The organism is Thalassovita mediterranea (assembly GCF_001458435.1).
In the GTDB taxonomy this organism is placed as follows: Bacteria; Pseudomonadota; Alphaproteobacteria; order Rhodobacterales; family Rhodobacteraceae; genus Thalassobius; species Thalassobius mediterraneus.
Window position 1 is genome coordinate 56,765 of the sequence record NZ_CYSF01000006.1, and the last position, 57,671, is coordinate 114,435.

Sequence of the window (57,671 nt, forward strand, 5' to 3'; positions counted from 1 at the left end):
GACCACTCCAGCGGGTGAGCCAGACCATGAAGATACCAAGCAGCACATAGACAGAGGCAAAGATCACCCCGAACACCGGTGCGCGCATGAAATCGTGCCAGCCGCGCCGCAGCGCTTCTGCCAGCACGCCAAGGGTCACCGCACCGAATTCCGGCACGCCGTGTTGCAGACCGCCAATGGTTCCATTTTCATGCGTGTTGTGCGCCTGATGCGCGGTTGCGTGCTGTTCTGCCGCCTCCGTCATGCAAATCCTCCCTCAACCTTGCGATACGCTTGGCCTCTCACTCCTCAAGGGTAGGTTAAGCAGATGTCGGCCTGTTGCCTACCCACTTTGTGAACAGGTGGGAAAGCTACGGGATTGAACGCGAGTCAATGCAAACGCAGGCTATGTGCCGGTCGCGGCGGGTGTTTGCCCGGCCAGTTCGTCGCCTCATGCCAGGCTTGCGCGATTTGTAAGACCCGCAGATCCCCGCGCGGTGGACCGATCAATTGCATTCCCATTGGCAGGCCATTGGGGCCAAATCCTGCAGGGATCGACATGCAGGGCAACCCTAGCAAACTGACAGGCACCACAATTTCCATCCAGCGGTGGTAGGTGTCCATCGTCCGCCCTGCAATCTCTTTTGGATAGCGGTCCCCAACCGCAAAGGGCCAGACCTGCGCCGAAGGCATCATCAGGATATCTACATCAGCAAACAGCTCCACCGCACGGCGGAACCAATCCGAACGCACCACAGATGCCCGATGCACTGCCATGGCGCTAAGCGCCTTGCCGCGCTCAATTTCCCAGATAGCTTCTTCCTTTAGCTGCCCCCGACTGGCGAGGTTGGCGTGCAACGGTGACAGTGTTCCCGCGATAGACCACGACCTCAAGGTACACCAAGCATTCCACAGTTTCGCCGCCTCAAAGGGTGCTGGCAGCTCCACCACCTCACAGCCCAGCTGCTCAAAGACACCCAGCGCACTTTCGCAGGTGTCCAGAACGCCCGCCTCCATCGGATAGGCACCACCCCAGTCAGACAACCAGCCAATGCGCAGCCCGTTCACATTGGTGCGGATGCGGTCCAGAAACATTTGTGGCAACAACCCATGCGGCTGGCGAATGTCCCAGCCGGTCATCACCTCCAACAGGGCGGCAATATCGGCGGGGGAACGCCCCATCGGGCCGTTTGTCGACATCTGCTGCAAAAATACCTCGCCCTCGGGGTCGGCGGGGACGCGGCCGAAACTGGGGCGGAAACCATAGACGTTATTCCACGCCGCCGGATTGCGCAGGCTGCCCATCATGTCGGACCCATCCGCGACACATACCATCCGCGTCGCCAACGCGGCCGCCGCACCACCTGATGAACCGCCAGCGGACCGTGTCATGTCATAAGGATTTTTGGTGGCACCGTAGACTTCGTTAAAGGTGTGGCTGCCCAAACCAAATTCCGGCGTATTCGTTTTACCGATAAATAGCGCACCAGCCCGCCGCATCCGTTCGACAAACACGCTATCCTGTGTGGCCACCTTGCGCGCCTGCAACGGCGACCCCATGGACGAAACGATGCCTTCGACATGGGCCAGATCCTTGACCGCGACAGGAATTCCGTGCAGCCAACCGCGCCTTTCGGTCTGGTCCATTGCGCGCGCTTCTTCCAACAGACGATCCCCGTCGCGCAGCGCCACGATAGCATTCACATCCCCATTGACCGCAGTGATCCGTTCCAGCGTCGCCCGCATCAGTTCTACTGCGCTCAACTCCCGTGCTTCGAGGAGCGTCGACAGGTCCAACGCATCACAATCCAGAATATCCATGATCCACTCCGATCTACACACACAGAGGATTGCCCAAACACCGGTAACAGACAATCCCATAAGGTAAACGACCAAGGCGCGAGAATGGTTTAGCTGTCACACCTCACCCAGTGGGACGACAACAAAAAGGCGCCCCATTTGGGACGCCCTTTTTTCGAAACCACTGCGGCAGATGCCGTGCCGTTTAATCTTCGGCCTGCGCATCTGCGCGGCTTTTGCCGGATACATCCATCGCCAGCGTCGCGGCCATGAACCCGTCCAGATCACCATCCAGCACACCTTTGGTGTCGCTGGTTTCATGGCTGGTACGCAGGTCTTTGACCATTTGGTAGGGTTGCAGAACGTAGGAGCGGATCTGGTTGCCCCAGCCCGCGTCACCCTTGTTTTCGTGCGCCTCGTTGATGGCGGCGTTGCGACGATCCAGTTCCTGTTGGTACAGGCGCGATTTCAGCGCTTTCATCGCGATGTCACGGTTCTGGTGCTGCGATTTTTCGGACGAGGTGACAACGATACCGGTCGGAATGTGGGTAATCCGTACCGCAGAGTCGGTGGTGTTCACGTGCTGACCACCAGCACCGGACGAGCGGTAGGTGTCGACGCGGATATCGGACGGGTTCACCTCAATCTCGATATTGTCGTCCACCACCGGATAGACCCAGACAGAGCTGAACGAGGTGTGACGCTTCGCAGCCGAGTCATAGGGCGAAATCCGCACCAGACGGTGCACGCCGGATTCCGATTTCAGCCAGCCATAGGCGTTGTGGCCGGTGATCTTGTAAGCGGCGGATTTAATGCCCGCCTCTTCGCCTGCGGTCATCGACTGCAGTTCGACCTTGTAGCCCTTCTTCTCGGCCCAGCGGACATACATACGCGCCAGCATCGACGCCCAGTCGCAGCTTTCCGTGCCGCCCGCGCCCGAGTTAATCTCGAGGAAGGTGTCGTTGCTGTCCGCCTCACCGTTCAGGAGTGCTTCCAGCTCTTTCTCAGCGGCCTTTGCCACCAAAGCCTTCAGCGCCGCTTCGGCGTCTGCGATGACCTCGTCATCTTCTTCCATCTCACCCAGTTCGATCAGCTCGATGTTGTCAGCAACTTCTTGCTTCATATCGTCATGGGTTTTGATCGCATCCAAGAGCGTCTGACGCTCGCGCATCAGCTTCTGGGCGTTTTCAGGATCATCCCACAGGGTCGGATCTTCGACGCGGGCGTTGAACTCTTCCATGCGGTATTGCGCGGTTTCATAGTCCATCCGCTGCCGCAGCAACGCCAGGGATTTCTCAATCTCGGAAACAGTGTTCTGAATTTCGGCGCGCATGGGGCAATCCTGCTTATCTCTTTACAGTGCTGCGTGATACCAAGGCCGCGCCTGTGATACAAGCGCCCAGACCACCGCAACGATCACAGCCCCCTGCCCGCGTGAATTGTTTCGCTAGCCCCCCGTGCTAAACGTCAAAACGCCCCACGCAATCAGCGCAGGGCGTTTCAAATGCCAAAGCTAATACCAACCTGAGTTAATATAGCCCGCCAGAAGACACCGCGCCAAAGCTGGCCTTGGGTCCCACAACCGTGGTGCGCCCGGTGGAGGTGGTGACCTCCTGCCCTTGCTCTTCGATTTCGTTAAAGAGCGGCAGGTTCGATCCCATGGCAAAACCACCGTCAAAGGTCAGACCAAACAGCGGCTCCTCACCATCGCGGAAGAACTCAGCAACCACATGTTCACCGCTGGCATCATCGGCCAGACGTTCACCGGTGAAACGGTCAATCTTAATGAAACGCCCATCTTCAGGCACCTTGAAGGCACCGCCGCCGTATTTCTTGACCGCTTCTTTCATGAACTCGTTGAACACCGGACCACACATGGTGCCGCCATAGGCCCCACGGCCCAGCGGGCGTGGGTTGTCGTGCCCCATGTAGCAGCCCGCCACGATGTTCGACGAAAAGCCTACGAACCACACATCGCGGGAATCGTTGGTGGTCCCGGTCTTGCCCGCGATCGGAACCCCAACGCGGATGTTGGTGGCAGTGCCGCGATCCACAACGCCCTTCATCATCGACGTCAGCTGATAGGCGGTGGTCTGATCCATCACCCGTTCGCGGTTGCTGAAAATGCGCGGCGCCTGACCTGCAGGCAGGTTCGCATCCGCACAGTTCACACAGTCACGTTGATCGTGGCGATAGATCGTGCGACCGTAGCGGTCCTGAATACGGTCCACCAGCGTCGGCTCTACCCGTTCACCGCCATTTGCAAACATCGCGTAGGCCGCCACGATCTTGAACAGCGTGGTTTCATCCGCGCCAAGCGAGTTCGCCAAAAACTGCCCCATGTTGTCATAGACACCAAAACGTTCGGCATAATCCGCGACCACATCCATGCCCACCTCTTGCGCCAGACGGATGGTCATCAGGTTCCGCGACTGTTCGATGCCGGTGCGCAGAGGCGTAGGGCCATAGAATTTGTTGGACGAGTTTTTGGGCCGCCACAGGCCTTGGGGCGTGTTCACCTCGATCGGGGCGTCAATCACGATGGTCGCAGGCGAATAGCCGCTATCCAGCGCAGCCGCATAAACAAACGGTTTGAAGCTGGATCCCGGCTGACGACGCGCCTGTGTTGCGCGGTTGAACACCGAATGCTGGTAGCTGAAACCGCCCTGCATCGCGATCACACGGCCCGTGTTCACATCCATCGCCATGAAACCGCCCTGAATTTCCGGCACTTGGCGCAGGGTCCAGCGTACGAAACTGCCGTCCGCATCCTTGGTCATGGCGCGCACCAGAACCACATCGCCAACGCTCAGCAGATCACCGGCTTTCTTAGCCTTGCGCCCAACCTTACCGTTTTCCAGCAGTGGGCCAGCCCAAGTCACGTCCTTGGCCACGATCCAGTGACCATCAGCATCCTCATCCACACCTTCGATACCGATACGCATGTCGTTTTTACCTGCGGCCAGAACCACCGCAGGGTGCCATTTGCCGTTCAGGGTGATGTCACGGGGCACCGCCGCCTTGGCCAATGCCGCGCGCCAGCTGTCCTCATCCGCCAACTGATCTTCGGGGATAGTCACACCCGTGCCACGCCAGACACCGCGACCACGGTCATAATCCTCCAGCCCACGGCGCAGCGCCTCGGCGGCAATCACCTGCATTTCAGGTTCCACCGTCGCACGCACGGTCATCCCACCGGAGAAGAACTGCTCTTCGCCAAAATCGCTGCTCAACTGGCGACGGATTTCATCGGTAAAGTAATCACGCGGCGGCAAGGCGGATTTGAAGCTGTCAAAATCTCCGTTCTGAACCGAACGCAGCGGCAGCTCGCGCTCTGCCTCATAGGCCGCTTGGGTGATATAGCCGTTTTCGGCCATTTCCTTCAGCACGAAGTTGCGGCGCGCCAGCACCCGGTCCTTGTTGCGTACAGGGTGAAATTTGCCCGGCGCCTTCGGCATTGAGGCAAGGGTTGCCGCCTCATGCGGGGCCAACTCACCCAGCGTCTTGTTGAAATAAGTCTGCGCCGCCGCCGTTACACCGTAGGAGTTCTGACCAAGGAAAATTTCGTTCAGATACAGCTCAAGGATCTTATCCTTGTCCAGCGTATCCTCCACCCGCGTGGCAAGGATGATCTCTTTGATCTTACGCTCAATTTTGCGTTCGCCGCCAAGTAGGAAGTTCTTCATCACCTGCTGGGTGATCGTCGACGCCCCACGCACGGATTGCCCACGCGAACGCGCCGCCTCTACCATCGCAGCGACGATACCACGGGCGTCATACCCTTGGTGCGTGTAGAAATTCTTATCCTCGGCCGAGATGAAGGCGTATTTCACCAGATCAGGGATTTCTTCGGCGGGGGTGAACAGACGACGTTCTTTGGCAAACTCGTCAATCAGCCGCCCCTCGCCGGAATAGATCCGGCTGATGGTGGGGGGCGTGTATTGCGCCAGTGCCTCATGGCTGGGCAGGTCGCGACCGTAGATATAGAAAATCGACCCGATGCTCAACGCCGCTACGGCGATGCCCAGCGTGATCAGGGAAAAAATACCCCCGAAAAAGGAAAAGATGAACCTCAGCACTGGTGGCGTCCTTATCTTGGGATCGGTCTTGGTCTACGCGTGTTAAGCGCACTCTATAATCGTCCCCGCAAAGGGCGTCAAAACAAGAAGGCGTAATGCCCCCACCTCAGCCAGCTTTTGCCCACTGACGTTGGGGCGCGTGCCGCAGTGCGGTTGCCAAAATTACTGCCGCACCATTTGCGCCCGCGCCGCGTCATCACGCGCCCAGGCCTGCAGCGCATCACGAATGCCCGCAGCTGCGTTAATCCGCCACTGTTTGTTGGTGATGTTTTTCAGGTCCCGTTCGCTAGACATAAACCCGATTTCCAACAAGACCGATGGGATATCAGCGGCCTTCAACACCGAAAACCCAGCGCGTCGCAGCGGCCGCCGGTTCAGGGGCGCACCAACATCGCCCAGACCGCTGATCATTGCTGCTGCCAGCCGGTCTGCACGCGGTGCGGTTTCTTGACGGGCAAGATCCATCAACACATCTGCGACCACGTCATCCTGCCCCGTCAAATCGACACCCGACAGAATATCGGAACGGTTGTGGCGTTCGGCCAGTTTGGCAGATGCGGCATCCGACGCCTCTCCGGAAAGTAGATACAGCGTTGCCCCCAACGCCTGTCCTTCGGCCAAGGCATCTGCGTGCAGCGACAAAAAAACATGAGCGCCAACGGCATGCGCCATCGCGACGCGCCGTTCCAGACTGACAAAACGGTCCTCTTCCCGCGTAAGGAACACCTCAAAACCGCCTGATCGCAAAAGGGTTTCCTTAAGTTCCAGCGCGAATGCCAGCATCAGATCCTTTTCTGCATACCCCTGCCGTTCGGCACCGGGATCAATACCGCCATGGCCAGGGTCCAGCATCACCCGCAACGGGCCGTCGCCGGGCAGACCTGTGACCTTGGCCTGCCCTGTCACCGGCGGCAGGTCCCAGCGAGGATCATAGGGCGCCCCCGATTTTGCGACAAAATCCCCCGCCTCAACTGACGCCAAGGTGACGACCAAATTGGCCCGCGCAGTCTCTGCCTCTGTCACCATCTCCACCGTCTCAACGGCCAAAGGGGTGGCCAGATCAACCACCATCCGCGACCAGCCGGGCCGCACGCCGCCAAAGCGCAGGGCCGATACGCCATCCGCATTCAGCAACGCGGTTTCCGTGACACCACGCCAATCGACCTCGCGAAAATCCAAAACCAACCGAGCAGGCTCAGCCAAGGTATAGACCCGAAACGGCACGCCCTGTGTCAGGCCAAGGCGTAGTTCAACGCCGCCACCCCAAGTGTCGCGCACATGGGACGCACCCACCTCAACCCGTGCCAGCCCGCTCAGATCCTGCGCCGCTGCAGGCGTCAGCGCCGCCAGCATGGTCCAAACCATCACACCCCAAATCTTGATCAGCCTGCGCACCGGATTCGCCCCCGTTTGTTTGTTCCGCAAATCCTAATGCAGCCACCACAAAAAGCGAAGGGCCAGCGCGCGCCCGCACCAGCCCTTTCGATGATCCTCAAATACTCAAATCCGACAGGACCCTCAGGCGCCGCGCTGCGCCATGAAGCGTTGCAGGCGCGCCAGCCCTTCCTCAATCTGAGCGGTTTCGCGCGCATAGGAAAACCGCAGCGTACCGCCCCCGCGCACCGGATCGAAATCCAGTCCCGGCGTCACCGCAACGCCTGCCTTCTCCAAAATCTCGGCAGCGAAGGCGCGGCTGTCGTCGGTCAGGTCGCTGACGTCTGCATAGATAAAGAACGCCCCGTCCGGCGGTGCGATTTTGGTGAAACCAGCCTTGGGCAGACCGTCCAGCATCAACTGACGATTGCGGCGGTAGACGGCCATGTTTGCCTCCAGCTCGTCCTCGCAATCCATCGCGTGCAGGGCCACAATCTGACTGGCATGCGGCGAACAGATGAACATGTTCTGCGCCAAACGTTCGACAATGCGCACCTGATCTTCGGGCACCACCATCCAGCCGCAGCGCCAGCCGGTCATCGAAAAATACTTGGAAAATGAGTTGATGACATAACACTCATCACTCACCTGAAGGGCGGTCACAGCCTTCGCCTCATATTCAATGCCATGATAGATCTCATCCGAGATAAACGAGGCGCCATGTGCATATGCCCCCTGCATCAAAGCCTCCATCGCGTCGTAATCCAGCATCGTCCCCGTGGGATTGGCGGGCGAGGCGACCAGCAGACCGTTCAGATCCATATCCGCGAAATCCGCTGGAACCGGTTGCAGCCGGTTTTCCGGCGCACTGGGCAGATCTACGGGCGTCATCCCCAGCGCCTTCAGGATTTGACGATAAGACGGATAGCCCGGCGCGCCGATGCCGACGCGGTCGCCACTGTCAAACAGCGCCGAAAAGGCAAGGATGAACGCCCCAGACGATCCCGGCGTGATCACCACGCGGTTCCAATCCAGATCGACGTTGTACCAGTCGCCATACATCTGAGCGATGCGTTTGCGTAGCGCTGGCAGGCCCAGACCGCCAGTGTAACCCAGACTGTCCGTTTCCATCGCACGAGCAAGGGCGGCACGCGCTGCGGCGGGGGCGGCGGTGCCGGGTTGGCCCACTTCCATATGCACAATATCGCGGCCCGCGGCCTCTGCAGCATGGGCGGCTTCCATCACATCCATCACAATGAAGGGATCAACCTCAGATCGACTTGAGTTCCACATTACTATCTCCCATTCTGCAGCCAACTGCGCCCTCTTTGAGCGCGAAACAGGTGGGGCGTCAATGACACGTTGGATTCATATCGTCGCAATGGTGGCCGTATTGGCCTTGCAACCCATTGCAGCCCGCGCAGTCACTTTGCTGCGCGACCCAGACATCGAACACGCACTTGGAATTCTAGCGCGTCCGGTACTGGACGCAGCCGGATTGCCATCTGGATCGGTTAAGGTTCTGATAGTCAAAGATTCCTCTTTGAATGCCTTTGTGGTTGATGATCGACACATCTTTTTGCATTCGGGACTGATCCTGAAACTGAAATCGGCAGCTGCCGTGCAGGCCGTCATCGCTCATGAGGCGGCGCATATTGCAAATGGCCACCTATCGCGGCGGCCGCAAAACGCACGTGCGTCTCGGTCAGTAGCTGCGCTGGGGTTGGCATTGGCGGTTGCAGCGACGGCGGCAGGGGCGGATCCCTCGGCGGCTGGCGGCATCGCGATCGGCACGACCAGTTCGGCAGATCGAGTCTTCAAAGGGCACACGCGCTCCGAAGAAAGTTCCGCTGACGCCAGCGCAATCCGCTATCTGGCCACAGCGCGAATTGATCCTCATGCGTTCGCCGAGGTACTGGAGTTGTTCCGCGGTCAGGAATTGCTGAGCGAACACCGCCAAGACCCTTATGCGCGCACCCACCCCCTAAGCCGTGACCGACTGCGCGCAGTCAAAGCGCTGGCAGCTTCGGTGCAGGGCAAACCCGCTGATAGCGCGACTGCCGACTACTGGTTTGCACGTGCGCAAGGTAAACTGTCCGCTTTCCTGCGTGCGCCGAATTGGACGCTGCGCCGCGCCAAGGACAGCCCAACAGCCGATATCCGCCTTATGCGCCAGGCCGTGGCCTATCACCGCAACTCGCAAACCCAAAAGGCGATCAGCCACATCGACAAGGCGATCGCTGCGCGCCCCAAGGACCCATTTCTGTACGAATTGAAGGGGCAGATCCTTCTGGAAAGCCGTAAGGTCAAATCCGCTGTCGCGGCCTATAATCGCGCAGCCCAGTTAGCGCCGCGCGACGCGCTGATCCTTGGCGGGCAAGGACGCGCACTCTTGGTTAGCAACCAACCCAAAAGCGCACTCAGAGTTCTGGAAAAAGCGCGCCAGCGCGACTACCGCAACAGCGCCGTGCTTCGGGATATGGGAACCGCCTATGCGCAGATCGGGCGCAATGGCATGGCATCCCTGGCGACCGCTGAACGCTACGCCCTGCGCGGCGATTTCAAAAACGCACTCATTCATTCGAAGCGGGCCAGCGGCCTTCTGCCGCGCGGTTCCGCCCCTTGGCAGCGGGCACAGGATGTGCTCTCTCAGGCCGAAATACAGGCTAAGAAATCAAAAAGGAAATGACCATGAAGAAACTCCTTGCTGGCGCGGCGACGCTGGCCACCCTCGCCCTGCCTGCAATGACCGGTCCCGCACAGGCGTTGGATCTTTCGACCATGAACGCCGCCGAAAAAGAGGCCTTTGGCGCTGCCGTGCGCAGCTACCTGCTGGAAAATCCGCAGGTGATTGTCGAAGCCTACGAGATCTATCAGGAACGCGAAGCTGAATTCGAAGCGGCACGCGACCAGAACACCATCAAACAGTTGGCCCCTGCCCTGTTCAACGATGACCGCGCTTGGGAAGCTGGAAATCCCGAAGGCGACATCGTAATGGTCGAATTTCTGGATTATCGCTGTGGCTATTGCAAAAAAGCGCACGACGAGGTCAAACAGCTGATTTCTGGCGACAAGAACATCCGTTTCATCGTCAAGGAATTCCCCATTCTGGGCGAAGAATCCGTGCTGGCCTCGCGCTTTGCCATCGCAAGCCGGTTGGTTGCTGGCGATGACGCCTATGGTCGCGTCAACGATGCGCTCATGGGCTACCGTGGCCGTATCACCGAAGGGTCGCTGGTTAAGCTGGCAAACAAACTGGATCTGGATGGCGACGCGATCTACGCCAAAATCGAAGACCCTGAAGTCAGCCAGTTGATCGCAGACAACCACCAACTGGCGCGTGCGTTGTCCATTTCGGGCACGCCGACTTTTGTGGTGCAGGACCAACTGCTGCGCGGCTATGTGCCGCTGAACGGTATGCAGGACATGATCGCGGCAATGCGCGCCGAGATGTAAACATATTCTCCGCAGACAATAGAAAAGGCAGCACCGAGAGATCGGTGCTGCCTTTTGTTTTCCAGAGCCTTAGCGCTTACTCAGCCGCGCTTTGGGCTGTTTCTTCGCCATTCTCAGCTGCGGCCGCATCCTCAATCGCTGCGGCGCGTTTTTCGACCTCTTCGACGATGTGATCAACCATCTGGTCATTGCTCATCTTGTGGCTGGCCTTGCCCGCCAGATAGACCATGCCGCTACCTGCCCCGCCACCGGTGAAGCCCACGTCGGTCATCAGCGCCTCACCGGGGCCGTTGACCACACAGCCAATGATGCTGAGGCTCATCGGGGTTTTCACATGTTCCAGACGTTTTTCCAGCGTCTCAACCGTTTTGATCACGTCAAAGCCCTGACGCGCGCAGCTGGGGCAGGAAATGATGTTCACGCCACGATGGCGCAGGCCAAGGGATTTGAGGATCTCAAACCCCATTTTCACCTCTTCGACCGGATCGGCCGACAGGCTGACGCGCATGGTGTCGCCAATGCCCATCCACAACAGCTGCCCCAGACCAATCGCGGATTTTACCGTGCCGGACATCAGACCGCCCGCTTCCGTAATCCCTAGGTGGATCGGTGCATCGGTGGCGTCCGCCAGTTGCTGATAGGCGGCTGCAGACATGAACACATCCGACGCTTTGACCGAGATCTTGAATTCGTGGAAATCGTTGTCCTGCAGGATCTTGATGTGATCCAGACCACTTTCCACCATCGCATCGGGGCACGGTTCACCGTATTTTTCCAGCAGGTGCTTTTCCAGCGACCCGGCGTTTACGCCAATCCGCATAGAACAGTTGTTGTCGCGGGCGGCCTGAATGACCTCGCGCACTTTTGCTTCCGACCCGATGTTGCCGGGGTTGATGCGCAGACAGGCTGCGCCCGCCTCTGCCGCCTCAATACCGCGTTTGTAGTGGAAATGGATATCGGCGACGATGGGAACCGGGCTTTCCTTGACGATCTCTTTCAGGGCTTTGGAACTGTCCACATCCGGCACGGACACCCGCACGATATCAGCGCCTGCATCTGCGGCCCGCAGCACCTGTTCAATGGTCGCCTTAGCATCCGATGTGACGGTGTTGGTCATGGTTTGCACCGAAATCGGTGCACCGCCGCCCACTGGCACCGATCCCACGTGGATCTGACGGCTTTCGCGGCGGTAGATATTGCGCCAAGGGCGGACGTGGTTCAGCGACATGGATCACCTAAAGATTTGGCTGCTGGATTAGCTGCGGGCTGTTTGCCCCATACATAGTGCGACGGGCGCGGTGCTGCAATTGCATCCGCGCCCGAAAAGCATAGCGTTACCGCATGAAGGGCTTATTGCAGGGCTGCCACCGCGCGGGCCAGATCCTGATGCGCATCCAGATCCGCAACATTGTAGCTGGCAGTCAGATTGTCCACCGACAGCGCAAGATTGGAGGTCACGGTGCCACGTTCACCTGCGGGACCGTAGTGCTGGCCGTTCACTGTGAAATAGATCGCACCGCTTTCGCCGACGCGCAGCGATGGCGCTTCTTCGGTCTGGGGCACGGGCCAGCTTTGGCCGGGTTCCATGATACCCTCAAAGATCACGCTGCCGTCTGCAGCACGAACGCGGACCCATGCGGGGCGCACGGCGACCATTTGCACGCCTGGTGCCGCGTCTTCGACAACCTGCGGCACGCTCGGTATTGCGGGTTCGGGATCCGCTGTGAACGATGCAAAATCGATGGCCGGTTCCTGCGGGATGAAGCTGCCGATGGCTGAGGGGTCCAGCGTCGAAATCGGTGCATCGCGGGCGGCCAGTACGGGCACATCCAGCGCCTGCGGACGATAGAGACGGTCCAGAGTTTCAGCCGACGGAGAAAAATTGCCAACGCCAGCGACATTGCTTTCTTTGGCAGCCAGCGTAACCGGCGCAGTGCCAGCGTCGGACCCGGCGGCATCAAGATCTGCCAAGACGTCGGGGCTATGTTCAACGGGCGCAAACTGCACACGCTGAATTTCGTTCAGAACTGACCAGCCGCCATAGCCCAAGCCACACACCAGCCCAAGCAAAACCATCGCGGAGCCGATAGCACCCGGTTCGATATTAGCGAAAAGACCCTGACGGGACGCATTGAAAGGGCTGTTCGGTGCTGCGAAGGGATCGGCAACGGCAGAGGCCGCGACAATCGGCGCCTCTTTGCGGCGCAGACCAGAGGCCGCTTCGGACATGCCATGGGCCGTGCTGAAACCGCTTTCCGCACAGAAGGCGGCGAACGCCTCTTCGGGATCCAGCCCGAGATAACGTGCATAAGAGCGCACATACCCTGCGATGAACCCCGGCGTATCAAACGCAGAGGGATCACAGTTTTCGATGGCAGAAATGTAGCACGCTTTGATGCGCAACTCTCGTTGCACATCGAGCAGCGATTTACCCAAGGTCGCGCGCTCACCACGCATCATATCCCCGAGCTTATGCTCAAAGTCGTCGAAACCTTTCGGTTTCGCGACATCCTGTTCCGATGTTTTCGGTGCCTTACGCCTGATCATCCCCACTGCCCTATCAGCGATTCGCCCTATGAACCGTCACGATTCGACCGCGATCTTTTGTTTCCCCCAGCCTAGCATAAGGCAACCGTGAAAACACCAGATATGGGATTAAGCGCTCAAATCGGCACGATTCAGCGCACAGTGCGACCAAAGTTCGTCCATCGCACGCACCAGTTTGTCCATTTCCTTGGGCCCGTGTACCGGCGACGGGGTGAACCGCAGACGTTCGGTGCCACGCGGCACGGTGGGGAAGTTGATGGGCTGAACATAGATGCCGAACTCTTCCAGCAGCATATCGCTCATCTTCTTGGTATGCACAGGATTGCCAACAATCACCGGAACGATATGGCTGCCATGATCGATGATCGGCAGGCCCATGCCCTTCAGGCGCAGCTTCAGGATTTTGGCCTGTGTCTGGTGCTGTTCACGCAGCGCCTGATCTTCCTTGAGGAAGGCAACAGACGCAGCGGCACCGGCAGCCACCGCAGGCGGCAGCGAAGTGGTGAAGATAAAGCCGGGCGCGTAGGACCGGATCGCATCACACATTTTTTCCGAAGCAGCAATATAGCCGCCCATGACGCCATAGGCCTTGGCCAGCGTGCCGTTGATGATGTCGATGCGGTGGGCCAGATTATCACGTTCGGTCACGCCACCACCGCGGGGACCGTACATGCCGACAGCGTGGACCTCATCGATATAGGTCAGGGCGCCAAATTCATCAGCCAGATCGCAGATCTCTTCGATGGGGCCAAAATCGCCGTCCATCGAATAAACCGATTCAAAGGCGATCAGCTTCGGCGCGGCAGGATCGTCGGCAGCCAGCAGTTCACGCAGGTGGGCCACGTCGTTGTGACGGAAAATCCGTTTGGCCCCACCATTGCGGCGCACACCTTCGATCATCGAAGCATGGTTCAGCGCGTCAGAGTAGATGATCAGGCCAGGGAACAGTTTCGGCAGCGTCGACAGGGTGGCATCGTTGGCGATGTAGGCCGAGGTGAACAGCAAAGCCGCCTCTTTGCCGTGCAGATCCGCCAGCTCAGCTTCCAGCCGTTTGTGATAAACGGTGGTGCCGGAAATGTTGCGGGTGCCGCCAGAACCAGCACCGGTCGCCTCAAGAGCCTCCTGCATCGCCTTCAGCACAACAGGGTGTTGCCCCATCCCCAGATAATCGTTGCCACACCAAACGGTGACGGGCTGCTTTTCGCCATCAGGACGGTTCCAGACTGCGTGCGGGAAGTTGCCCTTTTCGCGTTCAATATCAATGAACGTCCGATAACGACCTTCTTCGTGCAGCTTGTTCAGCGCGTCATCGAGTTTCGCAGTATAGTCCACTTGGCTCGTCCTTATTCTGGCTCGGCGGTTCAGGGATAGGCCCAGGTTTTCATCACCAACGACCAGTTTCTGAACATATTTATAAAGTGCAGTAGCACATACTGCGACGGTGATCTTTATAAAAGGTTACAAATTGACGCTCCTTTTAACTTTGATTTGCATCAACCATCTAGGTGGACAAGCCCAAATGCGCTGTTACCTTGCCCGTAAACGAACTGAGCGGTGAAGTTACCGCAAAATAACAAGAAAAGGAGATGCTGGAATGGCCCTCAATCCCGTTCTGGATAAGATCGACGCAGAGATCACAACTGCGACAGACCGCCTGATGGAGCTGCTGCGAATCCCCTCCATCTCTACCGATCCAGCCTACAAGGCGGATTGCGACAGCGCCGCCGACTGGCTGGTGAATGATCTGAAATCGTTGGGCGTCGATGCTGAAAAACGCGCCACGCCTGGCCATCCGATGGTGGTCGGCCACATTAACGACGCCCCCGAAGGCGCGCCGCACGTGCTGTTTTATGGCCACTATGACGTGCAACCCGTTGATCCGCTGGACCTTTGGGACAACCCACCTTTTGAACCACGTCTGGAAGAAACCGCAAACGGCACGGTAATCCGTGGCCGTGGATCGTCCGACGACAAAGGCCAGCTGATGACCTTTGTCGAAGCGTGCCGCGCATGGAAATCGGTGCATGGAAGCCTGCCCTGCCGCATCACCTTCTTCTTTGAGGGCGAAGAAGAGAGCGGTTCGCCGTCGCTGATCCCCTTCCTCGAAGCCAACAAAGAAGAGCTGCAGGCCGATATTGCGCTGGTCTGTGACACCTCGATGGTGTCGCGTGGTGTGCCGTCCATCGCGTCGCAACTGCGTGGCATGCTGAAGGATGAGTTCACCCTGACCGGCCCGCGCATCGACCTTCATTCCGGCCACTACGGTGGCCCCGGCCTGAACCCGCTGCGGGAAATGTCGCGGATCGTCGCCAGTTTCTATAACGAAGAAACCGGCGCCGTCGCGGTCGAAGGTTTCTATGAAGGTGTGCATGAGGTTCCCGCCGAGCAACTGCGCCAGTGGGAAAACTGCGGTTTTGACGAAGAGGACTACCTTGGATCCGTCGGCTACACCAAAGCGCACGGCGAAAAAGCCTATTCAACGCTGGAACAGCAATGGTCGCGTCCGACCCTAGAAGTGAACGGTCTATGGGGTGGCTACAACGGTATCGGCTCCAAAACCGTACTGCCATCGAAAGCGCACTGCAAAATCACCTGCCGCTTGGTCGGCGACATGGATCCTGACGCGTTGCGCGACAAGATCCGCAAGCACGTCGAAGACCGCCTGTCGACCGACATCAGCGTGGAATGGGACAATGATCTGGAAGGTTCACCCGCATCAGTGATGAACCTTGATCGCCCCGAATTTGAAGCCGCACGCGGCGCGTTGTCGGACGAATGGAACCGCGAAGCTGTGTTTACCGGCATGGGTGGCTCGATCCCAGTTGTCGGTTATTTCGACAGCATTCTTGGATTGGATTCGATGCTTGTTGGCTATGCCAATGACGACGACGCCATCCACTCTCCGAACGAAAAGTACGATCTGGAGAGCTTCCACAAGGGCATCCGCAGCTGGGCCCGCATTATGGATGCACTGGCAAAGTGATCCCTAAAACAATGGAAGGGGGCATCGCCCCCTTCTGACCCGCCAGCAATTTGGTGGTATTAGAAAATGCCCGAAAACCGTTCTGGCAATTTGAACTGCAATTTATAGTCCGGACGGGCAAAGTTGTAGAAACCTGTATCGCCACGCGGCCCGAACGAACGCTGCATCTTGCGTCGGTACAGCCGCATATCGAATCCCTCGACCATTTCCAGATCGGCAAAGGCCTCAAATGTCGCGCGGTCCTCGCCACGGGCTTCTGCGAACCAGTGGCGGCCAATAGAGATTTCCTTCACATCGTCTCCAATTTCATCGGTGACGGCGTTACGACGGTCCATTGCCGCCGTGTATTCCGGAAAATCGCAGAATTTTAGATGCATCAGGTACAGGCAATCCGGCGTGAACAGCTTGCCATATTGCGTGTAATGCCCGCCGCGGGCGATCTTGGTTCCGGCCGAAATCACACATGGTTTGGAATAATGCGGTGCCAAACGTACGTGGCGGCGCGGCCCCAGAATTTTGTCGGTGATCGCCTCTGGCTCTTCGTCAATGCGGTGGATCACCTCTAGGCCCAGCGGCGTCAGAACGCGGCGGATCGGCTGTTCCTCCAGATATTCCAGCAGGGTCTTACCCTCTTCGGGATCAATGACCACCAACTCATCCACATCGCCAACAATCACATGATTATAATAGCTGCGAAGCCCCATCACGAGGTTGTTGAGCAAGCGCCACCGCTTCATATCGAAGTTTTTGTGCGGATCACCGGGGATGCCGATGATGTTGCAGCCTTCTGCCAGTTCCTCGACCCCGCGACCGCGACCGTGGTTTACAATGTAAAGGTTTTCGCGCCCAAAAATTGGCCCGTAGTGACGCAGCCAAGCCTTCAGAAAAAAATGATCATCACGCACCATTGTGACGATTGCGGCGGTCGATTGCATACTCTCTACCCAATAAATTCGCCGCTCTGGCGCGGCTGTTGTTTCCTTAGACCTAACCCGTTTGATGCAATTTGAGAAATAAAATATGGTCACCGCAGCAGAGCGGGTCATGGCTCTGATTTGATTGAGGAGTTCGAGGTTATGATCCCAGACAGTTTTCGGGACACAGGTTTATATTTCCAACGCACCCATGATGTCCCGCTGACCCATTTTCAGGTCTTTGGCGAACGCGGATCTGCCACAAATCTGGTACGCAAACTGATTGATAAAAACCTCAATATCGTGCGGACGGAATCACTGGGCTGGAAACACGCCGCTCCGCATATGGTGGCGATCCCGCGCGATTTTCTGATGATCGGCGTGGTGCGCAACGCGGAATCCTGGGCGCTGTCGATGCACAAGCGCCCTTGGCATCTGGATCCGTCCTGTCAGGCACACGATTTCGCGACCCTGCTGCGTTCGCCTTGGCGCGGAATAGTTGATCGCGAGGCCGATTTTGAGGAGGTGGTCGGGGAAATGACCGGCCAAACCGAAGGTCTGGAATTGCAGTTCGACCGCCACCCGATCACGGGTCGCCCGTTTGAGAACCTGTTTGACCTGCGCAATGTGAAAATGGCCACCCTACTGGGAATGCTGAACCGCGATTGCAAAATGCTGCTGATCCGGGCCGAAACGGTGCAGACCGACCCCGAAGGGTTTATTGATTGGGTAAAGACCAACCTGGACCTCACCATGCGCCCACCACGGTTCAAGCCAGTGAAACGCCGGCTGGGCAACAGGTTCAACCTGTCCGCCCCTGTCGAGGTGCGTGGCGAAACCCCCAAGGCACTCTCCGATGAGGACCGCAAGTACATGCTGTCGAAACTAGATTTGGCGCAAGAAGCAAGCCTTGGATACCACTACGAAAATTCATAGTGCAGCGGGCGTGGCGACGCGCCCTTGCTATGTCGGCACTATAAAGTACATGATCCAGAAACCACAAAAGCACCCCGAAGGGTGCTTTGTTTCTCCCGAAGAAGAAGTGGCGCGGTTGACGGGGCTCGAACCCGCGACCCCCGGCGTGACAGGCCGGTACTCTAACCAACTGAGCTACAACCGCGCAATCTGGCACTCTGACGAATTGGAACAGTGGTGGCGCGGTTGACGGGACTCGAACCCGCGACCCCCGGCGTGACAGGCCGGTACTCTAACCAACTGAGCTACAACCGCTCACTGTTCGCTCATCGTCTTGAGCGTGAGGGGTGTTTATGCTGAGCCACGGGGGAGGTCAAGCGGATCATGACACAAAAAACACAAAAGTTTTGCGCGCCTCTGACAGGGCCTTTTTTCATTGGGAAATGGGACGAAAAAAACTTTCGCCCCATCAGTTATTTACCAGTCAGCGACAGCGGTTAGCCAGCAGGCAACGGGATAAATTCACTATCATCCCCCGCAGGCAACTGGAATCGCCCATGCGCCCAATCCCCTGCCCGCCAGGCTTCCTTCGCGGCCTCGATCCGTTCCTTGCTGGAGGCGACGAAATTCCACCAGATATGACGCGGACCAGACAGGGTTTCCCCACCCAGAATCAGGATCCGCGCACCTGTATCGCCCGCCTGCACCGAAATCGCATCACCGGGGCGGAAGATCAGCATTTGACCCGCCGCGTAGCTTTGCCCGCCTTGCGAGATTGTGCCGTCGATAACGTAGACCGCGCGGTCCTCATGATCATCGGGCAGTGGCAGTTGCGCACCCGCCTCCAGCTTGACGTCGCCATAAAACACCTCAAACGGCATGGGTACCGGCGCCTCAACGCCATAGGCGCTGCCCAGAATCAGGCGCATCTGTTTCCCCTCACCCTCCAGCACGGGCAGCTCGGCCTTGGGGCTGTGATGAAACAGCGGCGCGTCGTCTTCATGCCCCTCTGGCAGGGCCAGCCACGTCTGGATGCCAAACATGCTGAAGGGCACATCGCGCATTCCTTCATCTGTGCGCTCAGAATGGGTGATGCCATAGCCCGCCTTCATCCAGTTGACCGCGCCCGGTTCGATCCACTGATCGGTGCCTAGCGAATCCCGATGGTGCAACCGCCCCTGATACAGGTAGGTTACCGTGCCGAGCCCGATATGCGGGTGCGGGCGCACATCAATGCCCTGCCCTGTCAGAAACTCTGCCGGGCCCATCTGATCAAAGAAGATAAATGGCCCGACCATTTGTCTGCGCGCATGCGGCAAGGCACGCCGCACCTCAAACCCGCCAAGATCGCGGGCGCGCGGTACAATCAGCGTTTCCAACTGATCGACCTGATCGCCGATGGGAACGGTTGTATCGAATAAGGGATTCCAGCTCATCGTTAGCACCTCCTGATGAGGGGAAGATAAGCGATCCCCGCTGTTCATAAATGCCGCGCAGATGACAGGACCTGTGCAAACATGCAGAGATCAACAGAAACAAAAAAACGCCCCAGACCAGCGTCGATCTGAGGCGTTAAAACAGCGATAGCTTGAAGGCATCGGCAACGACACCCGATCATCGCACCACAAGATGATACATCAGCCCTGCGGTATGCCCTGCTCATTCACGAACAACATCTTTTGGGTATTCTCCTTACGCTTCCCTGCAAGCGCCTTGAGAGTGATGTGATCGTCACCGGTGGAAATCACCTGAAAACACTCCCCCTGATCGCCATTGGCCAGACAAATCTGGCTACCCTCAACACGCCAGGACAACTCTCTCACATCCCCGCCGGGTGTGCGCTGTTTGAAAACGCCACCTTCGTAAAAGGACGCCACCTGCCCTTTGGAACCGTTTTCAGGCCTGACGTGCTTCCCTAGTACCAGCTCAACAAGAGCATCGCCCGACGGAACTGCGGCAGCACTTGTATCTGCCTGAACGGGGTGAGCAACAGTGGCAAACGCGGCAAGGGCGGCAAAGAGTATACGCATAGTATCTTTCATCATCATCAAGGATAGAATTGAGGCAGCGCAATTCGCCGCCCTAGGACGATCTGCAACTAACACGCACATGCCCTGAAAACAAAGCGCCCCAAGTCACATATGCCAGTGTTATCAGCGAGATAACGCCGAAATAGCAAACACAGTCACAAAACGGAACTGCGCAAACGCTTCAACAATGTAGGGAAGAAAATGGTGGGTGATGAGAGACTCGAACTCCCGACATCTTCGGTGTAAACGAAGCGCTCTACCAACTGAGCTAATCACCCGTGAGGCGGGGTTTATCTAATGGGTCAGACAGGCGCAAGAGGTGTTTTTCATTTTCATGACAAAAAATTCACGCCGCTGATTTTTCCTCAACTCGACGAAACCAAACCGCAAAAAGAAAAAGGCGCTCAACCTCTCGGGAGCGCCTTTTGGATAAGGATTATAAAACCTTACGCAATAATGGTGGGTGATGAGAGACTCGAACTCCCGACATCTTCGGTGTAAACGAAGCGCTCTACCAACTGAGCTAATCACCCGGTAGCGCGGCTTTTAGACTCACTCTGCAGCTTCTGCAAGGGGGTCTTTTGCATCTTCTTCATTCTTTATTTTCTGCCGCACTTTTGCATTCACCACGCGGGCGCCGGACAGCTCTTTCATGCGGTTCACCCGCACCTTGCCGAAGGGCTGCAGGTTCAGCTCACGCCCTTCTGCCAATGCTTCACCAAGAATTTGCAGTGCCGCTTCGATTGCTGGTTTGGCGTCGCGCTTTTTGACGCCGGTTTTTTCAACAACCATTTCGATCAGCTCTGGCTTTTTCAATTCCTGCTGCGTCGAAACCGGCTTGGAAGCCGTTACAACTACCGCTTCCGGTGCATCCGCTACGGCTGTCGCGGCAACCGCTTTCTTGCGGGTGCGCGGCAACGGTGCCTTGCCTGCAGCTTTGGTCGCGGCCGGCTTCGTTGCGGATTTCGCCCGTGTCGTGGTTGTTTTTCTAGCTGTGGTTTTGGTGGTCGTGCTACGTGCCATCAGTTTCTGCGCCCCAAGTATTATCTGTTATTGTTTCTATACTAGCCACAATTACGCACAAAAATCCAGTGCGTCACACTGGAGCGGCGCGCAAACACCGGAAAAATCACAAAATTGTCGCACCTGCACAAACAAACACCCCCAGCAAGGCCGGGGGTGTCTGTTTCGTTTCGTGGCGGCATAGCACCGTATCAGTGGGCGGTCGCCCCTGCCCCACCGGATGCTTTCAGCGCAGCTGCGGCAGCAGCCTCTTCTGCGGCTTCGTCCCATTCGATGGCCTCGGGCACATCGGTCAGTGCCAGCTTCAGCACCTCGGTCACGTGGGTGACAGGAATGATTTCCAGCCCCGCTTTCACGTTGTCGGGAATATCTGCCAAATCTTTTTCGTTCTCTTCAGGGATGAGAACGGTTTTGATCCCGCCGCGCAGGGCAGCCAGCAGCTTTTCCTTCAACCCACCAATCGGCATAGCGTTACCGCGAAGGCTGACCTCACCGGTCATCGCAATGTCCTTGCGTACCGGAATGCCGGTCAGCACGGACACGATAGAGGTCACCATGGCCAGACCAGCCGACGGCCCGTCCTTGGGCGTCGCGCCATCGGGAACGTGGACGTGAATGTCCCACTTTTCAAACTGCGGCGGTTTCACCCCGATCTGGGGCGCGACAGACCGCACGTAGGACGACGCCGCATCGATGGATTCCTTCATCACATCGCCCAGCTTACCGGTGGTCTTCATCCGACCCTTGCCCGGCAATTTCAGCGCCTCGATGTGAAGCAAGTCACCACCAACCGAGGTATAGGCCAGACCGGTCACAACACCGACCTGATCCTCTTTCTCGGCCAGACCGTAACGGAATTTCTTCACGCCAAGGAAATCGTCGATGTTGTCGGCGTTGACCTTGATGGTCTCTGCCTCGCCCTTCACGATCTTGGTGATCGCTTTACGGGCGATCTTGCCCACCTCACGCTCCATGTTCCGCACGCCCGCTTCGCGGGTGTAGTGGCGGACCACTTCGGTCAGGGCGCTATCCTCAACCTCGAACTCGCCCTTTTTCAGGCCGTGGTTCTTGATCTGCTTGGGCACGAGGTGCTGCTTGGCGATTTCCAGCTTTTCGTCTTCGGTGTAGCCGGCCAGCGGGATGATTTCCATCCGGTCCAGAAGCGGACCCGGCATGTTGTAGCTGTTCGATGTGGTCAGGAACATGACGTTCGACAGGTCGTATTCCACCTCAAGGTAGTGGTCCACGAAGGTGCCGTTCTGTTCAGGGTCCAGTACCTCCAGCATCGCCGATGCAGGATCACCGCGGAAATCCTGCCCCATCTTGTCGATCTCATCCAACAAGATAAGCGGGTTGGTGGTTTTCGCCTTTTTCAGCGCCTGAATGATCTTACCCGGCATCGAGCCGATGTAAGTGCGGCGGTGACCACGGATTTCGGATTCGTCACGTACACCCCCAAGGGAGATGCGGATAAATTCACGGCCCGTCGCCTTGGCCACAGATTTCCCAAGCGAGGTTTTACCAACACCCGGCGGGCCAACAAGGCACAGGATCGGGCCTTTCAGCTTCTGGCTGCGCTGCTGCACCGCCAGATATTCAACGATCCGTTCTTTGACCTTCTCAAGGCCATAGTGATCCTTGTCCAGAATGTCCTGCGCGCGGCCCAGATCCTTTTTGACGCGCGACTTCACACCCCACGGGATCGACAGGATCCAGTCGAGGTAGTTACGCACAACGGTTGCCTCGGCGCTCATCGGGGACATGGATTTCAGCTTCTTCAGCTCGCCATCGACCTTTTCCTTGGCCTCTTTGGACAGCTTCAGCTTGGAGATTTTCTCTTCCAGCTCGCTGATTTCGTTGGACCCGTCTTCGCCGTCGCCCAGCTCCTTCTGAATGGCCTTCATCTGCTCATTCAGGTAGTATTCACGCTGGGTACGCTCCATCTGGGATTTCACGCGGGTTTTGATCTTCTTCTCGACCTGCAGCACGGACATTTCGCCCTGCATCAGGCCATAGACCTTTTCCAGACGTTCGCTGACAGACAGGGTTTCCAAGAGTTCCTGTTTCTGCGCCACCTCGATGCCCAGATGACCGGCAACCAAATCGGCCAGTTTCGCAGGATCCGAGGTTTCGGACACTGTGACCAGCGCCTCTTCGGGAATGTTTTTCTTAACCTTGGCGTAACGCTCGAACTCCGCGCCGACGGTGCGCAACAGCGCTTCGATCGTGGCTTCGTCGCCTGCAACCTCTTCGAGGTATTCAGCGCGCGCCTCGAAGAAGTCTTCGTTTTCAAGGTATTCGGTGATTTTCACACGCGCCTGCCCTTCGACCAGCACCTTCACGGTGCCGTCGGGCAGTTTCAGCAGCTGCAGCACATTGGCCAGCACGCCGTTTTCGTAAATGCCGTCCGTTTGGGGATCGTCCTCTGCGGGATCAACCTGACTGGACAGCAGAATCTGCTTGTCGTCCTGCATCACCTCTTCCAGTGCGCGGACCGATTTTTCACGGCCAACAAACAGCGGCACGATCATGTGGGGAAATACCACAATGTCGCGCAGCGGCAGGACTGGATAGGATGCGTTGAGTGGCTCTTGCATAGGGTTTCCTTGTTCTTAGCAAGAAGGCGCTGGCCCCATCTGTGGCAGCCTCGGCCTTCTCCGTTTCCTGCGATTCAATGTGGGGGCCAAAGCCCCGATTTCAACCGCATGGTCACTTCCCGAATTCAATGTGCCGTGAGCGGCAGGGATGAGCAAGGCGCGAAATCGCCTGTGCCCCGATTTGTTCGAAACACAGGCGCAATTTTTAGGCCAAACGACCGCTGGGTGGTAAAAAACGGCACAGTCTTCACCGTTTTTGCCCACTGGAACTTGTGCCGTTGGTTCAGTCTTTTTCCCGTTCGCCCAAGATAGAACGATCTACGCCTTTTAGGATGGCGTTGACGGCGGTCTGGATCTTTTCCAGCTGCGCTTCGACATCATCGTGGAAATCATCCAGCCGCGCCACAATGTTGTCCAATCCCTTGGCCGTATCGCGCAGCGTACCTGCCTCTACGCGGCACGCGATGCGAATGGTGGATAGTCCCAGGATCATCCGGCGCAGGAAATCAACACGACGCTGGATTACCATTGCCGACTGAATGCCATGCACAACCGCAGCAATCGACTTGGTATTGTAAGTATTGCGCAGCTTGTTGAGGATATGGGTTTCATCCTCTTTGCTGGTTTTCCCGCCCAAACATCCTTCCTTAGAGAAGTTATCGCACATCTCTTCCAACAGGTGCGACGTGCACAGCATAAAGAACGAGTTCTGGTCGCGCGACGCCTCCCACAGACCGTTGAAGTCTTCTTGGATATCCAGTGTTTTCAGGTGGTTGCGAATATCACGCAGCATCAGATCGTAGTTTTTCGCGATCTCGTTGATGGTGGAACGACCTTCGGGCAGCTTGGCGGCAAAGATCTTCATGTTCGCGATCAGCAGAGCCGCATTGTCAAACTGTTCGGACAGCTCAGTGATTTCGTGACGCAGCTTTGTTGCGTTGTCAGAAATCGTATGAATATTCGACAGATCGGAAAACTGCTTGGCGCCAATCGTTTTGCGGCGGCTCTCGAACTCTTCAAAAAGCGCGTGCGCTTGGAACATCGCGTAGGTCTGGAACCCCAGATCCTGAATGCGGCCCATCATGCGCTTGGCGCTGTCTTCGGGGCTTAGGCCTTCGGTTTGTTCGGCATGTAGAATTTCACCGTATAGATCAGAGACCACCCCCAACAACGGGCTGGTGGGCTTGAGGCGCACGGATAGGAAATCACCATTGCCCAGTGGCGACGCGATGGCAAACACCCAGTAGTATTTCCCCTCTTTCGTCTTGTTCTTCACATAGGCGCCAACCGGCGAGCCATTTTTCAGCCCGTTCCAAAGAACCCAAAACACTGCTTTGGGCATATCAGAGTGGCGAATGATGTTGTGCGGTGCGCCCTGCAGTTCGCTACCGGCAAAACCGGCGATGCGTACGAACACTTCGTTGTAGGCCTCAATCACCCCGCGTTTGTCGGTGCGCGAAAAGAACAGCTCTTCAACCCCAAAGGGCTCTTCGACGTTCACCTCGGGCACCGAACGCGCGCCGGCTGCTGGGTGAATAGCATCATGATCCAGAGTAAAGGGGTCGGTAGGGATCCGGTTCATCGTTTTATCCGTTCTTTGGGCCGCAGTGTGGGGTCTATTTTGCACCCTGCGGGGTGACGTGTTCATGCGTCGGCGGATCGGCAAACCTGCCTGACGCACAACAGTTAATCTCAGTCACGAAAACGGCTGCGCGGGGACGTCTTTTAGGCGAAAAAATACCGCGAGAGGTGAAAAAATTCATTTCCATCAGAGGGATGGCAAACAGCCAAAACAGAAAACCGATGCTTTTCAGCAGGTTGGAAAATACATAAAAAATGCACCTTATCTCAACTGCGACAAATTGTAATTGATACGCCTGATACGAAAACAGCCGCCTGCACAGGCAGACGGCTGTTCTTGTATCAAGTCAGAGAAACGCAGTTACAGGCGTTCGATATCGCCGTTTGCGCGTGTCTCATGGAACGTCTTCTGGAACGCTTCAAATGTACCCGCTGCAATCGCGTCACGCATGCCCTGCATCAGCTCTTGGAAATAATGCAGGTTGTGCCACGTCAGCAGCATGCCGGAAATCATCTCTTGGCTACGGTAAACGTGATGCAGGTAGGCGCGGGAATAGTTGCTGCAGGCTGGACAGGTGCAGTTTTCATCCAAGGGACGCGGGTCATCCTTGTGGCGGACGTTCTTGATGTTGACCACGCCGTGGCGGGTAAACGCCTGCCCTGTGCGGCCAGAACGTGACGGCAGCACACAGTCCATCATATCAATGCCACGCGCCACGGCGCCAACGATGTCATCGGGCTTGCCCACGCCCATCAGGTAGCGCGGCTTGTCTTCGGGCAGCATGTCGGGCGCGAAATCAAGGCATTTAAACATCGCCTCCTGCCCCTCGCCGACGGCCAGACCGCCAACAGCATAGCCATCGAAACCGATGTTGCGCAGCGCCTCAGCGCTTTCCTGACGGAAATCTTGCTCCAGACCACCCTGCTGAATGCCAAACAGCGCATGCCCCGGACGATCGCCAAACGCCTCACGCGAACGGTCCGCCCAACGCATCGACAACCGCATGGATTTGGCAATCGCATCACGATCCGCAGGTAGCGCAGGGCATTCATCAAAACACATGACGATATCGGATCCCAGCAAACGCTGGATTTCCATCGACCGTTCCGGCGTCAGCTCATGACGCGATCCGTCGATGTGGGATTTGAACGTCACACCCTTTTCCGTCAGCTTGCGCAGATCGGCCAGCGACATCACCTGAAACCCGCCCGAGTCCGTCAGGATCGGCTTGTCCCAGTTCATGAACTTGTGCAGCCCCCCCAGACGATCAATGCGTTCCGCAGTCGGACGCAGCATCAGGTGGTAGGTGTTGCCCAACAGAATGTCCGCGCCCGTGGCTGCGACGCTTTCAGGCATCATCGCCTTTACCGTGGCGGCGGTGCCCACCGGCATGAAGGCGGGCGTGCGAATATCGCCGCGCGTGGTATGAATGACCCCGGTACGGGCCTTGCCATCCTGACCCAGCTTTTCAAAAGAGAACGTCTTTTCCATACCACATCTCATCTATTGCGCATCCTGCCGATACCGGCGCATCCGGCGTTGCTTACCCCTTTGCCACTGGAAGGCAAAGGGTGAAATGCTTATCTAAAGGGCACAAAAACCCTGATAATCATAGTTTGGGACAGTAAATATGGACATTTTCTTTGATATTCTGGCCAGCAATCCGATGACCATCATCTGGCTGTTGATCGCTGGTTTCATTATCTCGATCATTTTCAAAGGGGTACGCATTGTACCTCAATCGGAAAAATTCGTCGTCGAACGATTTGGCCGCCTGCACGCGGTGCTTGGGCCCGGCATCAACCTGATCGTGCCGTTTCTGGATAAGGTGGCGCACCAGATCTCGATCCTGGAACGTCAGCTGCCGAACGCCTCTCAGGATGCGATCACCAAGGACAACGTGCTGGTGCAAATCGACACCTCGGTGTTTTACCGCATTCTGGAACCGGAAAAGACCGTTTATCGCATCCGCGATGTAGACGGCGCCATTTCCACCACCGTAGCCGGTATCGTGCGGGCCGAAATCGGTAAAATGGATCTGGATGAAGTGCAATCAAACCGCGCCCAGTTGATCAGCCAGATCCAGACGCTGGTAGAGGATGCGGTGGATGACTGGGGCATTGAGGTGACGCGCGCCGAAATTCTCGACGTTAACCTTGATCAGGCGACCCGCGATGCGATGCTGCAACAGTTGAACGCCGAACGCGCCCGCCGTGCCCAAGTGACCGAGGCAGAGGGCGAAAAACGCGCCGTAGAACTGGCCGCAGATGCCGAGCTGTACGCCGCAGAGCAAAACGCCAAGGCCCGCCGCATTCAGGCCGATGCCGAGGCCTATGCAACCGGCGTGGTCGCCAAGGCGATTGCCGAAAACGGGCTGGAGGCCGCGCAGTATCAGGTCGCCCTGAAACAGGTTGAGGCGCTGAACGCCCTTGGCGCTGGTGAGGGCAAACAAACCATTGTCCTGCCCGCCCATGCGGTTGAGGCGTTTGGCGATGCCTTCAAACTGCTGAAAGGGGGTAAGTGATGGACGCATTCAACATCTGGTGGGTGTGGCTGGTTCTGGGACTGGCACTGGCCACGGCAGAGATTTTCCTGCCCGGTTCAATCTTTGTCGGCTTTGCCGCAGGCGCTGCGCTGACCGCGCCCTTGGCAGCATGGACCAGCCTTAGCGTGCCGCAACTGGCAGTCGCCTTTGCCGTACTGTCGCTGATCAGCTGGTTCGTCATGCGCCGCATCTTCGGCTTTCGCGGTGCGAAGGCCAAGGTCTTTGATCACGACATCAACGACTGACCACGCGTCGCATTTGGCATCACGTTTGTGTTCAAGTGATGCCAAATGCCCAGCAGCACTGGACCTTGGGTGCGGCAAACCTTATATCTTCGCTCAGGTTAAAATGGACGAACGCCATGAACGATAATGCTGAACCGCTAGAAGGCACCCCGCTGATCGCGCCTTCCAGCGTCTCTCACCCGATGTATGACAAGGTCGTCGAGGCCTGCCGCACCGTGTATGACCCCGAAATTCCGGTAAACATCTATGATCTGGGCCTGATCTACACGATCCAGATTACCGATGATAACCGCGTGTCGGTGATCATGACGCTGACCGCGCCGGGCTGTCCGGTAGCAGGCGACATGCCGGGTTGGATTGTGGACGCAATCGAACCGCTTGATGGCATCCAGCATGTCGAGGTGGACCTGACCTGGGAACCGCCGTGGGGCATGGAAATGATGAGCGACGAAGCCCGCCTTGAGCTGGGCTTTATGTAAGCTGCATCCACTTGAACGTATGAGAAGGCAGGCCACAGCGCCTGCCTTTTTGTTGCGCGTCCGTTTTGCTGCGCGTCATTGTGACTTGAGATCACCCGATAGCGCCCCTAAATTACAGGGTAAGCGCGAACCACCCCCGAAGGACCACACCCATGTTTTCGATCCCCGGCAAACAGGCTGTCACCCTGACCCCGAAAGCGGCGGCACAGATCGCCAAACTGATGGAAAAAGACGGCCATCAGGGGCTGCGCATTGGCGTCAAGAAGGGCGGCTGTGCGGGCATGGAATACACCATGGATTATGCCGAAACCATCGACCCCAACGATGAGGTGGTGGAACAGGACGGCGCCCGCGTGATGATCGCACCAATGGCGCAGATGTTCCTGTTTGGCACCCAGATCGATTATGAGGTGTCGCTGTTGGAAGCCGGGTTCAAATTCAACAACCCCAACGTGACAGAGGCCTGCGGCTGCGGCGAATCCATCAAATTCGCCGGAATGTAACGCACCCCCTGCGCAATTCCCCACATGTTAGCGCCCTTGGCTCTTGCCTTGGACCTGCCAGTTGGTGCAACTGACAGCATTGTTCACGTGCCTGTGAAAACCGGGCAGCGAACCACAAGAAACTGTTGTTGAGGGGAATACGATGCGTCGCAAACTGGCTGCTGGGAACTGGAAAATGAACGGGCTTGCTGCCCAGATCGAAGTATTGAACGATCTGACCAGCCGCCACCCTACCCCAGCTGTTGATGTGATGATCTGCCCCCCCGCCACACTGGTTGGCGCAGCCGCTGCCGCCACAGCTGGCAAACCGCTGATGATCGGCGGCCAGGACTGCCACACCGCCGGCTCTGGCGCGCATACTGGCGACATCTCTGCCGCCATGCTGGCGGATGCGGGCGCAGGTGCGGTAATCCTTGGCCATTCCGAACGGCGCGAAGATCACGGCGAAGACGACGCGCTGGTTGCCGCCAAAACCACCACCGTGCAGGGCGCAGGCCTGATTGCTGTGGTCTGTGTGGGCGAAACTCTGGCACAGCGTGAGGGTGGTGAAACGCTGGATGTGATCAAGGCGCAGCTCACCGGATCCATCCCCGCGGACGCGGCAGCTGACACGCTGGTCGTGGCCTATGAACCCGTCTGGGCCATCGGCACCGGCAAGATCCCAACGCTGACAGAAATCGCCGAAGTGCATGATTTCATCCGCGCCGAGCTGACCGGCCGTTTCGGCGCAGACTTCGCCGATAAAATCCGCCTGCTCTACGGCGGCTCGGTCAAGCCGACAAATGCCGAAGAGATCTTTGCCGTTTCCAACGTCGACGGCGCATTGGTCGGCGGCGCCAGCCTGAAGGCCGAGGATTTCAGCGGCATCATCACCGCACTTGAGGCCAGCTAAACGGCCCTGGGAAGAGGCATCCATCCTCTTTCAATGATCCCAAAATACTCAAATAAAAACGGCGCCACACTGGGCGCCGTTTTCGTTTTTCAGATCTCTACCAAGATCACTTGGTTATAATCTCTGGCCCCATGAAGTAGTTGGGCAAGAAGGTCGAGATCGCCGGGATATAGGTCACCATGATCAGGAAGACGAAGAGCACAGCCAGGAACGGCAGCGCGGCCTTCACCACCCGCATCATCGGCATGCCTGCAACGCCGGAAGTGACGAAGAGGTTCAGACCAACCGGCGGGGTGATCATGCCGATTTCCATGTTCACCACCATGATGATGCCCAGATGGATCGGGTCGATACCCAGTTCAATCGCGATCGGGAACACCAGCGGTGCCACGATGACCAACAGGCCCGACGGCTCCATGAACTGACCGCCGATCAGCAGGATCACGTTCACAATGATCAGGAACATCACCGGACCCAGACCGGCATCCAGCATGGCGGTCGCCAGCTGCTGCGGGATCTGTTCGTCAGTCAGAACGTGCTTCAGGATCAGCGCGTTGGCGATGATGAACATCAGGGTGACAGTCAGCTTGCCCGCTTCAAACAGGGTGTGTTTGGTGTCGCGATGGAAAAACGCGGTGATCAGTGCGACCGGTTTTTGCAGCAGGGTCAGGTTCGCCTCGCCCTCAGGACGGCTGAGCGGCCCCATGTCGCGATAGACAAAGCTAGAGATCAGGAAGGCATAGACCGCGGCCACCGCTGCAGCTTCGGTCGGGGTAAAGATACCACCGTAGATACCGCCCAGAATGATTACGATCAGGAACAGACCCCAGATCGCATCCATGCCGGATGCAAAGACCTCACCCCAGCCCTGCCAGTCACCTTTGGGCAGGTTACGGATGCGGGCGATCACATAGATGGTGATCATCAGCATCGAACCCGCCATCAGGCCGGGAATAACACCTGCAAGGAACATCCGGCCAACGGACACTTCTACAGCCGAGGCGTAAACAACCATCACGATGGACGGCGGGATCAGGATGCCCAGCGTACCCGCGTTGGCGATCACACCTGCGGCGAAGTCTTTGGAATAGCCAACCTGACGCATACCTGCGATCACGATGGAACCAATGGCAACAACGGTTGCGGGAGACGAGCCCGACAGGGCCGCAAACAGCATACAGGCAAACACACCCGCGATGGCCAGACCACCGGGGAAGTGGCCAACAATGGCGATCGAAAAACGAATGATCCGTTTCGCTACCCCACCCGTCGACATGAAGCTAGAGGCAAGGATAAAGAACGGGATCGCCAGCAGCGTGTAGTGCCCGGCCATCGCCTGAAACATGGTCTGCGCGATTGACGCCAGCGAGGTGTCGGACAGAACCAGCAAGAAGATGATAGACGAAAAGCCCAGCGAGATCGCGATCGGCACACCGATCAGCAGCAGGCCAACGATCATGGAAAAGAGAACAAGAACTTCCATCTGACTTAGTCCTCAGCGTTGTGGTGGCGGACTTCTTCGACCGCGTCTTCGGCTTCGTGGCTGACGATCAGGCTTTCCTGTTGGCCGCTGATCAGGCGCCATGAGGCCTGAAGAACACGGAACAACAACAGTGCAGCGCCAATGGGCAGCATCACATAGGGGATGAAACGGGGCAGCTTTTCGTAAGTCTCACCCTGATTGAACACGGGCTCGATCCAGCGCAGCCACTCTACCATGTAGATATCGCCAACCTCGTACCAAGCCTGATCACGGCTATTGGCAAACCCGGTGGGGAACCAACGGCCGGTTGTGGCGTCAAAGCCTGCAAACGGCGCCCAGTAGTCCCATGCGCCCTTGAACAGCAAAAATGCGTAGGCGACGCAAATGGCAGCAGCCACCAGTCCCATCAGGCGGCGGACGCCTTTAGGAACGGCGTTCAGCACCGCGTCCACACCAAGGTGTGCGGTTACCTTCACCGCGTAGCTCATGCCAAAAAGAACCAGCCAAGCAAACAGGAACGCTGTTGCCTCCAGCCCCCAGATCAGGCCTGTGTTGAACCCATAGCGCAGGATCACGTTGATGAAGGTGATGATGGTCATCAGCCCCAAAATGATCGCGATAAAGGTTTCTTCAAACTCATGCACAAACCGCGAAAATGCGGTTTTGGGTGTGTAATGTCCCGACATGTCCCGCCCCTTCCTTCGGAATTTCGGATATTTGGATATAAAAAACCCGGCCCGATACCGCGGACCGGGTTTTCAGATTGTCGCTAAAGCTTAGTGTTTGGCGTTGATCGCTTGGGCAGCTGCGATGTTGTCTTCACCAACGTCGCCTTTGAACTGCTCCCAAACCGGCTTCATCGCTTCGACCCATGCGGTGCGCTGTGCATCGTCCAGTGCGCGCACGGTGCCGCCTGCTTCGATCACCGACTGTTTCGCCGCTGCGTTCACTGCGGTGGATTCGGCGTTACGTACTGCGGTCACTTCAGCAATGATGGTGCCCAGTTGGTCACGTACATCGTCAGGCAGCGAGTCCCAGAAATCGGTCGAGGTCACAACCAGGTAGTCGATGATGCCGTGGTTGGTTTCGGTCACACCGTCCTGAACTTCGAAGAACTTCTTGCCGTAGATGTTGGACCAGGTGTTTTCCTGACCGTCTACAACGCCGGTTTGCAGCGCGCCGTACACTTCGGAGAAGGCCATCGGCTGCGGGGAGCCGCCCAGCGCGGCCATCTGTGCTTTCAGCACTTCAGAGTTCTGTACGCGGAATTTCAGGCCGGCGGCATCGGTCGGCAGTTCCAGCGGCTTGTTCGCCGACATCTGCTTCATGCCGTTGTGCCAGAAGGCCAGACCCAGCAGACCGCGACGGGTCATCGATTCTTTCATCGCCTGACCGGTTTCCGAGTTCTGGAATTCGTCTACAGCGTCGATGTTCTTGAACATGAACGGCAGGTCGAAGATGCGGAACTTTTTGGTGAACTGCTCAAACTTCGACAGCGACGGGGCGGCCAGCTGAACGTCGCCCTGCAACATCGCTTCCAGAACCTGGTTATCGTTGTAGAGAGTCGAGTTCGGGAACACCTCAAGGCAAACTTTGCCGTTCATTTCCTCGTTCACGCGCTTTTCCAGCAGCGAGGCAGCGATGCCTTTGGGGTGTTTGTCGCTGTTGGTCACGTGGCTGAACTTGATGACGATTTCGCCATCGTCACAGGCGCCTGCAGCAAAAACAGCCGAAGCAGAAACAGACAGGGCCAGCGCGGCCGCAGCGGTGGTGAAGTATTTCATAGTATCTCCTCCCGAGAGATCATCTGAAGTCGTGAGCACCCCCTCCGGGTGCAACGGGGTCAGATTTTCCAATAGCGGACATCGTCTCAAGGAAAAGTGAGGCACAAGCGTCATTTTTACGACAAGTCACTGTGGGAGAATGTATTTTTTCCGCCTCCAACACCTGCAAAATGGGGTGGTCAGAGCAATGTGTGCGACTTTCCGCACAGGCCGGTGAGGCTATTGTGCGGATTTCCGCACAGTTTGACCAACTCAAGGCACCACACCCCAATGGCGCCTCGACCTTGGTCGACTAGGCGAACGGCCTGCTGGGGCAACACTCGCTCATCCTTCTTCGCGGTAGTGTTCGGGTTTTACGCCATAGCGTGCAAGCTTGTCGTAAAAGGTCTTGCGCGGCAATTTAAGCGCCTTGGCCGCAGCACTGGCGCGCCCCTCTGCCCGACGCAGCGCGGCAATCAACAAAGACCGTTCCACTCGCGCCATTTGTTCGGCCAGCCCCAGATCGGCGCTATCGTCTGCCTCCTCCCCTTCCTCGCCCAGAACGAACCGCATGGCTGCGCTCATCAGTGCGCGCGCGTTGCCGGGCCAGTCCCGCGCCATCAGATCCGCCAACAAATCCGAGGTGATTTCAGGCGACTGAAGCCCCGACTGTTCGGCGGCTTGGGCAACGTATTGACGAAACAGGACAGGGATATCATCCGGGCGCTCTTTCAGTGACGGCACGCGCACTTTCATCACCTCGATCCGGTAATACAGCTCTGCCAGCAGATCACCGCTTGCGACGGCAGCACTCAGGTCCTGAATGGTACCGCCAATCAGGCGCAGACCGCCTTCTTCCAGTGCTTCGATAAGGGCGCTTTGCACGTCCAACGCCAAGCCCCCCAGATCATCTAGAAACAGCGTCCCCCCCTGAGCCGCAGCCACAGCATCCGCCAACCCCGCGCGATCCAGCGTCGGCGCTGCGCGTTTGACAAACGGTCCCTTCGCCTGAGCGGAGGTAAGATGAATAACCTCAGCAACCTTATAGATACCGGACCCCGGCGCACCGGTGACCAGCACATCCGTCCCTGCCCGCGCCGCCAAACGGGCACGGTTGCGCAGCGCTTCGGCCAAATCGGATTGTCCATAAAGCATCCTTGCCGCTGCATCGCCAGTTTCAAGCTGCGCTTTCATCCGGCGGTTATCCAGCACCATTTGACGGGTTTTCAGCGCCCGTTCCAGCGCCGCCAGCAGATCGGTGGTGGCGCAGGGTTTTTCCAGAAAACCAAACGCCCCCTGCCGCATGGCCTGCACCGCCATTGGAATATCGCCTTCGCCGGTCAAAAGGATCACCGGCAGTTCCGCATCGGTTGCCTGCGTATGCTGCAACAAATGGAACCCATCCCGCCCCGGCATACGGATATCCGACAGAACGACCCCCGCGAAATCAGCACCGATATGATCCTTCGCCTCGATGAACGAGCTAACAGGAAACGGATCCAAATCGGCCAGTTCCAAGGTCTGCGCCAGCGCATCACGCACCGCCGCATCATCATCCACAACCAGAACCCTGCGAATATCAGCGGCGTTCGTCATCCTGCGTTCCCTTCTGTCCAGCGTTCCAACTCAACGGTGAACATTGCGCCTGTCGCGGCGTTGCTGCCGCGAATTCTGCCGCCAAAACTCTGGACCAAGCCGTAAGAAATCGACAGGCCCAGCCCCATCCCTTCGGAGGTGCCGACGGTTTTGGTGGAATAGAACGGTTCGAACACCTTGTCAGGCTCTTTGATCCCCGGACCGATATCGCGCACGGTAACCGACAAACGCTGGCCTGAATTAATCACGATGCGCACCTGCCTGTCCTCTTGGTCCAACATTGCATCGGCGGCGTTATTGATCAGGTTCACCAACACCTGCGTCAGACGAACATCGCCTGCCCGCACCCAAAGGGGACTGTCGGTCGCCCCTGCATCCCAATCGAGTGTCACTGCATCAGCGCGCAGACGTGCCTCTGTCAGCTCCACTGCGGTATTTACCACATGCACCAGGTCCACCTGCCCTACTGGTTCGCTTTCATTGCGGGCAAAGGCGCGCAGATTTTTGATGATCCGCGCCATGCGGGCGGCCATATCAGCGATACGAGACAGGTTTTCATTGGCGCGCTCTGGTCGGCCGCGCTCCATAAAGGCACTGCCATTTTCGGCGTACTGCCGGATCGCCATCAGCGGCTGGTTCAATTCGTGACTGATCCCTGCCGACATCTGCCCCAACGCCGACAGTTTACCAGCCTGCACCAGATCGTCCTGCGCCTTTTTCAGCGCTTGCTCTGCCGCGATCCTCTCAGCGACCTCGCTACGCAAACTATCGTTGGCCTGAGACAACTCGGCGGTGCGGGCGGCAACGCGGCTTTCCAAAACGGCATTAACCTGTGCCAATGCATCACGGCGCGTGGTGGCAATCAGCGACAGTGCCCCAAAGGCCAGAAAGACCGCCGCCACAACCGCTGCCTGCAATCCTGCCAAACGACGGGCAGGATCCACATCAATCAAGGCTTCGGCCCGCATGCCAATCGCGGGCAGATCCTGTTCCAGATGCAGGCCACGGGCCGGCACATAGGCAGACCAGTCTGTAAGCCACAGCTCATAGCCCCCGACATTGCGCACCCCAAAGGACGTACTCGCGCCGGTGTTGGGGATCAGACGCCCATCTGCTTGCCGCCGCCAATGAAGGAGTTCCGAGCGATTGGTGATAAAGACCTCTCCGCCCAAATCTGCATTCGTATCAGTGAAAAAGATCGACGGACGTGCGCCGCGCCACTCTTCCTCGATGCGGTCGATGTTGGCGACCACAATCAGCGCGCCCTGTACCTTCCCCTTGTCCGCACCTTCGGTGCCAAAAACCGGCGCCGCAAACGAATAGCTACGCTGACCGGTGGCACGAATGATCCCGTGTTCTTCGCCCATCGCACCCTGGCGGGCGCGGCGCCAATGGCTGCGATCTGACAAATCGCGTGCAGTCAGCCCATTGGCCGACACGATCACCAAACCGTTCTGATCCACCAACACCAGATCCAATGCGGCGGTTTTGTCAGCGGCCTTCAACAGATGTTTTTCCGCCCGTTCCAAGCCCGATCCCGCCAACACATCACGCACCACCGGATGATCCGCGGTCAGTACTGCCAACTGTTGATATTGCTGCAACTGCCCCGTCAGCCGGTCGGTCGCCAACGCCAAATCGACGCGCCCACGTTGTGCCAATTGGCCCAGCGCCTGCACGTAACCATAGCGCCAGACGCCACCTGAAATGGCCAGAACCGCCAGCAAAAAAAGGACGATCATCAACCAACGTCGTAGGGCAAAAGATGGGGCAATAGAATTCATGCGGCGAACTTAGCCTGCACAGGCTTGCAAAGGCCAGAGGGCTTGGACTAGCAACACCGCATGAAACACCTCAGCCAATCGCCGACCGATCCCGACTTTGTGCAAAATCCTTACCCGTTCTATGACCGCGCCCGCGCTGCTGGGCCGCTGGTCTTCTGGAAGGAGTATGACCTGATCTGCGCCACCTCTTATGCGGTGGTGATGATGCTGTTCAAGGATCGCCGGTTCGGCCGCGAATGCCCGCCGGAATTTGCACCAGAGATCCCCGATCGCCTGCGTCCCTTCTATGATATTGAAGCGCATTCGATGCTGGAACTGGATGGACCGCGCCACAAACGCCTGCGCTCGCTGGTGCTGCGTGCCTTTACCTCGCGCCGGATTGCGGCGATGGGACCAGAGATTGAGGCGCTGTGCCATCAGTTGATAGACGACCTGCCTGCGGGTGGGTGTGATCTACTGGAAGCGTACTGCACCCGCGTTCCCGTGGTGGTGATCTGCCGCCTTCTGGGCGTGCCAGAGGCGATGGCGGATGATCTGTTGCGCTGGTCCAATGCAATGGTGTCGATGTATCAGGCCCGTCGCACGCGCGAGATTGAGGATGCGGCGATGCAGGCCGCCACCGATTTCCGCAATTTCATGATCAGCTACATCGACCAACGCCGCAATGAGCCGGGGGATGATCTGATCACCAGCCTGATCGAGGCCGAAGAAGGCGGCGAGAAGCTGAGCACAGATGAGTTGATCACCACCTGTATCCTGCTGCTCAACGCAGGACATGAGGCAACAGTGCATTCGCTGGGCATCGCGGTGAAGACGCTGCTGGAACAAAACACCCCGCGCGAGGCGCTATCGGACGAGGGGATAGACGGCACCATCGAGGAATCGCTTCGCTTTGACCCGCCGCTGCATATGTTCACCCGCTACGCCTACGAAGAGGTGGAGGTCGCCGGTCACACGTTTAAGCGCGGCGATCAGGTGGCGCTGCTACTGGGCGCGGCGAACCGTGATCCGGACAAGTGGGATGATCCAGAGGTGTTTAACCCTGCCCGTCCAGTCACCACCAATGTGGCCTTCGGCAGTGGGGTGCATTTCTGCGTCGGCGCGCCGCTGGCACGGCTGGAGATGAAGATCGCGCTGCCGATCCTGTTTGAACGGTTGCCGAATTTGCGGCTGGATGGCGCGCCGCAATATGGGGATGTCTACCATTTCCACGGGCTGAGCGGGCTGCGGGTGAGGTATTGATTTCGCACTAATGGCCCGGCACCGCCGGGCTGCGCCCGACCCTCCCCACGGGAGGGCGCATTTGCGCTGTCTTATCAAACCTCAATGCTCTGGCTGTTTTCGAAGGCAACGGGCAATTCACCGTCACGAAGCGCCCACCCAGGGTCGGGCGCAGCCCTCTGCACTTAGCCTCTCACCGATCCAAATGCCCCATATCCCGTTCTGGGTCGATCTGATCGCGCAGGCGTTTCTTCAGCTCTTTCGCCTCTGGAAACCCACCATCGCGTTTGCGTTCCCACAGCAGCTGACCGTCTACCCGCACCTCATAGGTGCCGCCATATCCGGGAACCAAGGTCACGCCGCCCAGATCCTCACCAAAGCTTTGCAACAACTCCTGCGCCATCCATCCCGCGCGCAACAGCCAATTGCAGCCAGTGCAATATTCAATCGTCACGACCGGCTTCGCCCCACTCACAGCGGCAGCTCCGTTGTGGATTTGATCTCTTCCATCGACAACAGGGCGGTGACGTTATGCACTTTTACCTCGGAAATCAGCGCCTGATAAAATTCATCATAGGCCCGCGCGTTCTGCACCCGCACCTTGAGTATATAGTCGATATCGCCAGCCAGACGGTGCGCTTCCTGCACCTCGGGGCGGTTGTGCAACGCGGTCAGGAATTTCTGCTGCCATTCCGCCTCATGCTCTGACGTGCGGATCAGCACAAAGAAACAGGCGTCAAAGCCCAGCTTCTCGGCATCCAGAACGACGGTCTGCTGGCCCAGCACACCTGCCTCGCGCATTTTGCGGATACGATTCCACACCGGCGTCTTGGAGGAGCCGACTTTGCGGGCAATTTCATCCAGCGATTGGCCTGCGTCGCTCTGCAACTCTGCCAGAATTTTGCGATCGGTCTGATCCAAGCGAACTGTCATTTCGGTCCCACCTGCTTTTTTAGAACAGCGTATTCGTATTTTACCAACACCACTGGATGAAGTCCTTATTTGTTCCAGCCAATGGCGCAATGGGGGGAATATTTTCTATATAGCAGGTCAAGTCAACCTAAGGAGAAGGCAGATGCCCCGTCCCTTCACACCCAAAGTCATCACCGCGAACGCCCTTCTGGAAGGCGACGTCGTGTATTTCACCGCCCAAGACACCTGGTCGCGCGAAATGTGTGAGGCCGAGGTCATGGAAGACGAGGCCCATGCCGATGCTCGCCTGATCGAAGCGTCGCGTCAGCAGAACGTGATCGTCGGCGCCTATCTGGCTGACGTAAAGCCGGGCGAACAAGGCCCCGAACCCACCCACTTCCGTGAGGACTTCCGCCGCACTGGCCCTTCCAACTATTTCCACGGCAAACAGGCAGAGGTGCTCTGATGTATCGCTATAACGACTTTGACGACGCCTTTCTGGCACAACGCAACGCCCAATTCCGCGCACAGGTGGAACGCCGCATTTCTGGCGCCCTGACCGAAGATGAGTTTAAACCGCTGCGCCTGATGAACGGCCTGTATCTGCAGCTGCACGCCTATATGCTGCGTGTGGCAATACCCTATGGCACCCTGTCCAGTGATCAAATGCGCCAGTTGGCGCTGGTTGCAGACAAGTGGGATAAGGGCTACGGTCACTTCACCACCCGTCAGAACATCCAGTACAACTGGCCGAAGCTGCCGGATGTGCCGGATATCCTCGACAGTCTGGCAGAGGTGAACCTGCACGCGATCCAGACCTCGGGCAACACCATCCGTAACGTGACCGCCGACCACTTCGCCGGTGCCGCGGCGGATGAGATTGCCGATCCGCGCCCGGTAGCCGAATTGATCCGCCAGTGGTCCACCGACCATCCGGAATTCCAGTTCCTGCCGCGTAAATTCAAAATCGCCATCACCGGTTCGCCCAACGACCGCGCCGTGACCCGTGCCCATGACATCGGCCTGCGCATGGTCGAACGTGACGGCAAAGCGGGCTATGAGGTCATCGTTGGTGGTGGTCTGGGCCGGACACCGGTTGTTGGCAAAGTCATCAAAGACTTCCTGCCGCAAGCGGACCTGTTGCCCTACCTTGAGGCGATTGTGTCGGTCTACAACACCCTGGGTCGCCGCGATAACAAGTATAAGGCCCGCATCAAAATCACCGTAAACGAAAACGGTCTGGATGAAGTACGCGCCCGTGTTGACGAACGCTTTGCCGCGATCCGTCCGCTGTTTGCTGGCGTTGATCAGGAAATGCTAAAAGCGATCGAGGCGCATTTTGCCGCGCCGGAGTTTGTCAGCAAGGACGTCGCACCATATGACGTAGCCTACGCTAACGATCCGGTGTTCCGCGCCTGGGCGGATACCAACCTGTCGGCGCACAAGGCGGATGGCTATGCCATTGCCTCGATCTCGATCAAGGCACATGGTCAGACGCCGGGTGACGCAACCAGCGATCAGATGCGCGTAATGGCCGATCTGGCCGAAAAATACGGCCATGGTGAACTGCGCATCAGCCACGAACAGAACGTGATCCTGCCGCATGTCCACAAGGCAGACCTGCCCGCAATTCACGCCGCGTTGAAAGAGGCCGGTCTGGCCACTGCCAACATCGGCCTGATCAGCGACATCATCGCCTGCCCCGGCATGGACTACTGCGCGCTGGCAACCGCCCGTTCGATCCCCGTTGCGCAAGAGATTGCAGAACGCTTCGAAGAGCTGAAGCTGGAGCATGAGATTGGCCCGATGAAGATCAAAATCTCGGGCTGCATCAACGCCTGTGGTCACCACCACGTGGGTCACATCGGTATCCTTGGCCTCGACCGTGCGGGCGTCGAAAACTACCAGATCACTCTGGGTGGTGACGGCACCGAAGATGCGGTGATCGGTCAGCGTGTCGGCCCCGGCTTTGCCTATGATCAGGTGGTGGCGGCGATTGAAACCATCATCACCACCTACCTCGCGCAGCGCGAAGATGAGAACGAAACCTTCCTTGACGCCTACCGTCGTCTGGGTCCGGATCCGTTCAAAGCCGCGCTCTACCCGGAGGCAGCGAAGAAAAATGCCGCTTGAGGCCCCCCTTGGCAGCGTGACGGAACGGGTCGACCACCTGAACCAGCGCTATCAGCACCATGCGGCCAGCGCGGTGTTGAAACGGGCGATGACCGACCCGCAGGTGGGTCGCATCGCGATGGTGTCCTCTTTTGGCGCGGAGAGCGTCGTGTTGCTGCACATGGTGGCAGTGGTTGACCCCACCACGCCGGTGCTGTTCATCGACACTCAGATGCTGTTCCCTGAAACGCTGGAATATCAGCGCGACGTGGCGCAGAAGCTGGGCCTGACTGATGTGCGCGTGATCCATGCTGATGCTGACGAAGTGGCAGAACAGGATCCGTTTGGCGCCCTGCATTTGCGCGACACCGATGCGTGCTGTGATCTGCGCAAAACCCGGCCTTTGGAAAAGGCGCTTAGCGGGTTTGACGCTTGGATTACCGGACGTAAACGGTTTCAGGCAGGCAGCCGCGCTGCGCTTGAGTTCTTTGAGAACGAAGAAGATAAGCGCATCAAGGTGAACCCGCTGGCGCATTGGGAAAAGCAGGACGTTCAGGACTACCTGATCAACAACCGCCTGCCCAAACACCCGCTGATCGCCCAAGGGTATCCGTCAATCGGCTGCCGCCCCTGCACATCCAAGGTGAAGCCGGGCGAAGACGAACGTGCAGGCCGCTGGCGCGGCAGCAACAAAGAAGAATGCGGTATCCACATGGTGGATGGCAAAATGGTAAGAATTGGAGCGCAACAATGAGCGTGATCGTAAGCGACAAGGGCTTTGCCAGCGATGACTGGGTTGGGCCGATTGCAGACCTTGAAGACTCGGAAAACGCTGTGGCGGTGGATCTGGCATCCCATGATGACCCCACCGCACTGCAGGAACGGCTGAACTCGATCCAGCTGATCCGCGTGGATTTTCCCAGCTTTGCCGATGGCCGCGGTTTCACCATTGCGCGTCATCTGCGTCTGCTGGGCTACACCGGTCGTCTGCGCGCCAAAGGCCATGTGATTTCCGACCAATACGCCATGGCCCGCCGCAGCGGCTTTGACGAGGTGGAAATCAGCGACGAACTGGCCGCGCGCCAGCCCGAAGGCGAATGGAACTTCCGCGCTGACTGGCAGGCAAACGACTACCAGAATCGCCTGCGTACCGGCTAAGGATCAGGCAACCCGCCAGCTGCACTTGCGCGACGCCGCCAAGCCCTGCCCGCGACGGTTGCCTGACACCATCTGATCCAGCCTTTCATCTGACATGGATCAAAGATAGATAGAGGATGCCGGTTTAAATATCGGCTAAACCGCATATGACAGAGACATCAACCGTGACCGACGCTGCTGTAGTAAAAGCGCCCAAGGCGCCCGCCCTCCCCGATGCCCAGACCGTGACCGAGGTCAAGCATTGGACTGACCGCCTGTTCTCCTTCCGCTGCACGCGCCCAGCGTCGCTGCGTTTCCGTTCGGGTGAGTTTGTGATGATCGGCCTGATGGGCGATCCCGATCCCAAAACCGGCAAGCAAAAGCCGCTGCTGCGCGCCTATTCCATCGCCTCGCCCTCTTGGGACGAAGAGATGGAGTTCTACTCGATCAAGGTGCAGGACGGTCCGCTGACATCCAAGCTGCAGCATATCAAGGTGGGCGATGAAATCATCCTGCGCCCGAAACCCGTCGGCACGCTGGTGCATGACGCGCTGATCCCCGGCAAACGCATCTGGTTCTTTGCCACCGGCACCGGCTTTGCACCTTTCGCCTCACTGCTGCGCGAACCGCAGACTTACGAAGACTATGATGAGGTGATCATCACCCACACCTGTCGCGAAGCGGGTGAGCTGACCTATGGCCGTGAGTTGATCGAAAGCCTGAAGGACGATGAGCTGCTGAACGAGGTGATTGGTGAGGGCTTCTGGAAGAAGATCAAATACTACCCCACCACCACCCGCGAAGAGAGCGCCAAGATGGGCCGGATCACCGACCTTATGCGCTCGGGCGAAGCGTTTGCCGATCTGGGCGTGCCGCCGCTCAACCCCGAAAGCGACCGCGCGATGATCTGCGGCAACCTGGCGTTTAACCTGGAACTGAAAGACCTGTTTGAAAACACCTACGGTCTGGAAGAAGGCGCCAACTCCAAGCCCGCGCATTACGTGGTTGAAAAGGCGTTCCTCGACTAATCGATAGTCGGGACCGCTGAACCATTAAAACCGCATCCTTTCGGGTGCGGTTTTTCTTTGTCATCGGCGAATTGATCCAATTTGCAGATTTATTTGCCCCAAAACACCGCGCCCCAGATGGGACGCGGCAACCCCTTTTACCAAACCAAACTTTGGTTAGGATCACAGCCCCAGCTGCATACGTGCCTTTTCCAGCGCAACGGACAGCAATTCCGGATTATCGCGGGCAGTTTCCAACCCTTTGGTCAACGCCACCTGCGCCAGCGCGTTCAATTCCGACTCAGCGATAAAGGCGGAAGCTTTGTCAAAATCAAACCCCTCAACCGTGAACCATTCAGCTGCGCCCTTGGCAGCATCAATGGTTTTGTCGGCCATCGCGGATCCAGTCTCAGTCGCAGTTTCTACAAATGTGTTTTCGGTCACGGCCTCAGTCACGGCTTCGCCCATGTCGGGGGCACTATCAACGGCACCTTCCACCGCTTCTGCCACATCCGATGCAACCTCTTGCACAGCATCTGATGCCGCCTCGACCGTTTCCTGCGCAGCCTCTGTGGCAATGTCCGCAGCTGCCTCTACCGCCTCTTGGGCTTGCTCCACGGCGTTTTGTGTTGCCTCAACCGCTTGTTCAGTAACGCTGGCTGCAGCCTCTTCTTCAGCATTTGTTTCCAGCTGTTCCTCGACTGTCGGCGTTGCAACAGTAGTTTCTTCGACCTGTGCTGGCTGCGCTGAGGTCGCGACCTCGGTGTGATCTTCGTTCACGCGGGTCATCGCCAAATACCCCGCAACAACCGCCACTGCAGCCACAACAATTCCCAAACCAAATTTCATAACGATGTTCCCTTCCTCGTCGCAGCACAACGCCGCGTGTCATCTGCGCCGACAAAAGCCCCGTCACACGGCAACATTCTAGGGGGAAAAGCCGCAGATTTGCCCCCTAGCAGGTCTTTTGCCGCTTGAAGGTAGGCGGCGACAGCGATAAGTTTGGTGCGCAAATTTGCCAACGATTGAAGGATTGAACCCATAGCCCGCAGACCTCATAACGCGCCCCCGACACGCGACACCGGCCCCCGCACCAACGAGCGCATCCGCGCCACCGAAGTGCGCCTGATTGGAGCAGAAGGTGAAAATGTCGGCGTTGTCTCGCCCGCCAAAGCCATGGCAATGGCCGAAGAGGCTGGCCTTGACCTGGTGGAAATCTCGCCGAACGCGAAGCCCCCCGTCTGCAAGATCATGGACTATGGTAAGTTCAAGTACGAACAGCAGAAACGGGAATCCGAGGCGCGCAAAAAGCAGAAGATCATCGAGGTGAAGGAGGTGAAGTTCCGCCCCAACACCGATACGCACGACTATGAGGTCAAGATGCGTAACGTGATCAAGTTCCTGGAAAAAGGCGACAAGGTGAAGGTCACCCTGCGCTTCCGTGGCCGCGAAATGGCGCACCAGAACCTGGGCCGTGAGCTGCTGCTGCGTGTTGCCGAGGACATCAAAGAACTGGGCAAAGTTGAAAACATGCCCAAGATGGAAGGCCGCCAGATGATCATGATGATCGGCCCGCTGAACAAGTAAGCCAGATCCAGATCTGATGTTTTTCGAAACGCCCCTGCCATAGACGCGGGGGCGTTTTTTATTGCGCCCTCTTGATTGCACAGATGCGGCACCATTTATCTGTAAAAGCTAGACGAAAGGACCGGACGATGTGGGAAGAACGCTATGCAGGATCACGTGATTATGTATTTGGCACCGCCCCCGCGCAATTTTTGCGTGACCATCTGGATCGCCTGATCCCAGGGCAGACCGCATTGGCCGTCGCGGATGGCGAAGGGCGCAACTCCGTTTTCATGGCAGAACGCGGGATGGAGGTCACAGCCTTAGAGTTCGCCCCAACAGCTATTTCCCGGGCCAAGGACTTGGCCGCAGAACGCTCAGTTACAGTTGATTTTCGTCAGTGCGATATTCTGCGTGACCCGTGGCCTGACGCACATTTTGACGTCGTCGCGGGTATCTTCATCCAGTTTGTCGGACCAGATGAGCGCGCGCTGCAGTTCGAACGAATGCAGGCAGCAACCAAGCCCGGTGGAATTGTCATGCTGCATGGTTATACGCCCAAACAGCTGGAACACGGCACAGGTGGCCCGCCGTTTGTCGAAAACCTTTACACTCCCGAAATGCTACGCTCCGCCTTTTCTGGCTGGGAGATTGAAACGCTCGACGCTTATGAACGCGAGGTCCAAGAAGGGCGCGGTCATTCAGGCATGTCAGCACTGATAGATTTGATTGCGCGCAAACCCATCGAATAGGCGCTGCGGGTAATGCCCTCAGGCAATCCCGCGATCCCCACGCAACCAACGCAAACTGTCGGGGATATCAAACGCCAGAGAAATCAGGTCAATCACCAGCAACACCGCCAAAAATGCAGCGTAGCCCGCAGCCAATTCCACTGTGGCCAACTGATGGACCAAAACCACGACCAACGGAATCCAAAGGAACAGATGCGGGATCGACATCGCCCGCGACACTCCGCGATCTAGGGCCATAATTACCAAATTGGGCAACATGCCCCCAATAGACAAAACAGTGATCAGCGCAGCCCCGGGATGACCCAGAAAGGCAATCGGTAGGATATTTGCCGGGATGAGGATCGCGACCACCCAAATCTGCACCCAAAGCGGTGTGCGGCGAAAGCTCTGCCAAATTTCAACAACCATATCCGCGTCCCTTGTTTGCTACGCCTGTTAACTAGAAACAGAGAAAGCCCCGACCGCAAGGCCGGGGCAGACACGACAGCGTGATCCTGCCCCCACGTTATTTTACAAGGGCAGGATCAATGCAGCTTAGGGCTATCGCACCTTCAAGATCAATCAGCTGGCAGCGTCAACCGCGCGCTTGGTCAGCACCTTGATCAGGTTGGCGCGATATTCGGGCGTGCCGTGCAGATCTCCGATCAGCCCATCCGCACTGACCGATAGTCCGTCAATCGCCGCAGCAGAGAAATCAGCCGACAGCGCTGCCTCCGCCTCGGCCCAGCGCATGACGCCATCCTCGGACGCACCAGTGACCGCGACGCGCACACCGTCGGCATATTTGGCGACGAAAACCCCAGTCAGCGCAAAGCGTGAGGCGGGCTGTTCGAACTTCTGATAGCTGGCCTTTTCAGGGATGGGGAAGCGGACATCGGTGATGATCTCCCCCTCCTCCAGCGCGGTGGTGAACATGCCGTCGAAATAGTCATCCGCAGCGATTTCACGCGTGTTGGTCACGACGGTCGCGCCTGAGGCCAGCACAGCCGCCGGATAACAGGCCGCAGGGTCGTTGTTGGCCAGCGATCCCCCGATGGTGCCGCGATTGCGCACCGCCGGATCGCCAATGCCCCCAGCCAATGCAGCCAGCGCCGGATACCCCGTTGCCTCGGCCGCGACTGTCGCGTGGGTCGTGGCGGCGCCGATGGCAATTTGACCGCTATCAGGGCAGACACCTTTCAGCGCCTCAATTGCGGTGAGGCTCACCAGTTTTGACGGCGCATTCAGGCGCTGTTTCATCGACGGGATCAGCGTCTGCCCGCCGGACAGTGCCAGCGCATCCTCACCCTGCAACGCCGCGACGGCTTCATCGACGCTGCCGGGCTGTTCAAAGTCAAAGTTATACATTCTGACTGTCCTTTCTTATTTGACCGACTGCATCGCGTTCCACACACGCGATGGCGACAGCGGCATGTCGATATGTTCCACAGGGTAGCCACCGCGATGCAGGGCATCAATCACCGCGTTGACCAGTGCAGGCGGCGAACCGATCGCCCCTGCCTCGCCACAGCCCTTCACGCCCAGTGGGTTGTGCGTACAGGGGGTCTGGCAGGAATGGTCCACCTCAAACATGGGCAGATCACTGGCGCGTGGCATGGCGTAGTCCATATAGGACCCGCTCAGCAGTTGGCCGTTGTCGTCATAGACGCAGTTTTCCAGCATCGCCTGACCGATGCCTTGGGCGACACCGCCGTGCACCTGACCTTCAACGATCATCGGGTTGATAACGTTGCCGAAATCATCCGCTGCGGTGAAGCCCACGACCTCAACCTTGCCGGTGCCGGGATCGACCTCTACCTCGCAGAAGTAGGCGCCGGAGGGATAGGTGAAGTTCGCCGGATCATAAAATGCGGTTTCCTCCAGCCCCGGCTCAATCTCTTCCAGCGGGTAGTTGTGCGGCACATAGGCGGCCAGACAGACATCGCCCCAAGCCACGGATTTATCCGTGCCCGCGACCGAAAACTGTCCATCCTTCAGCTCGATGTCCGCATCTGCGGCTTCCATCAGGTGAGCGGCGATCTTCTTGGCCTTGTTGAGGACCTTTTCAGCGGCGCGCACCATGGCTGATCCCCCCACCGCGATGGAGCGGGAACCGTAGGTGCCCATGCCCATTGGCGTTCGCGCCGTGTCGCCGTGAACGATATCAACCTGACTTTCATCAATGCCGATCATATCCGCCACCACTTGGGCAAAGGTGGTTTCGTGCCCCTGCCCGTGGCTGTGGCTGCCGGTCATCACCGCGATAGATCCGGTGGCATTGACCCGCACGGTGGCCGATTCATACAGACCCGCACGCGCGCCCAGTTGTCCGACGAGGTTTGAGGGCGCGATGCCGCATGCCTCGATATAATGCGCGATGCCGAAACCGCGCAGCTTGCCGCGCGCCTTACTCTCTGCTGCGCGGGTGTCGAAGCTGGCGTAATCGGTCAGCTCCAGCGCCTTATCCAGCGTGGCGTGGTAGTTGCCGGTGTCATAGGTGACGGCAACAGGCGTGTCATAGGGGAACTGTTCTGGCTTGATGAAGTTCAGACGCCGCAGCTCTGCCGGATCCATGCCCAATTCACGCGCGGCCTTATCCACCACGCGTTCCAACTGGAACGTCGCCTCTGGCCGGCCTGCCCCGCGATAGGCATCCACGGGAACAGTGTTGGTAAACACCGCCTTCACGTTCACATAGACCAAGGGCGTGATGTAGTTGCCCGCCATCAAGGTGCCGTGCAACCATGTGGGCACCGAAGGCGCGAAGGTCGACAGATAGGCACCCATGTTGGCGTAGGTGTCGGTACGCAGGGCGACGAATTTATGGTCTGCATCCAGCGCCAGTTCGATCTTGGTCACATGATCGCGGCCATGGGCGTCGGAAATAAACGCCTCGGATCGTGAGGCGGTCCATTTGACCGGACGGTTGATCGCCTTGGCCGCGAAAGTCACGAAAGCCTCTTCCGCATAATGGAAAATCTTGGTGCCAAAGCCACCGCCCACATCCGGCGCAACAACGCGCAGTTTATGTTCGGGGATCCCCAGCACAAAGGCGCCCATCAGCAGGCGGATCACATGCGGGTTCTGCGAGGTGGTGTAGAGCGTGTGCTCATCATTGGCGCGGTTGTAATCGCCAACGGCCACGCGCGGTTCCATCGGGTTGGCGACCAAGCGGTTATTCACCAGTTCCAGCGTGGTCACATGGGCGGCGTTCTTGATCGCCTGATCCACCGCTTCGCGATTTTCCTCAACAAACCCCCAGTCATAGCAAAGGTTTGAGGTCAGATCGTCATGCACCTTAGGCGCCCCCTCGGCCACGGCGGCCTTCATATCGACGACGGCAGGCAGTTCGGTGATATCCACGTCAATCGCCTCTGCCGCGTCGCGGGCCAGTTCGGGCGTTTCGGCAATGACCACCGCAATGGGATCGCCCACATGGCGCACCTTACCCTCAGCCAGAACGGGGTGTTTGGGTTCCTGCATCGGTTGACCATGACGGTCTGTCACCTGCCAGCCGCAGGGCACACCGCCGACGCCTTCGAAATCCTTGGCGGTGAAGACACGCACAACGCCGTCCATCGCCTCAGCCGCTGAGGCATCAATCCCGTTGATCACCCCATGCGCCACGTCAGAGCGCAGGAAATGCGCGTAGGTTTGATTCACCAGATTAATGTCGTCTGTGTAATTACCGGTTCCGGTCAGAAACCGTACGTCTTCGCGCCGCTTGCTGCTGGCGCCAATGCCTTGATCCTTTGGCATATCATCCTCCCTTGAAAAGGTCTGGGCCTCCTCCTGCCCGCGCCTTTCAATGTTCCAGAAATACTCAATCTAAAACCGCGCCCGACATGGGGCGCAGCGGATCTTGGTTTTTAAGATTATTCCGCCGCCACCGGCGCCACGTCCTGGCCAGAGGCCGCCATGATGGCGCGGACGATGTTGTGATAGCCGGTGCAGCGGCAAATGTTGCCTTCCAGATGATGGCGCACCTCGGCCTCGGTTGGTTTGGGGTTGTCTTTCAGCAGCGACGCTGCTGCCATCACCATACCGGGGGTACAGAACCCGCATTGCAGACCGTGGTAATCCTGAAACGCCTGCTGAATTGCGTTCAGCGTGCCATCTGGCGCGGCCTGCCCTTCGATGGTGGCGACATCTGCCTCTGCGGCCTCTTGTGCGAACATGGTGCAGGATTTTACCGCCAGCCCGTTCACATGCACCGTGCAGGCGCCACATTGGCTAGTGTCACAGCCCACATGGGTGCCGGTCAGCCCCAGATTTTCGCGCAGGAACGTAGACAAGAGCGTGCGGCCCTCAACCTCTCCTGACACGGATCGACCGTTCACGGTCATCGTTAGTTTTGTCATCATGCCCTCCCTAAAGCATTGCGTATTGCTATTTCGGTACGTGCGTTTGACTGGGCCTGTTAGCCCAGCATCTTCTTGAACCACCCCTTCTTGGATGTACCTTCGCCAACGTCAGCCTCAGCCTCTGCAGCGCTGGTGTCTTCCTCGGGCTCCTCCACAGCCTGTTGGAAGTTCTCAAAAAACTGATCCGCCATCTTTTTGGCGAAACCGTCGATGATACGGCTACCAAGCTGGGCCAGCTTGCCCCCAACTTTGGCCTCAACGTCGTAGATCAGGCGGGTGCCGCCATCAGGCGCATCCTCCAGACTGACGCGAGCCTCACCTTTGGCAAAACCGGCGGCGCCGCCCTTGCCTTCGCCCGCCAGGGTCAACGATTGACCCTCTACAATGTCTGAGAGCGAGACCGCGCCCTTGAACGTCGCCTTCACTGGCCCGACCTTTTGCACAACCGTTGCTTCGAAGCCTTCGGAAGCACTGCCGTTCATTTCTTTGCAACCGGGCACGCAGGCGCCCAGAACCTCGGCCGACAGCAGCCCCGCCCAAACAGTTTCGCGATCTGCGTTGATGTCGCGGGTATCTGTGAGTTGCATATGTGGCGTCCTTTGAATTGCGCGTTGTTTTTAGTTAGGGCGTCTTCTTTGTGTGACCAGATCTGACCCAATCCCATCATGAAACCATAACAGTATGGTTAAACACCACCTAAGTCATCGAGCCTAAGTCATGGATAGATCGCACAGATATGACAATCGGTGCACAGAATAGACGCCCCCAATGCGCATAGCGTAGGGCTGGGACTCACCGTTTGGCAATACCGTGGTTCCGCCGCATGGCAGCATCCGCGCCCCGTTCGTCGCGCCCTTAAGGAGAGGCTGTCGCACCCGAAAGTCGAGTTTAGCCGCTCATTGCGATGGAAAAAATTGACACTTGATCCAAATGCGCGCCGCAACCCACCTTTTGCAATGGCGATTTTCACCAAGAAAATAAGGTATTATCTCAATACGGCCTCTGCTGTTGGCGGCGACGTGACGCCCTGACTGCTCTGGTTCCGTTCGATGTCTGGTTTTTCGCCCTGTTCATGGCTTGGCACAGTTTTTGCGAACACGGCCCCCAGTATCAAGTTTGTGTTTGTAGTCCGAAGCGAAGGCGCCGCCCATGCCGATTGAGCCGCACACCGACAGTATCGAAACACCGCCCAAACGCGGGATTGCGCGCCTGTGGGGCGCGGTGTCGAAACGATTTGCGCGGGCACACGCCCCGTTTACCGGACAACAATTCAGCGACGAAGAGCTGTACGCCGTTCACCCTACCAGCACCCAGCGCGTGATTGGAAATCCGCGTTTGTTGGCGTTGTTGTCGGTGGTCGGATTTATCGTCATGACCACGCTGACCATGCAGGTGGTGCGTGACGTTCGACTGCTACGACAGTCCACAATCGAAGACATCGAATGGTCACTCAGCAAAGCAGAGGTTGAGTTCCTGTCCTATCAATACGCACTGCGGCAGGCTGCACATGGGCGTGTCGACAACTTTGTGACCCTGCGGCGCGAATTTGATATCCTACAAAACCGCATCGAAGATCTGCGTTTTGGTGTGATCTATGAACCGCTGCGCGATGTGCCCGGCTTTAACGCAGCGCTGGATTCGGTCTCGCAACATCTGGGCGCATCGGCCCCTGCGCTGCGCAGTGTCGATGCAACGCTTGCCCGTTCCCTGATCGAGGTCGAAGAGCATGCCCTGGCCATGACCCCGCATGTACGCGCGATGGCCGCTGCGGGTCAAACCAACCTTGAGATTCTGTTTGACCGTCACCAGATGGCGCTGTCCACAACACTGCAGGTTATGGGTGCGGTGGGTTTTATACTGACGGCATCTCTTGGTCTGTTGGCGTTTTATTTCAACCAGTTGCGCCAGCAATCGGATGCTCGTCGCCGGTCGTTGATCACCGCGGGTGAACGCACACGTGCGGTCATGGCCAGTTCTCTTGATGCGGTAATCGTTTGCGATCCAGAAGGCGTGATCGAAGAGTTCAACGCCGCCGCTGAGGAAATCTTTGGCCATCGGCGCGAAGATGCGATTGGCGCCAATGTCGCGGATCTGATTGTGCCAGCAGAGCAGCGCGAAGCGCATGTGCGTGGCATGCGCCGCGTCAGCCGGGGCGGCGGGTTCCATATGGTTGGCAAAGGCCGAGTCCGTATGGAAGCACGACGCGCCGATGATACAATGTTCCCGATCGAAATGGCCCTGCAGAAAAGCGAGAGCCACGGTCACATGATGTACATCGCGTTTGTGCGCGACATCTCTTACCGCGTGCGTGCCGAACGCGACCTGATCGAAGCCCGCGATCAAGCCCGCGCCGGTGAGAAAGCAAAATCGCGCTTCCTGGCGGTGATGAGCCACGAAATTCGCACGCCCATGAACGGCATTCTGGGCAATATGTCTTTGCTGCGCGAAACCAAACTTTCCCCTGAGCAAGAGGGCTATCTGGCCCATATGGAGAGTTCGAGCGACATCCTGCTGGGTCACGTAAACGACGTTTTGGACATCGCCCGCTGCGAAGATGGCAAACCCGTGGTCCAATACCGCCCTACCCGTCTGCGCGATATCATCGACAGCGCGGTCGAAAGCATGCGGCCACCGGCCGAAGACAACGGCAATTCGCTGACACTGATCCATTCTGGTCCTGATCTGGGCTGGGTGCAGACCGATCCCGGTCGGGTGCAGCAGATGCTTTTGAACCTGTTGTCAAATGCGGCGAAATTTACCGAAAATGGATCCATCATCGTTGACGTACGCTGCAAAGCGCAGGAAGATGACATCACCATCCACATCAAAGATGACGGTATCGGCATCGCCGAACCGGATCTGGATCGCGTGTTCGAAGACTTCTTTACCCAAGATGACAGCTTTGCCCGCAAAACTGAGGGCACTGGTCTGGGCTTGGGCATTGTGCGCCGCATTTCCGAAGCTTTAGGCGGGTCTGTCAGTGTCACCAGCAAATTGGGTATTGGCACCACTTTTACCCTACGTTTACCAATGCCGCGCTGCGCTGCCCCCGAAGATGTGACACCGCCGGAACCCAAAGTGTCCGACGCAATGGAACAAAACACTACGGACATGCTGCGCATTCTCGTGGTCGAGGACAACCAAATCAACCGCGATGTGGTCCGCGCCATGCTAACGCGCGAAGGCCATCTGGTCGAAGAGGCCCACAATGGCCAATCTGGTGTGGAAAAGGCCAGCGAGAAGGAATTTGACCTGATCCTCATGGATATTTCCATGCCGGTACTGGACGGTCGCGAGGCCACCCGCGCGATCCGAGATGGTGAAGGTGCCTCGGCCAATAGCCCGATCATCGCCCTCACGGCCCATGTGATGCCTGAAAACGTGACGGAATTTCTGGGTCTGGGGATGCAAGACGTGCTGCCCAAACCACTGCTGCGTCCTGACTTGCAGCGGATCATCCGCGACCACGCCGCCGCCGCCAACAACGACACCTGCCCCACAACTGTGCGCATGAACCAGATGCGACAGCTGGTGGACATGGAGGTCAACAAAGCCCTGCGCGAAAGCGTGGGAGAGGCCTACGACATGCTGCTAGGGCAGATGTCAGAGGAATTGCAGGACCTGCTGGAATGGCTGCAAGCCGCAGAACAGCCCCTGCCTGAAGTGGCCGATCGCTGTCACAAGTTTGCGTCCAGCGCTGCGGTCTTTGGCGCGCTACCGTTGCAAAAGCTGCTGGTTGGAATCGAGCTGGCCGCCAAGAGCCGCGACACCGTCGAAGTCGAACGTCGTCTGGCGCAATTGCCTGAAATGCTGGCAACCTCCCTCAATCATCTGCAGGGCGGAGGCATGGGTCACAATCAAGGCCGCAAACGCGGTTAAACGCGACCTCACTGCAACGTCACTCTTTTTCCTGAGCGTAGCCAGCGGCTGCGCTCTTTCCTTGCGCGCACGCCAGCCCTATAAGCACCCCGTTATCAGAGGGAGGCCCAGATGCGGACCGCAACCATCACACGCCAGACGGCAGAAACCGAAATCACGGTTGAGATCAACCTTGACGGCACCGGCCAGTATGACAACCAGACTGGTGTGGGCTTCTTTGATCACATGCTGGACCAGCTGTCGCGCCACTCGCTAATCGACATGACCGTGCGCGCCAAGGGGGATTACCACATCGACGACCATCACACGGTCGAGGATACAGGCATCGCCATCGGTCAGGCGCTGACCGCCGCGCTAGGCGACAAAAAAGGCATCAACCGCTACGCTGATTGCCATCTGGCAATGGACGATGCACAGGTGCGCTGCGCGCTGGATCTGTCAGCGCGCCCCTACCTGATCTGGAACGTCGCGTTCGAGGCGCAGAAAATCGGCAATTTCGACACCGAACTGGTGCGCGAATTCTTTCAGGCGCTCAGCACACACGGGGGCATCACCCTGCATGTGGATCAGATCCACGGCTTCAACGCGCACCACGTTGCCGAGGCCACGTTCAAATCCGTCGCCCGCGCCCTGCGCACCGCGGTGGAAACCGACCCACGCAAGGCAGATGCGATCCCCTCGACCAAAGGCGCGCTCTGATCTGTTTTTGAGTATTTGGGGAACGTTGAAAGACAGGGCCGCATGCCCCTCCCCGATACCGTCCAAGTCCGCCAGCCCCTGACACCAAGTCTGGCATACCCAAAGAAGGCCTATTCCATGCTGACAGCGATTGTAGATTACGAAAGCGGCAACCTGCATTCCGCAGAGAAAGCTTTTCAGCGCATGGCGTCGGAAACTGGCGCGGGTGAGGTGACCGTCACCTCGGACCCCGACGTCATTCGCTCCGCCGATCGCATCCTGCTGCCCGGCGACGGCGCCTTCCCCGCCTGCCGTCAGGCGCTGTTTGACCATCGCGGCGTATTTGAAGCGATGGAAGAGGTGGTGATCAAGGGTGGCAAACCCTTCCTTGGGATTTGTATCGGCATGCAGATGCTGGCCACCCGTGGTCTGGAGTATCAGGAAACCGCAGGTTTTGACTGGATCGGCGGCGACGTGGATAAAATCACCCCCGCAGACCCCAGCCTGAAGGTGCCGCATATGGGTTGGAACGATCTGGTGATCGATACGCCCCATCCGGTCTTTGACGGTATCAAAACCGGCGATCATGCCTATTTCGTCCACAGCTACCACATGAAGGTCGCAGATCCCGCGCATCTGCTGGCGCACGTGGATTACGCAGGCCCAATCACCGCCATCGTTGGCCGTGACAATATGCTGGGCATGCAGTTCCATCCTGAGAAAAGCCAGAAGACCGGCCTGCGCTTGATCGCAAACTTCCTCAACTGGAAGCCCTGATTTGCGAAGCGTTCAGCCGATACTAAAAAAACGCAGCATCCGGCATAGGGTGCTGCGTTTTCTGTTTTCTTAAAGGCGCCAAGCTTACTGCACGCGGCTCCAGGTTTGTTTGCGGCAAATCGGTCCAATACAGCCCGACACCTTCAGGCTATTCCCGCTGAGCGCCATTTTGGATTTGTAGACCTTATCCTTGGACGGCTGCCAGATTTTGCCGTTCTTATAAGAACCGCCGCCCTGCGCCTGCATGTCCCAGACCAGCTGTTTACCGATATTGTCAGACTTCCACTCGCCCTCGGCGTTGAAGGTGCGGCTGATCACGCCACAGATCGCATCGCCGCATTTGGACATGGTGATATGCGCATAATTGCCGTCATCTACCTGTGTTTTCCAAACGCCCAGAACCGGATCCGCCAGCGCCATTGTCGATCCCGCCAGCGTTACCACAGCGGCCAAAACCAGTTTTTTCATCGTGTTCCTCCCTATTTTGCGTCAGTCTGACCCCGCACTGCGGTTTCGATCAAGGCTGACATAGGGTCAAAGCCACTGCGCACATTGCATTTGAAGACGCCAGAGGGCACAAGGCGTGGGAAATTTCTGAAAGGGACCGCAGATGATCCTCTACCCCGCGATCGACCTCAAGGATGGCAATGCCGTGCGCCTGTACAAAGGCGAAATGGATCAGGCCACTGTGTTCAACGACAATCCAGCCGCTCAGGCGCTGGAGTTTGTCGAGGCTGGCTGTGAATGGCTGCATCTGGTGGACCTGAATGGCGCCTTTGCCGGTGAGCCGGTCAATGCCGCACCAGTGGAAGAGATCTTGAAACAATGCAAAGTGCCCGCACAGCTGGGCGGCGGCATCCGCGACATGGCCACCATCGAACGCTGGCTGGATAAAGGGCTGGCGCGGGTGATCCTTGGCACCGTAGCGGTAGAAAATCCCGATCTAGTGCGCGAAGCCGCCAAAGCGTTTCCGGGCAAGGTCGCCGTGGGCATTGATGCGCGCAACGGCCGTGTCGCCACCAAAGGCTGGGCGGAAGAAACCGATGTGATGGTCACTGATCTGGCAAAATCCTTTGAGGATGCAGGCGTAGCCGCGATCATCTACACCGACATCAACCGCGACGGTGCGATGCAGGGCCCGAATGTCGAAGCCACTGCCGATCTGGCCAACGCCGTGTCCATTCCGGTGATCGCCTCGGGCGGTGTCAGCTCGCTTGACGATCTGCGCAACCTCAAGTCCTGCGGTGCACCGCTGAACGGCGCGATCTCTGGCCGCGCCCTTTACGATGGCGCCATTGATCTGGGTGAGGCGCTGAGCGTGCTGAAGGGCTAAGCCCCACAAACCCGTTAGATCCCATCAAAACCGGCGCCCTATCGCGCCGGTTTTTTGTTTACACTGCACCGACCTTTCGCACCTGCGGCATTGCGCCCAATGGGTTTGGCTGTGGCGGCATGATTAATGGGGGCGTCTTTTCGTCATCACGGGAATCGGCCCATGTCTGCGACCACCTCTGCGACCTCGATCATGCAAACCCAATTGCCTGCGCAATCTGCCCTGTGGCAGCACCACAAGGCGGGCGATTTCATGGATTGTTACAGCTGCCCCTCAGACATGACACCCCAAGACGCCGCCAAACAGGCACTGTCTCTCCCCAGCTGGGCACAGTCGCTGCTGAAACTGCGCAATATTTTGGTGAAGCCGCTCGGTTTGAAGACCGATAGCGAGAGTGCGGGCGACGCCCTGTTTCCGGTCACCCATGAAAGCGGTGATGAGGTCGTTCTGGGCACTGATGACAAACACCTTGATTTCCGCATCACCATCCTGCGTGATCAGGGGCGGCTCTACCTGTCGACATGGGTGCATCCCCACAATCTGCTAGGTCAGGCCTATCTGCATCTGGTGATGCCGTTTCACGTGCTGATTGTGCGCAATTCAATGCGTCGACTGGCGGGACAGTCCGCCTAAACCCGCAGCACCGGACAGGTTTTCCCCGATTGCATCCATCGCCCCTGCCCCTTAAGGATTGGGGCAATGACGCATATGCGCGAAAGAGGATGCTGAGATGCTGAAAACCCGCATTATCCCCTGTCTGGACGTGGCCGATGGCCGTGTGGTGAAGGGCGTGAACTTCGTCGGTCTGCGCGATGCAGGCGACCCGGTGGAATCCGCCAAAGCCTACGACGCCGCCGGCGCGGATGAGATTTGCTTCCTTGATATTCACGCGACCCATGAAAACCGTGGCACCATGTATGACATGGTCCAGCGCACCGCTGAACAGTGCTATGTGCCGCTGACCGTTGGTGGTGGCGTGCGCACGGTGCAGGATGTGCGCAACCTGTTGTTGGCGGGCGCGGACAAGGTCAGCTTCAACTCTGCCGCCGTGGCAAACCCCGATGTGGTGGCCGAGGCCGCAGATCAGTTCGGCAGCCAGTGCATTGTGGTGGCGATTGACGCCAAAACCATCGGCTATGACGCCGACGGCACCCCGAACAAATGGGGCATCTTCACCCATGGTGGCCGCAAAGAGGCGCTGGATGCAGACGGCAACCCCATTGATGCGGTGGAATTCGCCAAGCTGGTCGAGGCCAAGGGCGCGGGGGAGATCCTGCTGACCTCGATGGATCGCGACGGCACCAAAGCGGGGTTCAACCTGCCGCTGACCCGTGCGATTTCCGATGCGGTGGACATTCCGGTGATCGCCTCTGGCGGGGTGGGCA

The 57,671-nt window shown here is 57.9% G+C and carries 53 protein-coding genes and 4 tRNA genes (2 of these 57 running past the window's edge); 23 read left to right on the top strand and 34 right to left on the bottom strand.

The genetic code is table 11. The annotated features are described in order from the left end of the window. The 6 genes from TM5383_RS04230 to TM5383_RS04255 form a co-directional block, all read right to left on the bottom strand. Positions 1-244, bottom strand: partial view of a DUF2189 domain-containing protein gene (locus tag TM5383_RS04230; RefSeq protein WP_082645389.1) — the beginning only. The gene continues 608 nt to the left of window position 1, outside the view; only the first 244 of its 852 coding nucleotides appear in the window; its start codon is at positions 242-244; the stop codon falls past the left edge of the window. A gap of 125 nt (positions 245-369) precedes the next feature. Then, complete coding sequence (locus tag TM5383_RS04235; RefSeq protein WP_058317804.1) at positions 370-1,800, bottom strand: amidase; 1,431 nt, start codon at positions 1,798-1,800, stop codon at positions 370-372. Between the two features lie 184 nt (positions 1,801-1,984). Next, entirely contained in the window at positions 1,985-3,112 is a 1,128-nt protein-coding gene (gene prfB / locus TM5383_RS04240) for a peptide chain release factor 2 (protein WP_058317805.1), read from the bottom strand. Positions 3,113-3,308: 196 nt separating this feature from the next. After that, on the bottom strand, positions 3,309-5,858 hold the full coding sequence (locus TM5383_RS04245) for a penicillin-binding protein 1A (RefSeq protein WP_058317806.1): 2,550 nt from the start codon (positions 5,856-5,858) through the stop codon (positions 3,309-3,311). Positions 5,859-6,020: 162 nt separating this feature from the next. Beyond that, positions 6,021-7,253, bottom strand: a complete 1,233-nt coding sequence (locus tag TM5383_RS04250) for an N-acetylmuramoyl-L-alanine amidase (protein ID WP_231725029.1) — start codon at positions 7,251-7,253, stop codon at positions 6,021-6,023. Positions 7,254-7,376: 123 nt separating this feature from the next. After that, the gene (locus tag TM5383_RS04255; protein WP_058317807.1) at positions 7,377-8,525 is read right to left on the bottom strand and encodes a pyridoxal phosphate-dependent aminotransferase; all 1,149 of its coding nucleotides are present in this window, start codon (positions 8,523-8,525) and stop codon (positions 7,377-7,379) included. A 61-nt stretch (positions 8,526-8,586) separates the two neighbouring features. Between TM5383_RS04255 and TM5383_RS04260 the strand changes: the two genes are divergently transcribed. Beyond that, positions 8,587-9,921, top strand: coding sequence for a M48 family metalloprotease (locus tag TM5383_RS04260; RefSeq protein WP_058317808.1), 1,335 nt, complete (start codon positions 8,587-8,589; stop codon positions 9,919-9,921). Positions 9,922-9,923: 2 nt separating this feature from the next. Continuing rightward, positions 9,924-10,688, top strand: a complete 765-nt coding sequence (locus tag TM5383_RS04265) for a DsbA family protein (protein WP_143570207.1) — start codon at positions 9,924-9,926, stop codon at positions 10,686-10,688. A 76-nt stretch (positions 10,689-10,764) separates the two neighbouring features. On the opposite strand, the gene ispG is transcribed toward TM5383_RS04265, so the two are convergent. From ispG to hemA, 3 genes are all read right to left on the bottom strand, one after another. Beyond that, positions 10,765-11,916: a flavodoxin-dependent (E)-4-hydroxy-3-methylbut-2-enyl-diphosphate synthase gene (gene ispG / locus TM5383_RS04270; RefSeq protein WP_058317810.1), complete on the bottom strand. Its 1,152-nt coding sequence runs from the start codon at positions 11,914-11,916 to the stop codon at positions 10,765-10,767. A gap of 122 nt (positions 11,917-12,038) precedes the next feature. Further along, a complete protein-coding gene (locus TM5383_RS04275; RefSeq protein WP_058317811.1) occupies positions 12,039-13,235 on the bottom strand; it encodes a helix-turn-helix domain-containing protein in 1,197 nt (398 codons plus the stop codon). A gap of 108 nt (positions 13,236-13,343) precedes the next feature. Beyond that, complete coding sequence (hemA, locus tag TM5383_RS04280; RefSeq protein ID WP_058317812.1) at positions 13,344-14,567, bottom strand: 5-aminolevulinate synthase; 1,224 nt, start codon at positions 14,565-14,567, stop codon at positions 13,344-13,346. Between the two features lie 262 nt (positions 14,568-14,829). Between hemA and TM5383_RS04285 the strand changes: the two genes are divergently transcribed. Continuing rightward, positions 14,830-16,218 (top strand): dipeptidase, encoded by a 1,389-nt coding sequence (locus TM5383_RS04285; RefSeq protein WP_058317813.1) that lies wholly within the window; start codon positions 14,830-14,832, stop codon positions 16,216-16,218. Positions 16,219-16,277: 59 nt separating this feature from the next. On the opposite strand, the gene TM5383_RS04290 is transcribed toward TM5383_RS04285, so the two are convergent. After that, positions 16,278-17,153 (bottom strand): glycosyltransferase family protein, encoded by an 876-nt coding sequence (locus tag TM5383_RS04290; protein WP_058317814.1) that lies wholly within the window; start codon positions 17,151-17,153, stop codon positions 16,278-16,280. A gap of 141 nt (positions 17,154-17,294) precedes the next feature. Here TM5383_RS04290 and TM5383_RS04295 point away from each other — a divergent pair, with 141 nt between their 5' ends. Continuing rightward, positions 17,295-18,068: a hypothetical protein gene (locus TM5383_RS04295; RefSeq protein WP_058317815.1), complete on the top strand. Its 774-nt coding sequence runs from the start codon at positions 17,295-17,297 to the stop codon at positions 18,066-18,068. Between the two features lie 107 nt (positions 18,069-18,175). On the opposite strand, the gene TM5383_RS04300 is transcribed toward TM5383_RS04295, so the two are convergent. The 10 genes from TM5383_RS04300 to tgt form a co-directional block, all read right to left on the bottom strand. Next, positions 18,176-18,252 (bottom strand) — tRNA-Asp (locus TM5383_RS04300). A gap of 33 nt (positions 18,253-18,285) precedes the next feature. Continuing rightward, positions 18,286-18,362, bottom strand: a tRNA-Asp gene (locus tag TM5383_RS04305). A 182-nt stretch (positions 18,363-18,544) separates the two neighbouring features. Continuing rightward, complete coding sequence (locus TM5383_RS04310; RefSeq protein ID WP_058317816.1) at positions 18,545-19,483, bottom strand: pirin family protein; 939 nt, start codon at positions 19,481-19,483, stop codon at positions 18,545-18,547. A 201-nt stretch (positions 19,484-19,684) separates the two neighbouring features. Next, positions 19,685-20,098 (bottom strand): hypothetical protein, encoded by a 414-nt coding sequence (locus TM5383_RS04315; protein ID WP_197407362.1) that lies wholly within the window; start codon positions 20,096-20,098, stop codon positions 19,685-19,687. A gap of 181 nt (positions 20,099-20,279) precedes the next feature. Further along, positions 20,280-20,355, bottom strand: a tRNA-Val gene (locus TM5383_RS04320). 179 nt (positions 20,356-20,534) lie between these two features. Beyond that, a tRNA-Val gene (locus TM5383_RS04325) sits at positions 20,535-20,610 on the bottom strand. A 19-nt stretch (positions 20,611-20,629) separates the two neighbouring features. Then, complete coding sequence (locus tag TM5383_RS04330) at positions 20,630-21,100, bottom strand: HU family DNA-binding protein (protein ID WP_082645390.1); 471 nt, start codon at positions 21,098-21,100, stop codon at positions 20,630-20,632. A 191-nt stretch (positions 21,101-21,291) separates the two neighbouring features. Beyond that, a complete protein-coding gene (gene lon, locus TM5383_RS04335) occupies positions 21,292-23,697 on the bottom strand; it encodes an endopeptidase La (RefSeq protein WP_058317818.1) in 2,406 nt (801 codons plus the stop codon). A gap of 283 nt (positions 23,698-23,980) precedes the next feature. Continuing rightward, positions 23,981-25,279 carry a PAS domain-containing protein gene (locus TM5383_RS04340; RefSeq protein ID WP_058317819.1) on the bottom strand — a complete coding sequence of 433 codons (1,299 nt, stop codon included), beginning with the start codon at positions 25,277-25,279 and terminating at the stop codon, positions 23,981-23,983. Between the two features lie 360 nt (positions 25,280-25,639). Further along, positions 25,640-26,770, bottom strand: a complete 1,131-nt coding sequence (gene tgt, locus TM5383_RS04345; protein ID WP_058317820.1) for a tRNA guanosine(34) transglycosylase Tgt — start codon at positions 26,768-26,770, stop codon at positions 25,640-25,642. Positions 26,771-26,909: 139 nt separating this feature from the next. Between tgt and TM5383_RS04350 the strand changes: the two genes are divergently transcribed. From TM5383_RS04350 to tpiA, 5 genes are all read left to right on the top strand, one after another. Then, positions 26,910-27,803 carry an SPFH domain-containing protein gene (locus TM5383_RS04350; RefSeq protein ID WP_058317821.1) on the top strand — a complete coding sequence of 298 codons (894 nt, stop codon included), beginning with the start codon at positions 26,910-26,912 and terminating at the stop codon, positions 27,801-27,803. Beyond that, positions 27,803-28,069 (top strand): NfeD family protein, encoded by a 267-nt coding sequence (locus tag TM5383_RS04355; protein WP_058317822.1) that lies wholly within the window; start codon positions 27,803-27,805, stop codon positions 28,067-28,069. The genes TM5383_RS04350 and TM5383_RS04355 overlap by 1 nt, the downstream gene beginning before the upstream one ends. A 116-nt stretch (positions 28,070-28,185) precedes the next feature. Beyond that, complete coding sequence (locus tag TM5383_RS04360; RefSeq protein ID WP_058317823.1) at positions 28,186-28,548, top strand: SUF system Fe-S cluster assembly protein; 363 nt, start codon at positions 28,186-28,188, stop codon at positions 28,546-28,548. A 152-nt stretch (positions 28,549-28,700) separates the two neighbouring features. Then, positions 28,701-29,051, top strand: a complete 351-nt coding sequence (locus TM5383_RS04365; RefSeq protein WP_058317824.1) for a HesB/IscA family protein — start codon at positions 28,701-28,703, stop codon at positions 29,049-29,051. Positions 29,052-29,193: 142 nt separating this feature from the next. After that, the gene (gene tpiA, locus TM5383_RS04370; protein ID WP_058317825.1) at positions 29,194-29,943 is read left to right on the top strand and encodes a triose-phosphate isomerase; all 750 of its coding nucleotides are present in this window, start codon (positions 29,194-29,196) and stop codon (positions 29,941-29,943) included. A 106-nt stretch (positions 29,944-30,049) separates the two neighbouring features. On the opposite strand, the gene TM5383_RS04375 is transcribed toward tpiA, so the two are convergent. From TM5383_RS04375 to TM5383_RS04395, 5 genes are all read right to left on the bottom strand, one after another. Next, positions 30,050-31,426, bottom strand: coding sequence for a TRAP transporter large permease (locus tag TM5383_RS04375; protein ID WP_058317826.1), 1,377 nt, complete (start codon positions 31,424-31,426; stop codon positions 30,050-30,052). Between the two features lie 5 nt (positions 31,427-31,431). After that, positions 31,432-32,112, bottom strand: a complete 681-nt coding sequence (locus TM5383_RS04380; protein WP_058317827.1) for a TRAP transporter small permease — start codon at positions 32,110-32,112, stop codon at positions 31,432-31,434. A 90-nt stretch (positions 32,113-32,202) separates the two neighbouring features. Beyond that, complete coding sequence (locus TM5383_RS04385) at positions 32,203-33,210, bottom strand: DctP family TRAP transporter solute-binding subunit (RefSeq protein WP_058317828.1); 1,008 nt, start codon at positions 33,208-33,210, stop codon at positions 32,203-32,205. Between the two features lie 324 nt (positions 33,211-33,534). Further along, positions 33,535-34,785 carry a sigma-54-dependent transcriptional regulator gene (locus TM5383_RS04390; protein ID WP_058317829.1) on the bottom strand — a complete coding sequence of 417 codons (1,251 nt, stop codon included), beginning with the start codon at positions 34,783-34,785 and terminating at the stop codon, positions 33,535-33,537. Beyond that, entirely contained in the window at positions 34,782-36,527 is a 1,746-nt protein-coding gene (locus TM5383_RS04395) for a sensor histidine kinase (protein ID WP_231725031.1), read from the bottom strand. The genes TM5383_RS04390 and TM5383_RS04395 overlap by 4 nt, the downstream gene beginning before the upstream one ends. A 102-nt stretch (positions 36,528-36,629) precedes the next feature. Between TM5383_RS04395 and TM5383_RS04400 the strand changes: the two genes are divergently transcribed. After that, positions 36,630-37,811, top strand: a complete 1,182-nt coding sequence (locus TM5383_RS04400) for a cytochrome P450 (RefSeq protein ID WP_058317831.1) — start codon at positions 36,630-36,632, stop codon at positions 37,809-37,811. A 172-nt stretch (positions 37,812-37,983) separates the two neighbouring features. On the opposite strand, the gene TM5383_RS04405 is transcribed toward TM5383_RS04400, so the two are convergent. Together TM5383_RS04405 and TM5383_RS04410 are read right to left on the bottom strand one after the other, a co-directional pair. Next, positions 37,984-38,265 carry an Rdx family protein gene (locus TM5383_RS04405; protein WP_058317832.1) on the bottom strand — a complete coding sequence of 94 codons (282 nt, stop codon included), beginning with the start codon at positions 38,263-38,265 and terminating at the stop codon, positions 37,984-37,986. Continuing rightward, positions 38,262-38,723: an Lrp/AsnC family transcriptional regulator gene (locus tag TM5383_RS04410; protein WP_058317833.1), complete on the bottom strand. Its 462-nt coding sequence runs from the start codon at positions 38,721-38,723 to the stop codon at positions 38,262-38,264. The genes TM5383_RS04405 and TM5383_RS04410 overlap by 4 nt, the downstream gene beginning before the upstream one ends. 142 nt (positions 38,724-38,865) lie before the next feature. On the opposite strand from TM5383_RS04410, the gene TM5383_RS04415 reads away from it, so the two are divergent. From TM5383_RS04415 to TM5383_RS04435, 5 genes are all read left to right on the top strand, one after another. Continuing rightward, positions 38,866-39,168 carry a DUF2849 domain-containing protein gene (locus TM5383_RS04415; RefSeq protein ID WP_058317834.1) on the top strand — a complete coding sequence of 101 codons (303 nt, stop codon included), beginning with the start codon at positions 38,866-38,868 and terminating at the stop codon, positions 39,166-39,168. After that, the gene (locus tag TM5383_RS04420; protein WP_058317835.1) at positions 39,168-40,835 is read left to right on the top strand and encodes a nitrite/sulfite reductase; all 1,668 of its coding nucleotides are present in this window, start codon (positions 39,168-39,170) and stop codon (positions 40,833-40,835) included. Before TM5383_RS04415 ends, TM5383_RS04420 begins: the two co-directional genes overlap by 1 nt. Next, the gene (locus TM5383_RS04425) at positions 40,825-41,568 is read left to right on the top strand and encodes a phosphoadenylyl-sulfate reductase (RefSeq protein ID WP_058317836.1); all 744 of its coding nucleotides are present in this window, start codon (positions 40,825-40,827) and stop codon (positions 41,566-41,568) included. The genes TM5383_RS04420 and TM5383_RS04425 overlap by 11 nt, the downstream gene beginning before the upstream one ends. Continuing rightward, positions 41,565-41,972, top strand: coding sequence for a DUF934 domain-containing protein (locus TM5383_RS04430; protein ID WP_058317837.1), 408 nt, complete (start codon positions 41,565-41,567; stop codon positions 41,970-41,972). The genes TM5383_RS04425 and TM5383_RS04430 overlap by 4 nt, the downstream gene beginning before the upstream one ends. A gap of 146 nt (positions 41,973-42,118) precedes the next feature. After that, positions 42,119-42,979, top strand: a complete 861-nt coding sequence (locus TM5383_RS04435; RefSeq protein ID WP_058317838.1) for a ferredoxin--NADP reductase — start codon at positions 42,119-42,121, stop codon at positions 42,977-42,979. Between the two features lie 162 nt (positions 42,980-43,141). Here the strand turns inward: TM5383_RS04435 and TM5383_RS04440 are convergent, their stop codons facing one another. Continuing rightward, positions 43,142-43,807: a hypothetical protein gene (locus tag TM5383_RS04440; protein WP_058317839.1), complete on the bottom strand. Its 666-nt coding sequence runs from the start codon at positions 43,805-43,807 to the stop codon at positions 43,142-43,144. Positions 43,808-43,999: 192 nt separating this feature from the next. On the opposite strand from TM5383_RS04440, the gene infC reads away from it, so the two are divergent. Together infC and TM5383_RS04450 are read left to right on the top strand one after the other, a co-directional pair. Further along, positions 44,000-44,545 (top strand): translation initiation factor IF-3, encoded by a 546-nt coding sequence (gene infC, locus TM5383_RS04445; RefSeq protein WP_058317840.1) that lies wholly within the window; start codon positions 44,000-44,002, stop codon positions 44,543-44,545. A gap of 71 nt (positions 44,546-44,616) precedes the next feature. Further along, the gene (locus tag TM5383_RS04450) at positions 44,617-45,276 is read left to right on the top strand and encodes an SAM-dependent methyltransferase (RefSeq protein ID WP_306345446.1); all 660 of its coding nucleotides are present in this window, start codon (positions 44,617-44,619) and stop codon (positions 45,274-45,276) included. Positions 45,277-45,294: 18 nt separating this feature from the next. Here TM5383_RS04450 and TM5383_RS04455 read toward each other — a convergent pair whose 3' ends face one another. The 5 genes from TM5383_RS04455 to TM5383_RS04475 all read right to left on the bottom strand — a co-directional run bounded on the left by TM5383_RS04455 (position 45,295) and on the right by TM5383_RS04475 (position 50,206). Beyond that, the gene (locus TM5383_RS04455) at positions 45,295-45,684 is read right to left on the bottom strand and encodes a hypothetical protein (RefSeq protein ID WP_058317842.1); all 390 of its coding nucleotides are present in this window, start codon (positions 45,682-45,684) and stop codon (positions 45,295-45,297) included. 153 nt (positions 45,685-45,837) lie between these two features. Further along, positions 45,838-46,623 carry an FAD binding domain-containing protein gene (locus tag TM5383_RS04460; protein WP_058317843.1) on the bottom strand — a complete coding sequence of 262 codons (786 nt, stop codon included), beginning with the start codon at positions 46,621-46,623 and terminating at the stop codon, positions 45,838-45,840. Between the two features lie 15 nt (positions 46,624-46,638). Beyond that, positions 46,639-49,014, bottom strand: a complete 2,376-nt coding sequence (locus TM5383_RS04465) for a xanthine dehydrogenase family protein molybdopterin-binding subunit (protein WP_058317844.1) — start codon at positions 49,012-49,014, stop codon at positions 46,639-46,641. A gap of 116 nt (positions 49,015-49,130) precedes the next feature. Beyond that, positions 49,131-49,616 (bottom strand): (2Fe-2S)-binding protein, encoded by a 486-nt coding sequence (locus TM5383_RS04470; RefSeq protein WP_058318379.1) that lies wholly within the window; start codon positions 49,614-49,616, stop codon positions 49,131-49,133. Positions 49,617-49,675: 59 nt separating this feature from the next. After that, a complete protein-coding gene (locus TM5383_RS04475) occupies positions 49,676-50,206 on the bottom strand; it encodes an SRPBCC family protein (RefSeq protein ID WP_058317845.1) in 531 nt (176 codons plus the stop codon). Between the two features lie 562 nt (positions 50,207-50,768). Between TM5383_RS04475 and TM5383_RS04480 the strand changes: the two genes are divergently transcribed. From TM5383_RS04480 to hisH, 3 genes are all read left to right on the top strand, one after another. After that, complete coding sequence (locus TM5383_RS04480; protein ID WP_058317846.1) at positions 50,769-53,498, top strand: hybrid sensor histidine kinase/response regulator; 2,730 nt, start codon at positions 50,769-50,771, stop codon at positions 53,496-53,498. A gap of 111 nt (positions 53,499-53,609) precedes the next feature. Then, positions 53,610-54,197 carry an imidazoleglycerol-phosphate dehydratase HisB gene (gene hisB, locus TM5383_RS04485; protein WP_058317847.1) on the top strand — a complete coding sequence of 196 codons (588 nt, stop codon included), beginning with the start codon at positions 53,610-53,612 and terminating at the stop codon, positions 54,195-54,197. Positions 54,198-54,314: 117 nt separating this feature from the next. Next, the gene (gene hisH / locus TM5383_RS04490; RefSeq protein WP_058317848.1) at positions 54,315-54,953 is read left to right on the top strand and encodes an imidazole glycerol phosphate synthase subunit HisH; all 639 of its coding nucleotides are present in this window, start codon (positions 54,315-54,317) and stop codon (positions 54,951-54,953) included. A gap of 84 nt (positions 54,954-55,037) precedes the next feature. On the opposite strand, the gene TM5383_RS04495 is transcribed toward hisH, so the two are convergent. After that, on the bottom strand, positions 55,038-55,421 hold the full coding sequence (locus TM5383_RS04495; protein WP_058317849.1) for a DUF2147 domain-containing protein: 384 nt from the start codon (positions 55,419-55,421) through the stop codon (positions 55,038-55,040). Between the two features lie 142 nt (positions 55,422-55,563). Here TM5383_RS04495 and hisA point away from each other — a divergent pair, with 142 nt between their 5' ends. The 3 genes from hisA to hisF form a co-directional block, all read left to right on the top strand. Further along, positions 55,564-56,286, top strand: a complete 723-nt coding sequence (gene hisA, locus TM5383_RS04500) for a 1-(5-phosphoribosyl)-5-[(5-phosphoribosylamino)methylideneamino]imidazole-4-carboxamide isomerase (RefSeq protein ID WP_058317850.1) — start codon at positions 55,564-55,566, stop codon at positions 56,284-56,286. A 162-nt stretch (positions 56,287-56,448) separates the two neighbouring features. Continuing rightward, complete coding sequence (locus TM5383_RS04505) at positions 56,449-56,919, top strand: DUF2867 domain-containing protein (protein WP_058317851.1); 471 nt, start codon at positions 56,449-56,451, stop codon at positions 56,917-56,919. A gap of 97 nt (positions 56,920-57,016) precedes the next feature. Continuing rightward, a protein-coding gene (gene hisF / locus TM5383_RS04510) for an imidazole glycerol phosphate synthase subunit HisF (RefSeq protein ID WP_058317852.1) crosses the window boundary here: on the top strand, positions 57,017-57,671 show its 5' portion. The gene runs 146 nt beyond the window's last position; the window shows 655 of its 801 coding nt (coding positions 1-655); its start codon is at positions 57,017-57,019; the stop codon falls past the right edge of the window.

Excerpts from the sequence above, each read along its gene's own strand:
- TM5383_RS04235 (WP_058317804.1), bottom strand. The coding sequence starts at position 1,800 with ATGGATATTCTGGATTGTGATGCGTTGGACCTGTCGACGCTCCTCGAA.
- prfB (WP_058317805.1), bottom strand. The coding sequence starts at position 3,112 with ATGCGCGCCGAAATTCAGAACACTGTTTCCGAGATTGAGAAATCCCTG.
- TM5383_RS04255 (WP_058317807.1), bottom strand. The coding sequence starts at position 8,525 with ATGTGGAACTCAAGTCGATCTGAGGTTGATCCCTTCATTGTGATGGAT.
- TM5383_RS04260 (WP_058317808.1), top strand. The coding sequence starts at position 8,587 with ATGACACGTTGGATTCATATCGTCGCAATGGTGGCCGTATTGGCCTTG.
- TM5383_RS04265 (WP_143570207.1), top strand. The coding sequence starts at position 9,924 with ATGAAGAAACTCCTTGCTGGCGCGGCGACGCTGGCCACCCTCGCCCTG.
- ispG (WP_058317810.1), bottom strand. The coding sequence starts at position 11,916 with ATGTCGCTGAACCACGTCCGCCCTTGGCGCAATATCTACCGCCGCGAA.
- TM5383_RS04275 (WP_058317811.1), bottom strand. The coding sequence starts at position 13,235 with ATGATCAGGCGTAAGGCACCGAAAACATCGGAACAGGATGTCGCGAAA.
- TM5383_RS04285 (WP_058317813.1), top strand. The coding sequence starts at position 14,830 with ATGGCCCTCAATCCCGTTCTGGATAAGATCGACGCAGAGATCACAACT.
- TM5383_RS04290 (WP_058317814.1), bottom strand. The coding sequence starts at position 17,153 with ATGCAATCGACCGCCGCAATCGTCACAATGGTGCGTGATGATCATTTT.
- TM5383_RS04295 (WP_058317815.1), top strand. The coding sequence starts at position 17,295 with ATGATCCCAGACAGTTTTCGGGACACAGGTTTATATTTCCAACGCACC.
- TM5383_RS04310 (WP_058317816.1), bottom strand. The coding sequence starts at position 19,483 with ATGAGCTGGAATCCCTTATTCGATACAACCGTTCCCATCGGCGATCAG.
- TM5383_RS04330 (WP_082645390.1), bottom strand. The coding sequence starts at position 21,100 with ATGGCACGTAGCACGACCACCAAAACCACAGCTAGAAAAACAACCACG.
- lon (WP_058317818.1), bottom strand. The coding sequence starts at position 23,697 with ATGCAAGAGCCACTCAACGCATCCTATCCAGTCCTGCCGCTGCGCGAC.
- TM5383_RS04340 (WP_058317819.1), bottom strand. The coding sequence starts at position 25,279 with ATGAACCGGATCCCTACCGACCCCTTTACTCTGGATCATGATGCTATT.
- tgt (WP_058317820.1), bottom strand. The coding sequence starts at position 26,770 with ATGGAAAAGACGTTCTCTTTTGAAAAGCTGGGTCAGGATGGCAAGGCC.
- TM5383_RS04350 (WP_058317821.1), top strand. The coding sequence starts at position 26,910 with ATGGACATTTTCTTTGATATTCTGGCCAGCAATCCGATGACCATCATC.
- TM5383_RS04355 (WP_058317822.1), top strand. The coding sequence starts at position 27,803 with ATGGACGCATTCAACATCTGGTGGGTGTGGCTGGTTCTGGGACTGGCA.
- TM5383_RS04360 (WP_058317823.1), top strand. The coding sequence starts at position 28,186 with ATGAACGATAATGCTGAACCGCTAGAAGGCACCCCGCTGATCGCGCCT.
- TM5383_RS04365 (WP_058317824.1), top strand. The coding sequence starts at position 28,701 with ATGTTTTCGATCCCCGGCAAACAGGCTGTCACCCTGACCCCGAAAGCG.
- tpiA (WP_058317825.1), top strand. The coding sequence starts at position 29,194 with ATGCGTCGCAAACTGGCTGCTGGGAACTGGAAAATGAACGGGCTTGCT.
- TM5383_RS04375 (WP_058317826.1), bottom strand. The coding sequence starts at position 31,426 with ATGGAAGTTCTTGTTCTCTTTTCCATGATCGTTGGCCTGCTGCTGATC.
- TM5383_RS04380 (WP_058317827.1), bottom strand. The coding sequence starts at position 32,112 with ATGTCGGGACATTACACACCCAAAACCGCATTTTCGCGGTTTGTGCAT.
- TM5383_RS04385 (WP_058317828.1), bottom strand. The coding sequence starts at position 33,210 with ATGAAATACTTCACCACCGCTGCGGCCGCGCTGGCCCTGTCTGTTTCT.
- TM5383_RS04390 (WP_058317829.1), bottom strand. The coding sequence starts at position 34,785 with ATGACGAACGCCGCTGATATTCGCAGGGTTCTGGTTGTGGATGATGAT.
- TM5383_RS04395 (WP_231725031.1), bottom strand. The coding sequence starts at position 36,527 with ATGATCGTCCTTTTTTTGCTGGCGGTTCTGGCCATTTCAGGTGGCGTC.
- TM5383_RS04400 (WP_058317831.1), top strand. The coding sequence starts at position 36,630 with ATGAAACACCTCAGCCAATCGCCGACCGATCCCGACTTTGTGCAAAAT.
- TM5383_RS04410 (WP_058317833.1), bottom strand. The coding sequence starts at position 38,723 with ATGACAGTTCGCTTGGATCAGACCGATCGCAAAATTCTGGCAGAGTTG.
- TM5383_RS04415 (WP_058317834.1), top strand. The coding sequence starts at position 38,866 with ATGCCCCGTCCCTTCACACCCAAAGTCATCACCGCGAACGCCCTTCTG.
- TM5383_RS04420 (WP_058317835.1), top strand. The coding sequence starts at position 39,168 with ATGTATCGCTATAACGACTTTGACGACGCCTTTCTGGCACAACGCAAC.
- TM5383_RS04425 (WP_058317836.1), top strand. The coding sequence starts at position 40,825 with ATGCCGCTTGAGGCCCCCCTTGGCAGCGTGACGGAACGGGTCGACCAC.
- TM5383_RS04430 (WP_058317837.1), top strand. The coding sequence starts at position 41,565 with ATGAGCGTGATCGTAAGCGACAAGGGCTTTGCCAGCGATGACTGGGTT.
- TM5383_RS04435 (WP_058317838.1), top strand. The coding sequence starts at position 42,119 with ATGACAGAGACATCAACCGTGACCGACGCTGCTGTAGTAAAAGCGCCC.
- TM5383_RS04440 (WP_058317839.1), bottom strand. The coding sequence starts at position 43,807 with ATGAAATTTGGTTTGGGAATTGTTGTGGCTGCAGTGGCGGTTGTTGCG.
- TM5383_RS04455 (WP_058317842.1), bottom strand. The coding sequence starts at position 45,684 with ATGGTTGTTGAAATTTGGCAGAGCTTTCGCCGCACACCGCTTTGGGTG.
- TM5383_RS04460 (WP_058317843.1), bottom strand. The coding sequence starts at position 46,623 with ATGTATAACTTTGACTTTGAACAGCCCGGCAGCGTCGATGAAGCCGTC.
- TM5383_RS04465 (WP_058317844.1), bottom strand. The coding sequence starts at position 49,014 with ATGCCAAAGGATCAAGGCATTGGCGCCAGCAGCAAGCGGCGCGAAGAC.
- TM5383_RS04470 (WP_058318379.1), bottom strand. The coding sequence starts at position 49,616 with ATGACAAAACTAACGATGACCGTGAACGGTCGATCCGTGTCAGGAGAG.
- TM5383_RS04475 (WP_058317845.1), bottom strand. The coding sequence starts at position 50,206 with ATGCAACTCACAGATACCCGCGACATCAACGCAGATCGCGAAACTGTT.
- TM5383_RS04480 (WP_058317846.1), top strand. The coding sequence starts at position 50,769 with ATGCCGATTGAGCCGCACACCGACAGTATCGAAACACCGCCCAAACGC.
- hisB (WP_058317847.1), top strand. The coding sequence starts at position 53,610 with ATGCGGACCGCAACCATCACACGCCAGACGGCAGAAACCGAAATCACG.
- hisH (WP_058317848.1), top strand. The coding sequence starts at position 54,315 with ATGCTGACAGCGATTGTAGATTACGAAAGCGGCAACCTGCATTCCGCA.
- TM5383_RS04495 (WP_058317849.1), bottom strand. The coding sequence starts at position 55,421 with ATGAAAAAACTGGTTTTGGCCGCTGTGGTAACGCTGGCGGGATCGACA.
- hisA (WP_058317850.1), top strand. The coding sequence starts at position 55,564 with ATGATCCTCTACCCCGCGATCGACCTCAAGGATGGCAATGCCGTGCGC.
- TM5383_RS04505 (WP_058317851.1), top strand. The coding sequence starts at position 56,449 with ATGTCTGCGACCACCTCTGCGACCTCGATCATGCAAACCCAATTGCCT.